Below are 55,998 nucleotides of genomic sequence, written 5' to 3'. Positions count from 1 at the left end.
CTCGTCGTCGGCCAGTTCGATGACCTCGGCTCCGGCCAGGCCGTTGCCCAGTGGCTCGATGGCCACGATCCTGCCGTTGCGCACCCCCACTTCGCGCGGGGCGATGCCGGCGGTGGTCAGGATGCGCCGGCCCCGGATGACGAGGTCAAAGCGTTCTTCAGACACGGAGGTCCTCCTTGGTACTTGCGGTGGCAGGCCTGTTGGCCGCCAGCCCCGCACTGATCTGGGTGCCCAGTTGCTCCAGCAGCGGCCCTGCCTCTGCTATGCACCTGTTTACATCGGTTTCGAGCGCCGTCAAAGCATGGATGTCCTCGAACCCGGCTGCCGCGGCCTGGTCCGGGTCCAGGGTGGTCCGGCCGCAGACGGCCAGGACGGGAACGCCCTGGGCCGCCGCTGCCCGGGCAACACCCATCGGCGTTTTGCCCAGCAGGCTTTGTTCGTCCAGGCTGCCTTCACCCGTGATCACCAGGTCGGCGCCCGCCAGGCGGTCCGCCAGCCCCGTGAATTCAAGGACGACGTCGATACCCGGCCGCCGCGTTGCGGCCAGGACGGCGATGGCGGCGTAGCCGACCCCGCCGGCTGCCCCGGCTCCGGGAGCCTCGGCAGCCTTGACGGCGCGGAATCCGATTTCCCTGGCCAGGACTTCGACGAACCTGGCCAGGGCGGCGTCGAGCATGCCGACGTCTTGTTGCGCGGCGCCCTTTTGCGGACCAAAGACCGCCGCGGCGCCCTGGGCACCGAGCAGCGGGTTGTCCACGTCGGACGCCAGCACAAAGCGGGTGTCCACCAGGCGGGGCTCGAAATCGGTGAAATCGATGCTGTGCAGGTTGGCCAGCGCAGCCCCGCCCGGGGAAAGTTCGTTGTTCCTGCTGTCCAGGAACCTGGCGCCGAGGCCCTGCAGGAGGCCGGCGCCGCCGTCGGTGTTGGCACTTCCGCCTACGCCGAGGATGATCCGACGGCAGCCGGCGTCCAGCGCTGCCCGGATGAGCTGTCCGGTGCCCAGGCTGGTGGCCGTGGTGGCATCCGCCGAATCCGGACGGCGGCCGTTCCGGACGCTTGGCACCAGGGCAAGCCCGGACGCCGTCGCCATCTCGATCACGGCCTCGTGGCCCCGGACCGCGAAGTCCGCCTGCACCGGCTGTCCGGTGGGCCCGCTGACCGTTGCCGTGCGCCGGGTGAAACCGGAGCCGACGGCGGCGTCGAGGGTGCCCTCGCCGCCGTCGGCCACCGGAATCCGGACGATGTCCAGGTTTCCGCCGGCCCCGCGCTGCAGGCCCCTTTCCAGGTGGCTGCACACCTCCGGGGCTGACAGCGAACCCTTGAACTTGTCCGGGGCAATCACGATGCGCATGGTTAGGCCTGCAGAGCCAGGATGGCGGTGGGCGCGTCGGCGGCGGATTCCGCCAGTTCCTCGAACTCGTTCACGGCATTGATTTCAACACCCATGGAGATGTTGGTGACCTTCTCCAGGATCACTTCCACCACCACGGGAACCTGGAACTCACCCATCAGCGCCTTGGCCTTGTCGAACGCCGCGGCGAGGTCGCTGGGGTCCTCCACGCGGACGGCCTTGCAGCCCAGGCCCTCGGCCACCTTCAGGTGGTCCACGCCGTAGCCGCGGGTGTCCTCGGACAGGTGCGAGCTGTTGATGTTCTCGAACGCCAGGGAGACGTTCTGCTCCATCTTGAAGCCGCGCTGCGACTGGCGGATCAGGCCCAGGTAGGAGTTGTTGACCACCACGTGGATGTACGGCAGGTTGAACTGCGCGCCCACGGCCAGTTCCTCGATCATGAACTGGAAGTCGTAGTCGCCGGAGAGCGCCACCACGGTCTGGTCCGGGTTGGAGCGGGCGACGCCGAGGGCTGCCGGGGCGGTCCAGCCCAGCGGGCCCGCCTGGCCGGCGTTGATCCACTTGCGCGGGCCGAAGACGTGCAGCATCTGGGCGCCGGCGATCTGCGACAGGCCGATGGTGGACACGTAGGTGGTGTCGCGGCCGAAGGATTTGTTCATCTCCTCGTACACGCGCTGCGGCTTGATGGGGATGTTCTCGAAGTGCGTCTTGCGGTGCAGGGAGGCCTTCCGGTCCTGGCATTCGGCAACCCAGGCGCTGTAGTCCGGCAGGGACCCGGCCGCTGCCCGCTCCTTGGCGAGCTCAACCAGCCCGGCCAGCGCCGCGCCGGCGTCGGACGCGATGCCCAGGTCCGGTGAGAACACGCGGCCGATCTGTGTGGGCTCGATGTCGATGTGCACGAACTTGCGGCCGGCGGTGTAGGTTTCCAGGCCACCGGTGTGGCGGTTGGCCCAGCGGTTGCCGATGCCGATCACGAAGTCGGACTGCAGATAGTTCTCGTTGCCGTAGCGGTGGCTGGTCTGCAGGCCCACCATGCCGGCCATCAGCTGGTGGTCGTCCGGGATGGTGCCCCAGCCCATCAGGGTGGGGATCACCGGAACGTTGAGGGTCTCGGCCAGCGCCACCAGCTGCGCGGAGGCGCCTGCGTTGATGATGCCGCCGCCGGCCACGATCAGCGGGTGCTTGGCCGCGAGCAGCATGTCCAAGGCCTTCTCCAGCTGCTTGCGCGAAGCCTTGGGCTTCTCGACGGGCAGGGGCTCGTAGGTGTCGATGTCGAATTCGATTTCTGCCATCTGCACGTCGATGGGCAGGTCCAGCAGCACCGGGCCGGGGCGGCCGGAACGCATCAGCTGGAAAGCCTTCTGGAAGGCGCCCGGAACCTGGCCCGGTTCCAGGATGGTCATGGCCATCTTGGTGACCGGCTTGGCGATGGACTCGATGTCCACGGCCTGGAAGTCTTCCTTGTGCAGTTTGGCCACCGGCGCCTGGCCGGTGATGCAGAGCATGGGGATCGAATCTGCCCAGGCGGCGTAGAGCCCGGTGATCATGTCGGTGCCGGCGGGGCCGGAGGTGCCGATGCAGATACCGATGTTGCCGTCCTTGGCGCGTGAGAAACCGTCGGCCATGTGGCTGGCACCCTCAACGTGGCGAGCCAGCGTGTGGCGGATGCCGCCGTGGGCGCGCATGGCGGAATAGAAGGGGTTGATGGCCGCGCCTGGCAGGCCGAACGCCTCGATGGCGCCTTCCTTTTCCAGGATGGCCACCGCTGCATCAACGGTACGCATCTTGCTCATGGGGTGCTCCTTGAAAGCTTGTGGTTTGGCCCGGTGGTTGAGCCTGTCGAAACCTGATTTTGGGTGTGCTGAAGGAAGGCCCGGCGGTTCGGGCTTTCGAAGTTTGTTGGTTGAGCTTGTCGAAACCTGGATACCGACAAGCTCAATCACCGTTTAGTGGCCGGCCTATTTCCTGCCGCTGAGCTGCAGGACCTGCTTGAAGAGTCCGGAGTGGTCCAGTGCGCCGTCGCCCTGGTTGACGGTGGCGGCGACGAGCTGGGCGGCGACGGCGCCGAGAGGGATGGCGAGGTTGGCTTCGCGGGCAGCGGCGGTAACGATGCCCAGGTCCTTGTGGTGCAGGGCCAGGCGGAAGCCGGGGTCGAAGTTGCGGTCCAGCATCTTCTGGCCCTTCTGGTCCAGGACCTTGGAGCCGGCCAGGCCGCCGCCGAGGACCTTGAGGGCGGCGTCGGTGTCCACGCCATAGGCCTCCAGGAAAGCGATGGCTTCGCCGAGGACCTCGATGTTGACGGCGACGATGAGCTGGTTGGCAGCCTTGACCGTCTGGCCGGAGCCGGAGGGGCCCACGTGGACGATGGTCTTGCCCACTGCGTTCAGGACGTCCTGGGCATCCTCGAAGTCCTGCTTGTCGCCGCCGACCATGATGGACAGGACAGCGTCGATGGCGCCCTGTTCGCCGCCGGAGACCGGGGCGTCGAGGGGGCGGATGCCGGCTTCGCGGGCCTCGTCGCTCAGGCGCTTGGCGACGTCGGGGCGGATGCTGGAGGCGTCGATCCACAGGGCGCCCTGCTTCGCGTTGGCGAAGACGCCGTCCTTGCCGCTGACAACACCCTCAACGTCGGGGGAGTCCGGCACCATGGTGATGACGACGTCGGCCTCTTTGACAGCGTCAGCGATGCTGGAGGCGCCCTTGCCGCCTTCGGAGACCAGCTTGTCGATCTTGTCCTGGCTGCGGTTGAAGCCGGTGACGGTGTGGCCGGCCTTGACCAGGTTGATGGCCATGGGCAGGCCCATGATTCCGAGTCCGATGACTGCAACGTTGCTCATGATGGTTCTCTTTCTAAAGTCTTGGTGGTGATGCCGGTGCGCGGCGGTGGTCAGCGTGCGGCGCGCTCGCGGATGGCCCAGCTGAAGGCCGTTTCCTGCGGTTCCTTGTATTCGAGGCCGATGTAGCCTTCGTAGCCGAGTTCGCGGCTGCGGGCGATCCATTCGCCCAGCGGCAGGGTGCCGGTGCCGGGGGCTCCGCGGCCGGGGTTGTCCGCGATCTGGATGTGGCCGAAGTCCTTGGCGTGGTTTTCGATAACGGCCTGGACGTCGTCTCCGTTGACTGCCAGGTGGTAGAAATCGGCGAGGAGCTTGATGTTGCCGACGCCGGTTTCCTCCTTGACGCGGGCGATGACCTTGAGGGCGTCGTCGGCGGTGAGGAGGGGGTACTTGGGTGCGCCGCTGACGGGCTCGAGGAGCACGGTGCCGCCGATGGGTGCCACGCCTTCGGCTGCTGCAGCCAGGTTCTTGGCTGCGAGCTCGTCCTGCTCTTCGGCGGTGAATTCGTCCTGCCGGTTGCCGTAAAGGGCGTTGAAGGCCTTGCAGCCCAGGCGGCCGCCGATGCCGGCCACAACGTCAATGTTGTCCTTGAACTCGGAGCAGCGTCCCTTCCAGGACACCAGGCCACGGTCGCCGCCGGGCATGTTGCCCGCGTTGAAGTTCAGGCCCGTGAGCTGGACACCGGCGTCCGTGATGGCGTTCTCGAACCTGGTGATTTCACTGTCCGCCGGGACGGAGGACTCGAAGGGCCACCAGAACTCAACCGCGTCGAAGCCGGCTGCCTTGGCTGCGGCGGGGCGCTCCAGCAGGGGCAGCTCCGTGAGGAGGATGGAGCAGTTCACTGTGTACGTCATCGTAGGTCCTTCCGAGGAGGGGCTTTGATCTATCTTCCCTTGCTTCCGGCCTTGTCACCGTTTCCGCTTTGTGGAATTTAGATTCTGCTTTATGAAAAGTGTAGGGAAAGTGGGCGGGGGTAGTCAAGGGGAGCCGTGGGCAGGAGACTGGTAGCAGGTAAGCCCGCCCACCGTGAAGGAACTGGAGAATGACCGCTGCCCGCCTCCGGCTTCTGGCCTGGCTCATAGCCCTGGCCGCCGTGGTCGCCGGGTGCACCCCGGCAGCGGCACCGGGGCAGGCCCTGCCCGGATCCGCGGCCCCTTCGCCCGGGGCGGGCGCCACGGTGTCCACCACGGCGGCCGGTTCGGCAAGCTCCGCGCCGGATGCGGCCGACGTCGCCCTCGCTCCTCCGCAGGTGCCGGTCCCGGCGGTGGTACCTGAGGCGGGTTCGGCTGCCCCGCCGGCTCCGGCCCCCGCACCGCAGCCGTTCGCCCTCAACCTGTACCGGGAAGGAGACTTCGTCCCGCAGTACACCTTCGACTGGTGCGTTGCAGCGAGCATCCAGATGGCGCACAACCTTATTGACGACACCGGCGGCGGCACCTGGGCCGACCGCACGCAGCAGAATGAGCTGTGGGAGAGGGCCCGCGCCCACTCCTCGGACTCGTTCAACGGTGCCAATCCCTTTGGCTGGGCGCAGGTACTGACGGAAGCGGGGATGGGGCCGTACGCCGTCGTGAGCGTTCCGGGCTATGACGAGGCACTGCGGACCGCGGCCCGTGCCATCACTGAGACGGGCAGGCCGGTGGGCCTGGTGATGTGGAGCGGCCGCCATGCCTGGGTGATGAGCGGCTTTGAATCAATGGGCGATCCCCGGCAGTTCCCCGACTTCCCGGTGACCGGCGTCCACGTCCTCGACCCGCTCTATCCATACGGCAGCGGCCAGTGGGGACCGTCGCCGGCGCCCAATGCGCTGCTCACGCCCGAACAGCTGGCCACGCAGTTCGTGGTCCGCGAACCGCGCCGCTGGAGCAGTGGGCTGGCCGCCGGCTATCTGCTGGTGCTTCCCACCGCCGCGTAGCCAGTCCGACACTCTGCCTGGCTGGCATCCGGCCTGGCCGCCGCGAATCCCTGGAAACGCCAAACATCCCCGGCGCGAAAACCGCGCCGGGGATGTTTATCCGGGAAGCCGGGAGCTAGTGGGTCAGGTCCTTGCCTTTGGTTTCAGGAATCGTGAACACGAACGCTGCGCTGACCACCAGGAGCAGTACTGCGTAGATGTTGAACACCTGTGGTGCCCCGAGCGAGGAGCCCAGCCACTGCTGCAGGTAAGGGGCGGTGCCGCCGAACACGGCCACGCAGATGGAGTAGGGGACGCCGACGCCCACGGTGCGGATGGAGGTGGGGAACAATTCGGCGTACACGGCCGGAACAATGGCGGCGCTCGCGGCCACGAAGATCAGCATCACGGACATGCTCACGGCCAGCTGCCACGCGGAGTCCTTCAGCAGCCAGGTCATGGGGAAGTGCAGCACGGCTGAGCCGATGGCGCCGGCCCAGAGGACCTTCTTGCGGCCGATCCGGTCCGAGAGCTTTCCCCATACCGGCAGGGCTGCGATGAAGACGATGTTGGCGATCACGCCCGCCCACAGCGCCTCGCCGCGGTCGATCTTCAGCGCGGTGGTGGCGTAGCTGGGCGCCACGACGCCCCAGATGTAGTAGATGACCGTCAGGCCCACGGTCAGTCCGATGACCTGCATGGCCTGCTTGCGGTAGCGGACAATCTGCGGCCAGATGGGGGCGCGCTTGGTGGTGACGGCCTCGTCCTGGAACGCCTCGGTCTCGTGCAGGCGCGACCGCATGATCAGCGCGTACAGGCCCATGGCGGCGCCGATCAGGAAGGGGATCCGCCAGCCCCAGGCGTTCATCGCCTCGGTGCTCAGCGACATGTTCAGGACGGCGCCCAGCAGGGTGCCGAACAGGATGCCCACGGTGCCGGACGTGTAGATGAGGGTGGCCCAGAAGCCGCGGTGCTCCTTGGGTGCCATTTCGGACAGGTATGTCTGCGACGACGGCAGCTCGCCGCCGTGCGCCAGGCCCTGCACCAGCCGGGCCACCAGCAGCATCAGCGAGGCGAACGCGCCGACGCTGGCGAACGTGGGGGCTACGCCGATCATCAGGCTGCCGAGGGAGGCGAGGCCGACGGCGAAGGTCATCGAGGTCTTCCGGCCCACCCGGTCACCGATCCAGCCGAAGAGGAAGCCGCCGAAGGGCCGGGCGACAAAGCCGACGGCGAAGATCGCCAGGGTGGACAGTACGGCCGACGCCGGGTCTTCCTTGCTGAACAGCTGGCTGGCGATGAAGGGGGTGAAGGTGGCGTAGATAGCCCAGTCGTACCATTCAACGGCGTTGCCGATGCCGGTGCCGACGACGGTCTTGGCGGTGGACATGCGCCCCGCCCGGGGCTTGCTTACTGCAACGGACATGGTGTTCTTCCTGGTCATTGGTCTATTGGGTGGGGGCAGCGTTGCTGCCGGATAGGGGAGGGGCGCTTACGCGGCCCGTGAGAGCGTGGCGAGCCGTGAGATGGCGAGTTCCGCGTACAGCGCGGCCCCGTCGGCCAGCACGGCGTCGTCGAACGTTGCGTACGGTGAGTGGTTGAAGGGTGAGGCGGAGTGGTCGGCGCCGGGTGCAACGGCGCTGAGACCGACGAAGGTGCCGGGCACCTCGGCCAGTACCCGGGAGAAGTCCTCCGAGCCGCTGAGCGGGGTGGCCCAGCGCGAGAGGCGGCGCTCGCCGAAAAGCTTGGTGATCACTTTCTCTGCGGTGTGGGTTTCGTCTTCGCTGGTGATGGTGAGCGGGTACTCCTGCAGGTAGTCGACGGCGACCTCCACCCCGTGCGCGGCTGCAATCCCCTTGAGCAGGCGGGGCACGGCGTCCATCATCTTCAGCCGGGATGCTTCGGAGAAGGTCCGGATGGTTGCTTCGATGCGGGCCGACTCCGGGATGATGTTCCGCTTGGTCCCGGCGTGCAGCACCCCCACGGACAGGACCACGGGATCGAACATGTTGAACTGGCGGGTGACCATGACCTGCAGGGCCGTCACCATCTCGGCAGCCACGGTGACGGGATCCTTGGCCGAGTGCGGGGCCGAACCGTGGCCGCCGGCGCCGAGTACCGTGACTTCCAGCCCGTCCGAGGCGCTGAGCATGACGCCGGGCTTGGTGCAAAAGGTGCCGTGCGGCTCCAGTGAGGAGAATACGTGCATGCCGTAGGCGGCCTGGACGCGGGGGCCGGCGGCGTCCAGCACGCCTTCCCGGATCATGTAGCTGGCACCGTCGCACCCTTCCTCGCCCGGCTGGAACATGAGGACGACGTCGCCCTGGAGCTGGTTCCGCTTCTCCGCCAGGAGCGTCGCGGCTCCGGCAAGCATGGTGGTGTGCAGGTCGTGGCCGCAGGCGTGCATGGCGCCGTCAGCCTGGGAAGTGAAGTCGACGCCGGTCTTCTCCTGGACGGGCAGGCCATCCATGTCGGCGCGGAGCAGCACGGCCGGCGGCTGTGCGCCGGCACTTGGACTGCCGCCACGCAGGACCGCGGTGACCGACGTCGTCTCTTTGCCCAGGGTGACCTCGAAGGGGAGCCCATCCAAGGCCTTGAGGACCTTCTCCTGGGTCCGCGGGAGGTGGAGGCCGATTTCCGGCTGCCGGTGCAGGTCGTGGCGCAGGCGGACCAGGTCATCCTGCAGGTCCTTGGCGTCGGCGGTTATGGTCACGTGTTACTCCTTGGCAATGGGCTTCAGGGCTTGGGGACTATTCTGAAGTGGCGTGGTTCACATTTCCGTGAAGCGCAGGAATTATTCTCGGGCTGCCGATATCGGGCAGGATTCATGCAGGGAAAAGGATGGTTTGGGTGGAGCTCAGTGAAGACGACCTTGCGCTGATCCAGGTGCTGCAGGCATCCCCGAGGCTCGGCTGGGCTGACGCTGCCAAGGTGCTGGACGTGCATGCCACCACCCTTGCGGCCCGCTGGGACCGCCTGACGTCGCAGGGGGCGGCATGGGTGACGGCCCACCTGGCGGGTGACCCGAAGCAGATGCTCCTGGCCTACGTCGCCGTTGACTGCGAGATGAACCGGCGGGACAGTGTCACGGCGCAGCTTGCTGCGGTTCCAGAGATCGTCACGGTGGAGGAGGCGGCGAGCAACCGGGACCTGATGCTGACGGTCATTACCCGCTCACTGGAGGAGTTCAGCGAGCGGGTGGTTTCACACCTGAAGACCATTGATGGGTTGACCAAGTACCAGGTGGCCCTGTGCACCCGGCTGCACAGCAGCGGGGACGACTGGCGGCTGAATGTCCTCAACCGTTCCCAGCTGGCCACCCTTCGCACGCTCGGACCACCTGCAAGCGTTGAGCCTGCGCACACTGCCGGGCAGCTTCCGCAGAGCCACCTTGACCTGCTGCCGTTCCTGGCCCGGGACGGCCGTGCCACAGCTGCCCAGATTGCCCGTGCCCTTGGCCGCCATCCCGCCACCGTCCAGCGGCAGCTGAACCGGGTCCTGGCCAGCGGCATCCTCTCGTTCCGCTGCGAAATCGCGCAGCGGTACTCGTCGTTTCCGGTGACCTGCCAGTGGTTCGTGAACGTCCCTGCCGGCCAGCACGAGGCAGCTGCCGCCGAGATCCGCACCATCAGCAATGTGCGGCTGAGCGCCTCCACTACCGGCCCCACCAACTTCGTGATCATCATGTGGCTGCACACGCTGGCAGACGTCATGTCCGCTGAGCTGGCGCTGCAGCAGAAGGTGCCCGGCCTGGAGATTGTCGAAAGTGCGGTCATGCTCCGGACGGTCAAGCGGGTGGGCTGGATGCTGAAGGAAGATACGACGGCGAGTGGCGCCGTCGTTCATGGTGGGAGCCTGGGCGCGGCGGAGTGAGCGTGGCGGACTACAGCCCGCCGCCGCCGTGCAGTGCTGGTTCGGGACGCCTGTTTTTCCGCTCCAGAAGGGCCAGGGAAAGTGCTCCGACCAGCCCAACGCCCAGGGCCAGCAGCACGATGGGTCCCGCGCCGCCCGCAGGACCCAGGGTGGCGGCGAGGATATCGCGCGACAGCATGGCCATCTCGGAGAAGTTGCCGAGGTATGCGCGGGTGCCCAGAACGTAATTGACGCTGGTGAACAGGGCGGGAACCAGCCACAGCAGTGCGAGGTCTGCCGCCCACACCCACAGGCGGGCGGGAGGTTTGAAGCCGCACCAGGATAATGCGGCGCCCACAAGCACGGCAGGAAGCCAGTGCCACACGATTGTCAGGAAAATCGGCACCCCGCCCGGGCCGCCCAGGAACGCGGCGGCGGCAGCTGCCAGCCATGAAGAGAACGGCGCCGCCATCAGCCCAACGCCCAGGGCCGCGACGGGACGGGATGGCGAGGCGAACAACAGGAGGGCCACCACGCCGGCTGCTATCGCCGCGATGGTCCCGCCGAGCAGGCCGGCGATGTAGATGGAAGACCTAGGCTCAGGGTCCAGGCCGCTGCTGAGCGCTGCGAACGACTGGACGGCGGCCCCTCCGTGGACCAGGAGCACACCGCCCACTGCACATGCGGCGGCGGATCCGCGGCGGCCAGGCTTCAACGCGCGCAGGGCGAGCCCTGTGGCGGATGCTCCCACGGTGAGCAGGGCAACGAGGGTGGTGCTGCGGTACTGGCCAAGCGGCAGGAGGGCAAATGGCATATCGCGGGGCTGTGTTTCCTCTCCCCAGAGGTTCTGCACAGGAAGTTGGGCCCCTGTGATCAGCCAGGGTGCCAGCCCCAGGAGTCCTCCCAGGATTCCCAGCAGGGCAGCAGTGGCCGCCTCCGCAGCGGGTGTCCGGCCGGTCCGGCGGTCACCCGCGCCGGCCACGCCAAGTCCGGTGTTTTCCATGGAGCGCCCTTTGATTGCAGGTAGGCCACCGAACGGAAGGCAGGCCAAAGCAATAATACAACGTATGGATTAAACGTTCGCGGCTGTGTGCTGGAGCAGGCGAGCCCTCCCCACCGCCCGGTTCCCTGCTGCAGACTGTCTGTATGACCTTCGCGAATGTGGGAATGCTTGGAACGAAGCCCGGCCAGCGGGATGCCTTGGTGGCCATCCTGCTCCGGCCGAAACCGGGGATGAAGGAAGCCGGGTGCCTGCTCTATGAGGTGGGCGTCAACGCCGATATGCCTGACACCGTGTTCGTCTCCGAGCTGTGGGAGTCCGCTGAGGCGCACCAGGCGTCGCTGCAGTTGGACAGTACGCGGGCGGCGATCGCCGAGGCGATGCCACTCCTGTCCGGGCAGTCATCGGGCCACCGGTTCACTGTGTTGGGGTCGCCGTTGCGGTGAGTGGATTGCAGTAATTGGGGTAAGGGAGGACACATGAAACCGTTGCCCGCACTTGAGCTTGTCACCCGCTTCGAGGATGCCGAGTGGCTCGATCCACTGGCCAAGAGCGTCCGGAAAATCGTGCTGAAGGTCATCAAGCCCCGATGGGCCCGTGATGTCCTCCATGGCGTCCCCATTGGACACCCGGTTCACCCCCTTGCCGTGCAGGTGCCCATCGGCGCCTGGGTCTCCGCCGGCATACTCGATGCGGTACCCGGGGGCGAGAAGGCCGCCAGGCTGCTCATCGGGGTGGGCACCGCCACCGTAATTCCGTCCGCGCTGGCCGGGTTCACCGACTGGTCCCAGCTGCACCCGCAGCAGCAGCGGGTGGGGTTGGTGCACGCCGCGGCAAACGTCACAGCCACCGGCCTCTATGTGGCATCCCTCGTGCGGCGGGCAACCGGCGGAGAAGGCAGCGGCAAGGTGCTCGCGTACCTCGGGCTCGCAACGGTGGGCGCCGGTGGTTTCCTGGGCGGCCACCTCTCCTACCGCCAGGCGGCCGGCGTAAACCACAGCGAAGAAATTCCGCACCGATTCCCGTCCGGCTGGCACCCCTTGGCGCCCCTGGCGGAGCTGCCCGAGGGTGGCCTGCACAAGCGCGATGTTGCCGGTATCCCGCTGCTGGTCCACCGCGAGGGCGGGACGGTCAACGTATTGTCCGACGTCTGCAGCCACCTGTCCGGACCGCTTCACGAGGGCAAGATCAAGGACGACGGCGGGGACCCGTGCGTCGTTTGCCCATGGCACCGGAGCGCATTCTCGCTGCGCACCGGCGAGGTCAAGTCCGGCCCGGCAACTTCCCGGCAGCCGCTCTTCGAAACCCGCGTAACGGGGGACCTGGTCGAAGTACGCCTGCCCGGGGCTGACGGCTAGGGAGGCCGTTCGGCCCTACCGTCGAAGGCGGCCCGGCGTAAAACTGGGTGTATGGCGAGGCCCAATCGAGTGGAATGGTCCGGCCATGCCCCGCCGTGGCACAAGGCAGCAATTGCTCGAGCCTTCGTGCCTCCCGCGTGCCTTCTTCATTACAGTCTTCGGAGCGGTGTGATGTCACGGTGATGCGGGTTTCGGAACCGCAGGAGATCGCATCCGGTGTGGTGCTGATGACCACTGGCGCAGGCCCGCTCGCATCAAACGTCTACCTGGTCCGGTCCGGCCCTTCGTGGGCGATGATCGACTGCGGGTGGGCCGCCAGTGCTGAACCGCTGCGGGCGGCAGTGGAGAAAATACTCGGTCCTGGCGAAGTTCCTGCAGCCATCTTCCTGACGCACCTGCATCCTGACCATTCCGGGGCTGCAGGGACACTTGCCCGGACATGGAAGATTCCGGCCTACGTCCACCATGCCGAACTGCCGATGGCAGCCGGCCGCTACGTTCCCGGATATTCGATGCCGCTGGACCGGTGGTTGGTTGCCCCGTTCGTATGGTCCCTGCCTGCCCGCGTCCGCCGGCGGATCGAGGCCACAGGTGACATTACCGACGTCGTGCATGGCCTTCCCCGAAGCGGCGAGGTGCCCGGCCTGCCCGATTGGTCCGCCGTACCCACGCCGGGGCACACCCCTGGACACGTGGCCTACTGGCGTTCCAAGGACGGCGTCCTGATGACCGGTGACGCGGTGGCCACCGTGGATTTGAACTCGGCTCGCGGTCTGCTGCTCCGGGCATCACGTGTTTCCGGGCCGCCCTGGTACACCACCTGGAGCCGCAATGCGGCGATGGACTCCGTGTCACGGCTGGCAGAACTCGGGCCCCGGCTGCTGGCCCCCGGCCATGGGCAGCCCATCGCCATGGGGGTGGTACCCCGGCTCCGGGCCGTAGCCGCCAAGGAACGGGCGCAGCGGATCTCACGCCGACGGCGGATCGCAGGAGCGCCCGAAGCGGCCTAGCAACTGGCCTTAGGGTGCGGTTCACACTTGCGGAGGTTCACACTTGCGAAGACAGGGCGAATGGCGTGGCCAGGAGTTCGGCCCAGAGTGGATCGTCGGGGGAGAGATCGCTGCGGTCTATGGAGGCGTCGTCGTCGGGTTCCCACTGCGGGAGGTTTTCGAGGCTGGCCTCCAGGCATGGGCAGAGGGAAGCCACGTCCCGTTGAAGCCACGGCGGCTGGATTCCCGGTGGCCAGTGGGTTGGTTCAGGGTCGGATCGTTCTGCGTTGTAGTGGCGCCCCGTGGGTGAGGTCCAGCCGGGTGGTTGATTCCTTGTGGCTGGGTCGGGTGTCCATTGGCTGTGGTGTTTGAGTCGATGGTGTTTGGGGCAGAGCTGTGCGAGGTTGCTGGTTCCGGTGGTGCCGCCGTGTTGCCAGGCGGTGAGGTGGTCGGTTTCGTTGTCGGGGGTTTTGTTGGTGCAGCCGGGGAAGGTGCATGTGGCGTCCCGCAGGCGGATCCAGTGTTTGATCGCCCCGGTGAGCCGGTAGTTCTTCCGACCGATCTCCAACGGTGCCCCGTCCCGAGGGTCGACCAACACCCGATACAACGAGTCAGCCCCGTCCGCGACCAACCTCCGCGCCATCGATGCCGGGACCGGCCCGAAACCATCCAGCACTGCTGGTTCGTCGGTAAGGCCCAGGAGCGCGAACACCGGCACGGTGACCAGCACATCGGCCCGCGGGGCAGGGACCTTCAAGATCCCTGTGAAGCCCTGGGTTCCCGGGGCGGTGCCGGCGGAACCCTCACCCGCCACCTGCACGGCGCCGAGGAGGAGGCTGGCGGCGATGTCGGGGCGGAGCTGGGTGAGGGTGCGGGGTTCGTCGGGCCCCTGCAGTCCGCGGGCGGTCGCGGTGGTCCGGTTCCAGATCGCACACGCAGTATCGCCGGGGAGGTAGAGGGAGACCCAGGCCATGCCGTCCCGGTCTGGCGTGTATTCCATCCGCCGGTCAGCCACCCCCTTTGCATGGCGCTTCTCGATCGATGCCGGATGATGGCGTTCCCGCCAACCCCGGACCTTCGCCCGGAACCGGGACGGAACGAGCTCACCCGGAGCGGCACCTCGGGCCGGGTGGGGCGCAGTCGGGTCGAAGAAATGCGCCACTAGCTTCAGCGCGCCCTCAGCCGTGAGGCCTTCAGTCTCGTCGGAAACGATGCGGGCGTGCTGCCACGACACTTCACCGGCGCCCAGGGCCTCGAATACCAGCGGCAGGGAACAGATCCGCCGGGACTGCTCCACCAACGCCCCCGCTGCGGCGGAGCTGATGGTCAGGACACCGGCAATCTCCTCCACCACCGACATCTGCGCATAGCTGCGGTCCTGCACCGAGGCGTCCGGCGGCGTCATGGCTTCCTGGAACCCAACGGCGTCGGCAGCGTCCTGCGTTTTCACCGCGGCGAGCTGCGCCTCCAGCCGCGCCGCAACCTCCAACCGCTCCAGCCGGATCTCATACCGCCGCTGCAACACATCCACACCGGCACCAATAAGAGCTCCGGAAGCCAGGGAAGCGTCCTCGCACTCCAGCGCGCCCAGGGCAGCAACCGAGGCCCGAACACCCTCCAAGACCACCCCAACACCACTGCCGATTCCCATACCGACATCATCCATCGACCCACCGATATTTAACGCGGGTTCCCAATTCCCTCCCGGTGCCGTTATTTCACACTTCCAAGGGGAACCTCTACAGTGAAAGTACTAAGCATGCTGTCTATTTGGGAGGGTGAACCTGATGCGGAAAGTATCTGCGCTTGGAGTTGTGGCTGCGGCGATGCTGGCGTTGGCCGGCTGCTCGGGAGGGGGCGGTGGAACTGCCAGTCCTTCCAGTTCGTCGACGGCGTCTGCTTCCGCCAGCCAGACTGCCGAGGCCAAAGTGTATTCGGAGGACGAGCTCCGCAACCTTATCTCGGGCATGAGGGACGACGACGGCAATGAGCTCAAGCTGTACTCCAAGGACCAGGTTGCCCAGGGCGGCAACATCGCCAACCTGCTGATGAGTACCGCAACCATCGATCCCAAGGACTGCAAGGACATCGCCACTGCCGGCCTGCTGGACAAAGTGGAGAACGGTGATGTTGCCGTCGCGCTTTCCGAAGGCGACCAGCCGCGCAGCCTCTCCGCCCAGTCCGGAAGCGGCGGTCCCGACGCAGTAAAGACCCTCAGTGACATCAGCGGCAAGATGGACCAGTGCGCCAAATTCTCGGTCTCAGCGCTCGGGCAGAAATATGACGTTTCCAGCAAGGAGCTCAAGGCTGACACTGATGCGGACAAGACCTTCGCAACCGTCAGTACCCGGAGCGGCGACAACCAGCAGAAGCTGATGCAGGTATCCGCCGCGAAGGGACGCCTGCTGGTGGTGGCCACCAAGAGTGGAACCGACCTGGGCGACACCGACCAGAAGGAACTCGAGGGCCTCATCAACGACGTGCTGAAGAAGGCCGAGGGTGGCAGCGCAACGTCAAGCCCGTCCTCTACCAGCTCATCCGGCTCAATGGGCACGTCCTCGCCCAGCAGCTCGGCTTCGTCCACTGCCTCGTCCACCTCTTCGGCGACGATGTCCGCGGGCGGCGGCGCCTCGTCGTCGGCCTCTCCCACGTCCTCGCGGTAGCGGCAACCAAGACCCCGCACAAAAGAAGGTGCAGGCCGGGACCCAAGGGTCCCGGCCTGCACCTGTTCGAATGCCTGTTTGCCTGGGGCTATCTACTTGGGCTTGCTGCCTGCCGTCATCCCTGCGCCGGAGGCCGCGGGAAGCTCGGTGACAACTTCCCGGGTGGGTGCACCCCGGAACCTGGGCGATGGGTCCTGGCCCTCAGTCAGGCGTTGCAGTTCCTGGCCCGCGAAATCCTCCTCCTTGCCGAGGAGGATGGCGGAGTCGTGGTTGGTGATCTCACCTTTGAAGGCGCGGAGCATGACGCTGCGGTCGAACTGGCCTTCCCATTTGGAGACGATGAACGTGGCAACGCAGTTGCCCAGCAGGTTCACCACCACGCGCATGGAGTCCATGAGCCGGTCGGCGCCGAGGAGGAGGGCGACGCCGGCAACCGGGAAGATGCCGAGTGCTGCGGCCGTTGCCGAGAGGGCGAGGAAGGAAGAGCCGGGAACCCCTGCCATGCCTTTCGACGTGAGGAGCAGGACGCCCAGCGCGGCAAGCTGCTGGCCAAGGTCGAGGTGGTGGCCGAAGGCCTGGGCCAGGAACAGCAGCGAAATGGACAGGTAGATCGCGGCGCCGTCGAGGTTGAAGGAATATCCGGTGGGGACCACCAGTCCGGTTGTGGCGCGGGAGCAGCCGGCGTTGGTCAGCTTGGTCATGATCCTGGGCATCACTGCTTCGGTGGATGCCGTGCCCAGGGCGAGCAGGAATTCCTCGCGGGTGTACTTCAGGAACTGCCATAGCGGTACCCGGGCAAAGCCCCACGCCACGACGAACAGCAGGCCGATGAAGACCAGCGCGGCTCCGTAGCACGCCGCAATGAGGACCGCGTAGGTGCTCAGGGTATCGAGCCCGTACTGGCCGATGATGAAGGCCATGGCCCCGAAGGCGCCCAACGGGGCGACTTTCATGATCCATGCCATGATCTTGAAGATCAGTTCAAGGACTGTCTCCATCAGGTTGATGACGGGCATGCACCGGTCGCGGCCGATCACCACTATTGCGGCGCCGAAGAACACCGAAAAGAACAGCACCTGCAGGAGGCTGTTGCTGGCAAAAGCTCCAATAACGCTGGCCGGGATGATGTCGAGGATGAAGGAGGCGGCATCCTTTGGAGCGCCGGTTCCGGTTTTTGCGTCCAGGTCTGCCTGGGAAAGGGTGGCCGGATCGATGTGCAGGCCCGCTCCGGGCTGGACGATGTTTCCGACGATCAGTCCGAAGACCAGGGCGAACAGCGTTGCTGCCGTGAAGTAGAGCAGGGCCTTGACCCCAACCCTTCCGACTGCCTTGACGTCGCCAACGGCCGAAATTCCGGTAACGATCACCAGGAAGATCAGCGGCGCGATGATCATCTTGATGAGTTTGATGAAGCCATCTCCGAGCGGCCTCAGTTGGGATCCAAGGTCCGGCCAGAAATGCCCGATGAGGACACCTGCCACGACGGCGATCAGAATCTGGAAGAAGAGCGACTTATACAGCGGCTTCTTCTTCGCGGGCACCGAACTCGCCTTCAGTGCCTCAGGGTTTGGGATCTTCATTGACCTTTGCCTATCAATTGGGAACGACCCGTTTGCGGGGTTAAGCCCAAAGTAATCCTCATCACACTAATTCCGTAAGAGGAAATTAGATTTCCACATAGCGGAAGGCCTGTTTTCGCTTTGTGACTGACGGAGCCTTGCGGGCCGTTCCGGAAACCCGCACCATGCGGACGGGGTGCGGGCTGGAACCAGGCCCTACATGATCCCGGTGGGGATCAGCAGCGCCCATGCCAGGGCGGGAGCCACCAACACCACGCCGCCTGCGTAGAACAAGAGCTGGCGGTAGACCCGCTGTCGGTCGTCGTCCCGCGCGTTGGCCACCACCAGCGCACCATCGGTGGAGAAGGGGGAGACGTCGACGACGGTGGCGGCGATGGCCAGCGCGGCCACGGTTCCGGAGGCGCTGAGCGAACTCGTGGCCAGGAGGGGGCCGGCCAGCGGGATGAACGCGGTGAGTAATGCGGTAGAGGACGCGAAGGCCGAGCCCACGCCGATCACGTAGCAAAGGACCAGTGCGATCAGCAGCGGGGCACCCAGGGCCAGGGCCTGCTCGGCCAGGGTGTCGATGACCCCCACATGTTCCAGCAGGGAGACATAGGTGATCATGCCTGCCACCAACAGGACGGTGGACCAGGAGATACCGCCGATGAACGTCTTGTGTTCCTGGATGTTGATGAACGCCAGCAGCAGTCCCGCGGAGAGGGCCACGAAGCCGATGGGCAAGTGGAAGCCAAGGGTGGCCACCAGCATCATGGCAATCAGGACCAGGGTTATGATCTGCTGGCTGTGGGGGCGTCCAACGGACGAGGTGTCGATGTCCACATGCTGCCCGGAGGCGCCGTCACGCAGTTTGCCGAACACGGCGAACAGGACGATGGTGAGCACCGAGAGGACCAGGTTCAGTGCGAAGCTGGCAGTGAAGAGGGGGCCCTGGGAGATGGGAAAGCCGTTCTTCAGCGAGATGTCATGCACCAGGACGCCGGCCACGGACAGCGGTGAAAAGCCGCCGGCGTGGGCCCCGTTGATAATGAACGCGCCCATCATGACGGGGTGGATGCGCGATTCGTAGGCAAATCCGATGGCCGCGGGAGCCAGCAGGGCGATGGCGGCGGGTGAGAAGGTGCCAAGGGAAGTCAGGGCGGCGGCAATCAGGAAGAACACCCACGGCAGCAGCATGGTCTTTCCGCGAACCATGCGGACGCAGCCCTTGACGATGATGCCGATGGTGCCGTTCCGCTGCGCCATGCTGAAGAAGTAGGTGACCCCGATGATGGTCAGGACAATGCTGGCGGGAAATTCGGCCAGGATCTCTTTGTCCGACAAGCCCAGCAGGAAATAGCCGACGCCAAACGAGGCCACCAGCCCCATCACCCCAATGTTCAATGGCCACCTGGTGGCCACGACGAACATCACCACGAGGATCACCAGGGGGATGATCTGGATATAAGTCATGTCAGGCTCCCGGGTCATGGCGGCTGCCCGGGTGGGCGCGCCCGGATAAGGGGCACGCACTCCCGGGATGGCCGCGCCGGCCGCCGTCCACAGCAGGATACGACGCCGGGAGGCAGCACGCCGGGCGCACCTTCAGCGAATCCCGCGGTGGCGCGCCCTTGAACCTCGCGCGGAACGGCCCGGGAGGTGACCAGACCGTAGGCTGGAGGACGGGCGGATTTTCCCCGGCCCAACAGGAAGTTCCCAGGTGAAAGGCAGGACCATGACCGTTTCCAGCGACGATCCCCAGAACACCGCAAACCTCCGGGGCCCGGGCGACCCGGATGAAGCCAAGGGCGAAGCCACCAGGGCTCCCCAGTCCGGCCAGCACCCGGAACAGCCGGGGGCATCCAACATCCGTGAGGAACAGCAGGCCCACGCGCCCGGAACCGTGCCGGCGTCGTACGTCGGCGGCGAAGAAACCGCCCGGGACCACAAACCGGAAGCGGCGCTGGAGGAACCGGGCACCTGGGACGACGAAGTCTGAGCATGGTCACCCGTGCCGATATAGACCAGGCGGAGCGGCGGACGGCCGGCCTTCTCCGCAGGACGCCCGTCATGGCGGCGGACCCGGGCGTGGCCGAGGGCCAGCTCTGGCTCAAGTGTGAGTTCATGCAGCACACGGGCACGTTCAAGGCCCGCGGCGCCTTCAACCGGATTCTGGCCAGCAAGGAGCGCGGGGAACTGGGGGCAGACGTGGGCATCGTGGTTGCCTCCGGCGGGAATGCCGGACTTGCCAATGCCTATGCAGCGAAGCAGCTCGGCGTACAGGCTACCGTCTTCGTTCCGGAAGCCGCGCCGGCCGTCAAGGTAGCCAAGCTGAAGGCGATCGGCGCCACCGTGGTCCAGGGCGGCGCGGAATACGCTGCCGCCTACCAGGCCGCCGTGGCCCATGCAGAGGAAACCGGCGCGGTCTACTGCCACGCCTACGACCAGCCCGAAATCGTTGCCGGTGCCGGAACCGTGGGCTCTGAACTGCTGAACCAGGTGCCGGATGTGGACACCATCCTGGTGGCAGTGGGAGGTGGCGGGCTGATGGCCGGGGTAGCCGCCGCCGTCGAAGGTTCCGCCAAAGTGGTGGCTGTGGAACCGGAGGCCGCGCCCACGCTGCACGCTGCCCTGGCTGCCGGGAAGCCGGTGGACGTCCCGGTATCGGGTGTCGCGGCTGACTCCCTGGGCGCCAGGCGGGCCGGCGGGATTGCCTTCTCAGTGGCGGTCCGCTGTGGCGTCGAAAGTGTCCTGGTCACGGGCCCGGACATCGTCGCAGCCCGCTCCGCGTTGTGGAACGACTACCGCATTGTGGTGGAACACGGCGCCGCAGCCGCTTACGCTGCCTTGATCACGGGAGCCTACGTGCCGGCCCGCGATGAACGCGTGGCGGTTATCCTCTGCGGCGCAAACACGGACCCGGCAACGCTCTAGTCGGGCCCGGGCGTCCAACGGGGCGCCCGGGCCGGTCAGCAGGCTACTGGGCGCCGCCCTGGCCGCAGAACTTGCTGTAGGTGGTGCCGGCTTCCTGGTAGCCCGACTGGAGGTCCGCCAGCTTGTCCTTGTCCGGGTTCTCCTTGGCCTGTTCATCCGTGTACGCCAGGATCTGCGCCAGTGCGGGCTTGAGGTCGTCCGAGGCAACTGCGTGGATGGGGCGGATCTGGTTGGCGAGGTTGTTCATGCCCGTCTTGCCGGCGTTGTTGGCGGGGTTCGACACAACGGCCTGGATCCGCTCGCAGGTCTCAGCGGTGGTCAGTTGGTGTGTGGCGGTGCAGGCCGTAGCGGAAGCAATGAGGCCGGCGGCAAACAGGGCTGTGGCGAATTTCTTCATGGGTCCCTCGGTAGTGGTCAGAGGGTTCGATTGTAAGCAGATTGGGTAGCCCGGTGCCTTCGCATGCTCAATACACGCGCCTAAAATGGCAGTACCAATCGTGCGGAGCTTCCGCAGATGGGGCCCCGCGCGCATCATTCCAGACTAAGGAACCAGCATGCGCCAAACACTGCGCCGCCATGCGGCTGCGGGCCTTGTCGCCCTGTTTTCGCTGTTTCTCCCCACAGCCCTTCCGGCGTCAGCAGCGCCGCCCGCAGGGGAAATAGTGCTCGACGGCGCCACCTCCGCCGAAGGCATCGCCGCAGGGGAGGGCACGACTTTCTACGCCGGCGAGTTCACCACCGGCGACATCTTCCGCGGTGACCTCCGTAAGGGCACCGCCACCCGTTTCATCCACGCTCCCGAGGGGCGGGCCGCCGTGGGCCTGAAGGCTGATACCTGCCACGACCTGCTGTTTGTGGCCGGTGGCGGCACCGGCAAGGCATTCGTCTACAACACCCGGACCGGAAAGCCCGTGGCCGATTTTGACCTGGCAACGGGATTCATCAACGACGTCACGCTGACCGGCGAGGGCGCCTGGTTCACCAACTCTGCCGCGGCCGAACTCTACTTCCTGCCGGTGGGGGAGCATGGGGAGCTCGGCAAGGTGAAGACCCTGAAACTGAGCGGGCCGGCAGCGGACCTTCAACCCGGGTTCAACCTCAACGGCATTGCATCCACTGAGGATGGCCGCACCCTCATTGTGGCGCACACCAACAACGGGGCTTTGTATACGGTCAATCCGAAAAACGGCAGGAGCGCCGTCATCAAGGGAGCCGATGTTCCGTTCGTGGACGGCATCCTGGTGCAGGGCGATAACGTCTGGGCCGTCCAGAACCAACTGAACCAGATCAAGCGGCTGGATCTTTCCAGCGATCTGTCCTCCGCCGCCGGGAGGAACACGATCAAGGCCGGGGCGTTCGATATTCCTACGACTGTTGCCAAGTTCGACGACACCCTGGCCGCTGTGAACGCCCAGTTCAACCGGCCGCCCAGCCCGTTCGAAGTGGTGCTGGTTCCTGCGTGGAACTAGGCCGGAAGCAGCACAGGGACAAGGAACTGGCCGGCAGCCCGAACAGCCGGCCAGTTCCTTATCGATGAACGACGGAAGGGCGGGTCAGATGGTCCGCGGGGCCTTGGCCAGGTTGTCCTTCAGCTCGGCGGCGGTCTGCCGGGCCACGTAGGCCGGGCGGTCACGCTCCACGCGCCAGCTCTCGGAGAGCGGGCCCACATTGACGGTGTCGAATCCGAATTCGTCGTAGAGGCGCGTCACCAGTTCGGCCGCGTCGGGGTAGTCGCTCGCGGTGGCCAGGGCACGCCGGCCAGCGCTGCCGGCGGGTGATCCGTCAGTGGTGATGTCCTTGGCCATGATGTGGTTGAAGCCCTTGGCCACCTTCGACTGTGGGAGGTGCTCCTGCAGCATCCCGGACGTGGTGGCTTCGCCGTTGTCCAGGGCCGGGATCCTGCCGTCCCGCTCCCAGTAGTAGTTGTTCGTATCGATCACGATCTTCCCGGCCAGCGGTTCCACCGGGACGTCCTTATAGTTCTTCAGCGGCACCGTGACCACGGCGAAGTCGCCTGCCGCTGCCGCTTCAGCCGGCGTTGCCGCCTTGGCTTTGGGGCCGAGCTCCGCCACAAGGTCCTGGAGGGTCTCCGGCCCGCGGGAGTTGCTGATGACTACGTCGTAGCCCTGCTCCACGGCCTTCCGTGCAACCTGGCTTCCAATATGTCCTGCACCGATGATTCCGATTGTTGTCATAGTGGCGCCAACACCGGTCCCAGGGCAGATATTTCAGCCGGCTTCCGGGAATAAATGGGCTGGCCGGTGCCTGCTTTCCAGTGCCTAATTGCCCGTATAGCGCCCGGGCCGGTGGTTGAGGGCAAGGACGAGGTTCAGCAGGGTGGCGCCGGCAGCGGACAGCAGCACCATCAAGGGTGGAACGAGGGCAAGCGAAGCCAGGACGATGGCCACATCCAGGACCATCTGAACGTATCCTGCACGCCAGTTCAGCTTGTCCTGCAGGAGCAGTGCCAGGATGTTGAAGCCGCCCAGGCTTGACTGGTGCCGGAAGAGGATCAGGAGGCCGACGCCGGCCAGCAGGTTTCCGCCCAGCACCCCGTACACCGGGTCGAGGTGCAAGGACCCGAAGGCGGCGGGGTGCACGCTGGCCATCAGGGAGACCAGAGTGATCGCGGCGCCCGTCCGGAGCGCGAAGTTCCAGCCCTTCTTCCAGACGGCCAGCGCGAAGAACGGCAAGTTCACGGCGAAGAAGATCACACCAAACGGAAGTGCAACCGAGTAGCTGACCAACAGCGCCAGGCCCGCGGTTCCGCCCGTGACGGCCCCGCTCGACTTGAGCAGGAACAGCCCCAGTGACGCCGCGAAGGTGCCGGTAAGGAAGCCCAGGACGTCCTCAACCACCGAATGGCGGACGGCCGACGGCGGCGCGGAACCTCCCGCCGTCGGCTTTTCCGGGTGCGTGGCCGGGGCCGCGGTGGTTGCGTCAGCACGTGTTTCCGTGGACGTGCTCACTGGGCCGCAAACTTTCCGCGGTCCGCCAGGACGGCAAGCACACGGTCATTGGTTTGCTGGTCCGCCAATGTGATGCGGACGCCGTCGGCAGCGTAGCCGCGGGCCAGGATGTCTGCCTCGGCCAAGGCGTCGAGAAGTTGCCCGCGCAGCCCGTCCGACGCCCGCAGCCAGTAGAAGTTCGCCTGGCTGTCCGGGACGTCCCAGCCGTAGCCGCGAAGGGCCCCGACCATGCGGGTCCGTTCCTGGGCCACCGCCTCGGTCCGCTCAAGGACCTCGTCCTCCGCAGCGAGCGAGGCGACCACGGCGGCCTGTGCCATCCTGTTGACGCCAAACGGAACGGCCGTGCGCCGAAGGCCCTCGGCGATTTCCGGCCGGGCAATGGCGTAGCCGATCCGCAGCCCCGCCAGCCCGTATGCCTTGGAGAAGGTCCGCAGAATGCAGAGGTTGGGGTAGCGGCGGTAGAAGTCCATGGAGTCGATGCCGTGGCCGCGCTGGAACTCGATGTAGGCCTCGTCGAGGACCACCAGCACACGCGGCGGAACGGACTGGAGGAACGCCTCCAGTTCCTCCGGGCTGATGGACACTCCGGTGGGGTTGTTCGGCGAGCACAGGATCACCAGCCGGGTCCGCTCAGTAATAGCGTCAGCCATGGCCGCGAGGTCGTGGTGCTCGTCCGACAGCAGCGGGACGGGGACCGAAACCGCGCCGGCCACCGCCACCAGGATGGGATAGGCCTCGAACGAACGCCAGGCAAAGACCACTTCGTCACCGTGCCCGCAGACGGCTGAGATGATCTGCTGCAGCACCCCCGAGCTTCCCGGTCCGGCCGCGACCTCATCAGCATTGACGCCGAAGTGCCCGGCGATGGCCTCCCGTGCCTCCACTGCCCCCATGCTCGGGTACCGGTGGATCCTGGCGGCCTCCGCGGCAATTGCGTCGACGACGGATGGCAGGGGAGTGAAGTGGCTTTCGTTCGAGGCCAGGGCGGCGGTCAGGGCCGACTGGGCGCTCTTGCCTGCCACGTAGGCGGGCAGCTGGGCGATAGCGGCGCGGACCGCCGGCGCCGCGGCTTCGGGGAGGGTGCTGGTCATGGACAGCATGATCAGCGATTTCGGGACGTCTGCGCAACAGGGCAGAATCACACAGGACAGATCCGGGGGTTGAAGGTCAGTTGGATGGCAAAATGCTCAGTATGCACCTTATAGATGCCCTGGACGCAGAGATCCTCCTCACACTCGACCGGGACCCGCAGGCTACCGTACTGTCCCTCTCCCGGACGCTGGGCGTGGCCCGCAACACCGTCCACGCCAGGCTCCGCCGCCTTGCGAACGACGGCAGCCTGGCACCCTTCAGCCAGCGGGTACGGACCGAGGCCCTTGGCCTGCCGCTCATCGCCTTCATCTCGATTTCCATCAGCCAGTCCTCCAGCGACCTTGCCGTGGCGGCGCTGCAGACCATTCCCGAGATCATCGAAATGCATGCCACCACCGGCGACGCGGACCTGATGGCCAAAGTGGCCGCGCGGGACCCGGCCGACCTGCACCGCATCACCAACGCGATGCTCGCGATCGATGGCGTGGTGCGTACCAGCACCGCAATGTCCCTGGTGGAAGTGATGCCTACCCGCACCGTGCCGCTGCTCCAGGCGGCAGCCCACAAGTAGCAACCCCGCCGCAGACGCGGAAGCGCCGCCCGCCTTGGGAGGAAGGCGGGCGGCGCTTGCATTTGGGTGGGTGCGGGTCAGTGGCCGCCGAGGTTGCCACCCACCGGAGGCAGCCCGCCCTCGGCACCGCGGTCGTCCTCGCGCCGTTCGCCGGCGCTGAGGTTCTCGCCGGCAGCCGTCTCGTCGGACTCGCCGGTGGTGTCCACCAGTCCATTGGTCTGGTCAAAGGCGTGCCCGATCCTGTCATCACCCAGGTCGGCGACGGAACCGGAGGAGCCCGCAGCCGCCGTCGTTCCTGCTGCGGTGGTGCCGGAGATGCCCGCGTCCGCTGCCCCTGCGGTTGCACCCGTGGTGAGGGGCTCTGCGGGAACAACCGGTTCTGCCGGAACCACGGGAGTCGTCTCGGTGACCGCCACGTCGCGGGTCTCCGTCTTGTCCTTGTTGCCGCTGGCTGCCATCGCCGCTGCTGCGCCGGCAGCCGCTGCAATGCCGACGCCGGCGGCAACCTTGCCGGAAACGCCGGCTTTGCCGGAATCGCCGCGGGTAGCGCCTGCGTGTTCAACACCGGGCGTGCCTACAGCGGTGCCGGCGTTGACGGAACCGCGCCACGCACCGCTGGCATAACCCTCGTCTTCGATGAATGCCTTGAACTTCTGCAGGTCGGATTCGGCCTGCCGGTCAACGACATTCAGTTTGTCGCCCACCTTCTCGACGATGCCTTCGGGCTCGTATTCGAGGGTCAGCCTTAGGGAGGTCTGGCCGCCTCCGACATCCTCGAAGTCCACGGCGCCGGCGTTCGTCGCGCCTTCGGTGGCCGCCCAGGCCACACGCCGGTCCGGGACCTGCTCCAGGATCCTGGCTTCCCATTGCCTGCGGACGCCGCCGATCTCGGCCACCCACTCCAGCCGGTCGTCACTGAGCTGCGTAACGCTCTTGACGCCGCCCATGAAGTGCGGGAACTCCTCGAACTGGGTCCACTGGTTGTATGCGGTGCTCACCGGTACGTTCACCAGAATGCGTTTTTCCACCTTCGTGCTCATAACGTCTCCTTCGCTTTCTTACCGGGGGCTGACGACCAGGAAAAATCATCAGCATGCTTACCAACATACCTTTTGGTCGCATCGGATTCCAGAGCTGGATGAGTTGGGCTGCAGCCGGCGGGCTGTCGTCAATGCAGGTGTGTGCCCACCAGCGCCAGGTTCTGGATGACGGCAAGCCCGAACTGCGCAGTGTCATTGGTGGACACGGTGGGCGCTTCATCAACCGGCAGCAGGACGAAGGGGGGCTCGATTTTCCGCAGCGAGAACGCCGCCCCGTGGTTCAGGTGCTCGCCGCCCTCGGCAAAGCGTTCCCACGCCCGGGCTGCCAGGCCGGCATCCTGCAACCGTGCGGCAGCGTAGGCGGTAAGGCGGCTGTGCGCCTGGGTGAGGTAGACGCCTTCCAGTGCTTGGCCCACGGCTTCCACCTGTTCCTCTTTGCCGGCAAGGAACAGCCGGCAGTACTGCAGCCAGGCGCGTTCAAACTCCGGATCATCCACCAGGTCCACCAGTTCACTGCAGATCTCCACCAGCCCGAACACCGCGCTGAGGTGGGACACCGAGATCTGCTCCCGGCCTGTGTCGAACCTGCCCTTGTCCAGGTCGTACAGCGCTTCTCCGGTGAGGAACCCGTACTTGAGCGCACCGATGTCCGCCATGGTGCCCAGCAGCCGGTCGCGGGAGCGCGGGTTGCCGGTGCGCTCCCAGTCCGTGAGCCACGTTGCCGCGAGCGAGCCCCAGTCTGTCCCGAGCCCCACACCCAGGGCGCCGCGGTTCGGCCGGTAGGTGGCGGCATCGGGACGGACCTTCCGGACCGGATCCAGGCCCAGGAAGTTCTGGTCGCTGTCCACGAGTTCGGACAGCAGGTCGCCGGTGCGCTCGTCCGCCGTCAGGTAATAGTAAAAGCGGCGGTAGGCCGGCGTGCTGATGCGCAGTTGCTTGGCGCTGCAGCCCCAGTGCTGCACGTTGTGCCGGGAACCCAGGCCTTTCCACGGGCCCAGGTGGTAGACGTCCACCTCGCCGGTGTGCCGGGTCATGGCCTCTGCGAACCGGAAGATGTCCGCCCGGCCGGAGCGCAGGTAGGAGTACCACAGCCAGAGGTCCGGGGAGAGCTCCGAGTTGTCCCACGCGTAGCCGCCGACGTCGTACCGCCAGACGTGCCGGTCGAAGTCGTAGGTGTGCATGACGTCGCCGTAGTTCCAGAATCCGTACCAGCGCCGCTGTTCCACCTGCCCGGCGTAGAAATCGAAAAGGAAGTCCAGCCGGTCCTCGAGGTGCGCGCGGGCCGGGGTGCTCCGGTCCACCGGGGCCCAGTCGCCGAAGATCCCGACGGAGTGCAGGTATTCCGGGGTGGCCTGCAGCAGGGCGGGGGTGGAGGCGGCCGCCGCGTCCGCGGAAAGGCTGTCGGTTGACGGCGTGGACTCATACGCGAACAGCGTCAACTCATGGGTGCGGGCAATGCCGGTGGGGTTTCCGAAACCCGGCTCGTAGTCCTCATAGGTGATTTCCAGGCCCTCGAGTTGCTCCTCGAACGTCTCCTGGCCCATGCCGTCGTGGTAGAACCGCAGGTCCATGGGCTGGGCTTCGGGAGAGAACAGCCATGCCGTCAGGGAGGGTTCGCGGCCGGCCGCTCCCCGGATGTCCAGCTGGCTCGGGTGGGACTGCCAGAAGTCCTTGATCCCCACTCCCAGGCCGCCGCGGGTATCGCTTAGCGAGCAGAATCCGGCGGCGCGGGTACCGCCGGAAGTACCCACCCAGCCATGGCCCGCGGCGGTGCGCTTGCGGAGCTCAAAGCCATCGGCGCTGAGCTGGCTGAGCGTGTAGTCACCCCAGGCCGGGATCAGGTGCAGGCGGCTGGAAACCTCGGGATTCCACGTCTCCGCCGGGGGAGTGGCGCGTCCCGCGACCTGGGCGCCGCGCACGTCAGCGCCCGGGTCCCGGCGGAGCCCGGTGAGGCCGCGGACCGCCTCGGTGAGGAAACCGCCGTCCGCCCCCGCGATGCGGATGTGCCTGTTGTGCAGCTCGGCCTCCAGCGGCACCGTGAACCGCATGCCGAGTCCGGCCAGGAAGTCCCGCTCTGCGTCGCCGTCCCAGATAAAGGAATGCACCATGCGCACGCTGCGGGCGTTGGCGTGGAAGTAGAAGCGCACTACGAAGGGCAGCCAGCTGCGACCTTGGCCTCCGGCGCCGTCCTGGCGGTGCCGCCCCTCAAGCCGCACCACGGCGCGGACAGGTCCGCTTTGTTCAAGGACGACGGCGGTGACCTCGCCGGTGAAGGCATCGCGGCTGGCGGTCCCGGCGCCTTCGGCCACGCCGTCCTGCCGGAGGCTGACCAGCCGGGCGTCCCGGGCAACAGGTTCACCATTGCGGGAGAGGCTGCGGAACAGTGACGAGCCGGCGCGGTCAATCACCATCTGCAGTGCGCCCGTGTCCACGGTGAGGGCGTCGGCACTTTCGGTGACGGTAACTGGGCGGCTGTCCGACGGCGGCTGGCTGGCTGCGGTGCCTGTACCGGCGTCGGACATCACATGGTAGGTGGCGGACGGCGAGGCCGTCGCAGGGAGTGCGACGCCGGCCCACTTCAGGGACCCGTCAGGCCAGGTGGCCAGTGGCCACGCCTGGCTGGCCAGGCGTGCGCCCGAGGCATCCGTCACTGCCAGCGCCTCTGTTCCTTTGACCGAGCCGCGGGGGAACGGCATGCCCCACGTGGTTCCGCCGCTGATTTCCCTGGGGGCCTGTCCGTCGATCCACCTGATAAGGGCGTTGTCCGTCATGTCATCCAATTCCGCTGGTCATGTCAGTGCGCAGAAGTCCCGGGATTGAACCGGGAAAGCGCTTTCTTGAATGGTTTCAAACCTACTGCGCAGGATGGGGTGGTGCAAGAGGTGGCCGGAAATTTGCCGGGAGGTGTGGTGTGGCCGGGGCGCCCCGCATGTGCTGGACTGAATGAAGCAGTGAGCGCCAACCGCCGCTCCCGCCCGGTGCGGGGCCGGCACCATTTCCAGCCACACTCAGCCAGCCGGGACGGACCGGCTGTTGGAAAGGATCACTGATGGCAACGTACAAGATCGGATATTTCGTAGGCAGCCTGGCGAGCGGTTCCATCAACCGGGTCCTGGCCAAAGCCTTGATCAAGCTCGCGCCCGGCGAGTTGGAATTCTCCGAGATCCCCATCAAAGACCTCCCGCTGTACAGCTATGACTACGACGCCGACTTTCCGCCCGAGGGCCGCGCCCTCAAGGAAGCCATCGAGGCTGCCGACGGAATCCTCTTCGTCTCGCCCGAGTACAACCGCTCCATTCCCGGCGCCCTGAAGAACGCCATCGACTGGGGTTCCCGCCCCTGGGGCACCAACTCCTTTGCGCGCAAGCCCACGGGCATCATCGGCGCTTCGCCGGGCAGCATCGGCACGGCCGTGATGCAGTCCTCCATGCGCAGCGTCCTGAGCTTCCTCGACGCCCCGCAGCTGAATTCCCCGGAGGCCTACATCAGCTACAAGCCTGATGTTTTTGGCGCTGACGGCGAGGTCAAGGATGAAGCGACCGCGAAGTTCCTGGGCCACTTCATGGACGAATATGCGGCATTCGTGGCAAGGGTCCTCGCTGCCAACGCGCCGGGCCACATCGGCGACCTGGAGCCGGATGCGGAAAAACTCTCCCGCTAAGTCCCCGGCCCTGCACGTACGGAGGCCCGCCGTCCCAACAACGGCGGGCCTCCGGGTCTATGGGCAGGCCGTCCTTCGCGCCTGCGGGTTGGAACCTCCGGGTCAGTCCAGCGGCAACGTCACCGTCACGCTGGTTCCCATCCCGGGTGAGGCGCTGATGTCCACTGCGCCGCCGGCCTCCTGCACGGCCACGGCCATCAGCCGCAGGCCATAGCCGTGGTGCCGGCCGCATGTGGCGAGGCTGCTGTCAAAGCCCGTGCCGTCGTCGGACACCACCAGCCTGATGCCATGGTCAACGGCCGCCAGTTGAATGGTCAACGAGTGCGCCGCGGAGTATTTGAAGGCGTTGCTGAGGACTTCGCGGGCGGACTGGTACAGGAGGGAGGCGGAGCCTGCCGGGATCTCGATGCCCCAATGCGGGGTATCCCAGTGGACCACGGTTCCGCGCTGCCGCAGGGGTGCCGTCAGCCGGTCAATGCAACCGGCGAGCCCCAGCGTGTGGAAGTCGATGGGCTGCTGGTCGGTCAGCACACCTCCCACGGTTGTGACGTCGGTGTCCAGTGCTGCTCTGATTCCCATGACTTCCTGCTCCCCACAAGCTGGTTGGTCTCTTGGCTCCAGCGTGGACCTGCAACGTCTAGGGATGGCAAGGTTTGCCTCAAGATCGCATCAATTCTGCGCGGTGGGGAGGACGCTGTCCGAATGCCCGTCGGGCGGGGAAGGGCCAACGGCCCACCCCCGGAAGATTCGTTACGGAATACCGGATGAAGGACGTCCCATCTCCTGTACACTGAACCCAGACGAGAGGCCGCCGCCAGGCGCGGTCGAAGGAGATGACGTGACAGTAGCATCAGCAGCGGTGCCCCCCGCAAGATTCAGCGCGCAAATCCGCTCCCATGCCCTCCAGAACAGAATCATGGAGCTTATCCTTGAGCGCGGGCTGGACGTCGGGGACGCCCTCCCTACAGAGAGCGAGCTGTCCAGCGAGCTCGGTGTGGGGCGAAACACCGTCCGGGAGTCCCTCAAGGTCCTTCAGGCCCTGGGCGTCATCGAAATCCGCCATGGCTTTGGCATGTTTGTTGCCCCGAACAATTTCAGCGCCCTGGTGTCGGGACTGACATTCCGCGGCCGGTTGTCACTTCGGCACAAGGGCGAAGAAGCTATGGAGCTGATCGATGTACGCCAGGCGCTCGAGTCCGGCCTGATCGGCTCCGCCATCGATCTGCTCACGGAAGAGCACCTGTCCGATCTCCGGGAAACCATGGAAGCGATGCAGGAGGCTGCACAGAGGGGTGAGCCCCTGGCTGAGCATGACGCGGAATTCCACCGCAAGCTCTACGCGCCGCTGAACAATGAACTCCTTATCAACCTCATGGACGTGTTCTGGCAGGTATACCGGCAGATCCATGAAGCCCTGGGCCATGGACCAGTCAACCTGGAAGAGCAGGCCCGGATGCATTGGGACATCTACGAATCGGTTGCCAGCCGGGACAAAGCACTCGCTGCCGAGCGGCTCCAGCGCCACTTTGACGGTATCCGCCAAAAGCTCAAGGACGTGGCATCCGCCTAGCGGCCACGAGAGCAGGCCTTTAGGCCACCACCAGTACATCCCGGAAGGGCGGTCCCGGACCGGCCTGGCCGCTGCATGCCCTGTGGCAGCCCAAGAACCCCCAGAAAGAGGCCCAGCCTTGGAAATCTTCGTCGTCCCTGATGCCGCCGCCAGTGGCGCGGTAGCCGCGGGAATCATTGCCGCCGTCGTCCGCAGCAAGCCGGATGCGGTCCTCGGAGTTGCCACGGGAGGTTCCCCGCTCCCTGTCTATGCAGCCCTCGCCGGCCACAGGCTCGATCTGTCGGGCGTGAAGGCGTTTGCCCTTGACGAATACGTGGGGTTGCCGGCCGGGCATCCCGAAAGCTACGGCGAGGTTGTCCGGCGTGAGGTCACCGAACGCCTGGGCCTGGCCCCGGAGCACGTTCGGGTGCCTGCCGGCGGTGCAGAGGACCCTGAGCAGGCAGCGGTCGAGTACGACGCTGCGATCCAGGCTGCCGGCGGCATCGACCTGCAGCTGCTGGGTATCGGCCATAACGGACACATTGCCTTCAACGAACCGGGGTCAGCGCTCGACTCCCGTACCCGTGTCGAGACGTTGGCACCGCGCACCCGCGAGGCCAACGCCCGCTACTTCGCTTCCCCGTCGGACGTCCCTGAGCGGTGCATCACCCAGGGGCTGGGGACCATCATGGAAGCCAGGCACCTTCTCCTGGTGGTCCACGGACAGGACAAGGCAGAAATCCTGGCCGCGGCCCTGGGCGGCCCTGTCACCGCTGAATGCCCGGCGTCAGTCCTGCAGCGCCATCCACACGTCACCGTGGTGGCAGACGAAGCAGCAGCCTCGCGGCTCACGCCCTGGGAGGGCGGTACCACGGTTCGGGTGGCGGGCTCCGCCATGAGCGTCTGACGTCCGGTTTGGGCTGCCGCCCTGGGAACCGCGTGCAGCAGCACCGTGCCGCGGCCGCCATGGGTGTTGGGGTGAACCGGTTTCCGCTTGGATACCTCGGGCTTATCCACCGAAACCGGCGTTAGAGTGTGCACCAGGAAACCTTTTTCCACCGTGTTTGCCGGCAATTCGAATCCCGTTGTTTAGGAAAGGTACCAAAGAGATGTCACACGACCCGTACGCCGCCCTTCCCCAGCTTCCCGAGTTCTCCTTGAGCAGCACAGACATCCAGGACGGGCAGCCGTTTCCTGTTGCCCAGGCGAGCGGGAAGATGGGAATCGACGGCGGAGAAGACAGGTCTCCACAACTGACCTGGGAGGGTTTCCCGCCGGAGACAAAGAGTTTTGCTGTGACGGTTCTGGACCCGGACGCTCCCACTGGCAGTGGGTTTTGGCATTGGGCAGCCTTCAACCTGCCTGCGTCCACCACTTCGCTTCCGTCGGGCGCCGCCGAGGACGGTCTGCCCAAGCCGGCGGTGCAACTGACGAACGATGCCGGTTTCCGGGGTTTCGTCGGCGCGGCTCCGCCTGAAGGGCACGGCCCCCACCACTACCACGTCGTGGTCCACGCAGTGGATGTGGAGGAACTCGACATCCCGGCCGATGCAAGCCCTGCCTACCTCGGCTTCCAGCTTTTCAGCCATGCAATCGGACGGGCCAGGCTCACCGCCACATTCGAGATCAAATAGAACGAACGCCGCCGCAATTTCCTGGAAGCCTGACTACGGCGCCAGGACTTTTCCGTGACGGACAACCAGTGCGGGATTGAGGCCGGCATCGAGGACTACGACGTCGGCGCGCAGCCCGGTGCGGAGGCTGCCCACTTCATTTGACAGTCCGAGGATCTGGGCGGGCACGGCGGTGGCGGACAAGACAGCCGTTGCAGCGTCCACGCCCGCGGCAATGGTCCGGCGCACTACGTCCAGCAAAGTTGCGGTCCCGCCGGCCAGGGAGCCGTTGCTGCGAAGGCGCGCCTCGCCGCCAATGACCCGGACGGCGGCGGGTCCGAGGTCGTAGTCGCCGTCCGGCAGCCCGGTGGCGGCCATGGAATCGGTCACCAGGACCACGTTCCCTGCGCCCACCAGTGCGAACACCATGCGGACAGTCTCCGGGTCCAGGTGCACCGAATCCGCCACCAACTCCACCGCCACTGTGCCGGCTGCGGCAAGGCGGAGGCACGCCGCAGCCGGGCCGGGGCTCCGGTGGTGCAGCGGAGGCATGCCGTTGAACAGATGCGTGACCGTGGGCCGTGTGCCAGCGCTGCCGCCGGCAGCCATCACCCCTGCTGCGAGGGCCAGCGAGTCCGCCGTCGTTCCCGCATCCGCGTCCGTGTGCCCCAGAGACGGAACAACGCCGTGCGCCACCAGGGCCTGCACAAGGTCGGCTGCCCCAGCCAGTTCCGGGGCATACGTCATGGTGCGCAGGTGCCCGCCGGCCGCCGCGACCAGTTCCTCGAGCAACCTGAGGCTGGGCTCAAGCAGGAAGCGGGGGTCCTGGGCACCGCAACGGGCGTGAGACAGGAAAGGGCCTTCCGCGTGAATCCCGGCGATGATGCCCTCCTCGGCCAGGCCGCGCAGCGTTGCCGCGCCCTGCAGCAGGTCCTCCCGGGAAGCCGTGACCAGGCTTGCCAGCAGCGTGGTGGTGCCGCTGCGGTGCAGGAATTCGACGGCGGCACGGGCGGCTGCGGCATCACCGCCCGGGAAGTCCCCGCCGGCCGCGCCGTGGCAGTGCAGGTCGACCAAGCCGGGCAGGATCAGGCTCCCCGGCGGCAGTTCACGCTCGCGCAACGAAGGCAGCGCCGCGGTGTCCATGCCGGCCCGCGGCCCCGCGTACGCGATCCGTCCCCCAACCACCGCGACGGCGCCGTCCCGCACCGTGGTGCCGTCCGTCAGGAGGGTGCCCGTGAGCAGCAGCGCGTCAGGATCCGTCATGCCAGTGCGTCCACAAACCAGCCGGTAAGGGTGGCCGGGTGCGTGATGGCGGTGCCGACCACCACGGCGAAGGCACCGGCGTCGAGGGCCTGGCGGGCCTGGGCAGGGGTGTGGATCCGGCCCTCGGCAATCAGGGGAACACCAAACCCGGCTGCCGCAATCTCTGACAGCAGGTCCAAGTCCGGCCCGGAGGTCTTGGGGCGCTCGCCGCTGTAGCCGGCGAGGGTAGTGCCCACCAGGTCCGCGCCGGCCTCCACCGCCGCAGCAGCATCCTGGAGCGAGCCGCAGTCGGCCATCACCAGGGCATGCGATTGGGCGTGGATTCCCGCCACGGTTTGCGCCAGGGAAAGTCCGTCCGGGCGCTCGCGCCGCGTCCCGTCTATCGCCACTACATGGGCCCCGGCGTTGGCCAGTGCCAGGGCGTGCCGGAGCGTTGGGGTGATGAAGACGCCGCCGTGCCCGTCCTTCCAGAGCCCGATGACCGGCACTTCCACCCCCGCCCGGGTGTGCTGGACATCGGCCAGGCCTTGCACCCGGACAGCCGCCGCGCCGCCAACCACGGCCGAGGCCGCCACCTGCGCTGTGGTCCGGGGATCGCGCATCGGCTCACCCGGATACGCCTGGCAGGACACAATGAGCCGACCGCGGAGGGATTCGAGGGCTTCGGGGGACAGGAGCATAGCGGGTTCCTCTGGAGGTTTGGCGCCGGTTGGGCGAGTACGTGTGAGGACGTTTCAGGCAGGCGGAAGGAGGCTAAGCCGTGCCGCGCCCACCAGTGCGGCTGCGTTGCCGAGTGTAGCCGGAAGGACGGGGAGTCCCGTAAGGGCGGGCAGGAGTTCGGCGCGGAGGGCCCGTTCCATCGGCCGCCACCACGGGGCGCCGGCGTCGGAAAGTCCGCCCGTGACCACGACCACCTCGGGGTCCAGGATGTTGGCCAGGCCGCCCATGGCCTGCCCGGCAGCCCCGGCGCCGATGCCTACGGCCCGGATGGCGGCGGCATCGCTTCGGCCGGCCAGGGCGAAGACGGCCCGGGCGTCCGTGACGGGTTGCGCGCCGCCCAGCCGAAGGTACGTTTCGCGGATGGCGGGCCCCGAGGCAACGGCCTCGACGTGCCCGGCTCCGCCGCAGACGCAGGGGATGGCGGTGCCCTCGTGGAACGCGTAGGGCGAGGCGAAATGACCCACGTGTCCTCCCGCATGGCGATGCCCCAACACCGGGCGTCCGCCGAGCACGAAACTGCCGCCTACGCCCGTGCCGAAGGCCACCAGGAGTGAGCTTGCGGCACCGGCTGCGGCGCCGGCCCACGCCTCGCCAAGTGCGTGGGCGTGGACGTCGTTCACCGCCAGGACGGACGACGCCGGCAGGCCCAGCCGCGTGGCGAGGCCCGCCGTGAGTCCCGTCCCGGCCCAGCCGCGGATGGCGTCGGTGGCGGACACCACCACACCGTGCCTGGCATCAATGACCCCGGCGGAACCGACGCCCACGCGCTCAACGGCGATCCCGTCGTCGGCCGCCTTCTTGATCAGTCCGGCGACAAGTTTGGCCGTGGCGTCGAGAATGGCCTCGCCGCCGTCGCGGTTCAGTGTGGGAACAGTGTCCGAAAAGAGCACCTCGCCGTTGGCCGAAACCACGCCGGCAGCGGTCTTGGTACCCCCAAGGTCAACACCAACGGCATACTTCATCGGGACGCCTAGACCAGGCCGTTGCGTTCCAGGATGACCTTGATCGCCATCGTCTCTTCCTCGTTGAGGGACAGCATGGGTGCGCTCATGGTGTTGGACTCGATGATGCCCATGATCTGCAGGGCGGTCTTGAATGCGCCCAGGCCGGCTGCCCCGCCGGAAACACGTCCGTTGGGGGTGTAGACGATCTCGAAGAGGTCTGCCAGGCGGTCCTGTTCGGCCGCAGCCTTGGCCCAGTCCCCGGCTTCGGCGGCATCCACCAGCTTGCGGTAGCCAGCGGGGTCAACGTTGCCCAGACCAGGGACTACGCCCTGCGCGCCGCCCAGGAGCGCACCGTCCACCACTACCTCGTGGCCGGTGAAGATGTCGAAATTGTCGATGTCCCGGGCCGCGAGCAGGAGTTGGCGGAAGGAAACATCGTCACCGGAGGAGTCTTTGACGCCTGCAATGACGCCGTCCCGGCCCAGCCGAACCAGAAGGTCGGTGGGGAGCTTGTAGTGGGTGCGGACCGGCACGTCGTAGGCGAAGACCGGAACGTCGACCGCAGCGTGGATGCTGCGGAAGTGGGTCTCGGTCTCATCGGCGTTGCCGATTGCGTAGTACATGGAAGTGGCCACGATGGCGTCCGCCCCGAGCCCGATGACCCGTTTTGCCTCTTCGATAACGCGGTTCGTGGTCTGCTCGTTGGCACCCACGATCAGGGGCACAGCCCCGGCGTTGGCGTCGGCAATGGTGCTGACCACCTGGGCACGTTCGGCGTCGGTCATGTATGGAACCTCGCCGGAGGACCCCAGCACGAAGAGGCCGGACACGCCGCCGTCGAGCAGGTGCTTGGTGAGGTTCTGCAGCGAGGCGGTGTCAATGCTGCCGTCTGCGTGGCGGGGGGTGACGACAGGCGGGATGACGCCCGAGAACTGGGAAGACAAGGAGAACTCCAATAACTGGTTGGGAAAGAGGGGATGGGTGGTCTAGGTATGCAGCAGGCTGGGAGCCGCGCCGAGGAGCTTGCGGGTGTAGTCGTTGGTGGGGTTGTCGAACACTTGGGCTGCGGGTCCTTCCTCCACGATTTCGCCGAAATACATGACACAGATCCGGTCGGAGACATAGCGGACCGTCTGGATGTCGTGGGAGATAAACACCATGCCCAGGTTCAGCTGGGTCTTCAGGTCCGAGAGCAGGTTCAGGACCTGCGCCCGGACGGACACGTCCAGGGCCGACGTCGGCTCGTCCGCGACGATAATGTCCGGGTCCAGGGCCAGGGCCCTGGCGATGGCGACGCGCTGGCGCTGGCCACCGGACACTTGCGACGGCGTGACTTCTGCCGCGGAACCGGGCAGCCCCACCAGCGCCAGCAGTTCCTTGACCTTGGCGGCACGGGTGGCGGCGTTGCCGATGCCGTGCACCTGGAGCGGGTCCGTGAGGATGTCCTGGATCGTCATGCGCGGGTTCAGTGCCGTGGCGGGGTCCTGGAACACCACGGACACGGACCGGCCGAATTCTTTGCGCATGGCGGCGTTCCGCTTGATGGCGGGTTTGCCGTGGAAAAGGACCTGCCCGGATGTGGGCGCCTGCAGGCCCACCAGCACGGAGGCGAGGGTGGACTTGCCGCAGCCGGATTCACCCACGATGCCCACGGTTTCACCGCGGCTGATGGTGAAGTCCACGCCGTTGACGGCCTTGACCACGTTGGGGCGGAAGAGGCCCCCGGTGCGGGCGCGGTGGTGGACCTTGACGTCCTTGAGCTCAATGACGGGCTGTCCGGTGGATGCGCTCACTTGGCGTCCTCCTTGCGGTGGCTGGCCCAGACGTGGTCAGCATCCCTGCCGTTGGCCGAGGCCACGGCGGTGAGGACCAGCTGCTGGTTGGGGTCTGCGTCGCTGCGCAGGGAACGCGGCGCGAACCTGTCCCCGGGAGCGAAATCGTTGGGGGAGGGGACCGTGCCGGGGATCTGGTGCAAGCGGGCGGCGTCTGCCTCGATGGAGAGCACGGCGCCCAGCAGGCCACGGGTGTATTCGTGTTTCGGGTTCCGCAGCAGCTCGGAAGCCTGGGCGGATTCCACCACCTGGCCGGCGTACATGACGGTGATCCGGTGGGCCAGCGAAGCCACCAGGGCGAGGTCGTGGCTGACGAACACCATGGCAAAGCCCAGCTGCTCCCGCAGGTCGTTGAGCAGGTCCACCACCTGCTTCTGGACGGTGACATCCAGGGCAGTGGTGGGTTCATCTGCCACCACGATCCGTGGCGAGCGGGACAATGCCATGGCGATCAGGACGCGCTGGCGCTGCCCGCCGGAGAGCTCATGCGGGTAGCTGGCAAGGGTCCGTACCGGATCCAGCTTGACCATTTCCAGCAGCTCGGCGGGGGTCTTGCGCCCGCCGCGCCGGGTCAGCTGCATCATCTGGTCCTTGATCTTCATGGACGGGTTCAGCGAACTGAGCGCGTCCTGGTACACCATGGCGATCTGCTCGCCGCGCAGGCCCTGGTAGGCCTTGGTGTTGCTGTGGCTGGTGTCCGGATCCAGCAGTTCCCTGCCGTCAAATTTGATGGAACCGGTGATCCGCGCGGTTTTGGGCAGCAGGCCCATGACGGCCAGGGAGGTGATGGACTTGCCGCAGCCCGATTCGCCCACCAGGCCCATGGTTTCGCCCTCGCGGACGGTGAAGGAAACGTTGTCCACGATGGCCGTCTCACCGAACCGGCCCGGGAAACGGATGGACAGGTCCTTCACCTCCAGCACCGTCCGGGCGTCCGCGGGGACCTGCGGGAGGCGGTCCGTGCGCGTGGCCTCGACGGCGGCGAGCAGTTCCAGCTCGCGGTCCAGCAGGGCGTGTGGGTTGGCCGCGGCCGTCCTGACGTCCGTGAGTATTGCTGAGGTGTCCTGCCGGCCCTCGGTGGGGGTTGTTCCGGAAGCCGGCAGGACGCCGTCGAGTTCGTGCTGTTCCACGACTGACGGCTGGGCAACCGAGGTGGCCACTTCCGTGTCCACCGCGGAGCCGGTGACCGCGGCGCCGGCCACCGAAGCGGCAGCACCGTCGTCGTCCTTCACCGCCGGCGCGCGCCGCAGCCGGGGATTGACCATGGCGTCGGTGAGTCCCTCAGCGAGGATGTTCAGCGCCAGGACGGTGAGGAGAATGGTGAGGCCGGCGAAGGTGGTGGCCCACCAGCCGCCGGACAAAACAAGGTTGCGGCCGTAGGAGATCACGTTGCCCCACGACGGCGCGGGGTCCTGGACGCCGGCACCAAGGAAGGACAGCGATGCTTCCAGGATGATGGCGTCGGCCACCATCACCGTGGCAAACACCAGGACCGGGGCCGCGGTGTTGCGTACGATGTGCTTGACCAGGATGTAGAACCGGCCGGCTCCGATGACCCGTTCGGCACGGACGTAGTCCTCGCCGTACTGGGACAGCACGTTGGCGCGGACCACCCGGGCGAGCTGCGGGGTGTAAATGATGGCGATTGCAATGATGATGGTGGGCACAGAGTTGCCGAAGGCCGCCAGCAGCACCGCGGCCAGGGCGATGCCGGGGAATGCCATCAGGATGTCCATGAGGCGCATGAGCAGTTCGTTGACGGCCTTGCTGGAGGTGGCCGCAAGTGACCCCAGGAGGGCGCCCGCCAGGACTGCCAGGCCCACGGCGCCGAGGCCGATCATCAGCGATGACTGCGATCCGTAGAGCAGGCGGGAGAAGATGTCGCGGCCCAGCCGGTCGGTGCCAAAGAAGTGCTCGGCGCCCGGGGGAGTGGCCGGCATGAAGGTTTCCAGCGGGTCGTGCGGTGCCAGGACCGGGGCGAAGACGGCGGCGAGGGCGATCACCACCAGGAAGGCGAGGGCCAGCCGGGAGCCCCAAGGCAGGGCCTTGAGGCGGAGGCCGGGGGCGCTCAGACGTTCAGCGAGTTTGCTGCGCATGGGTCACACGGTCCTGATTCGGGGGTTGATGAGCAGGTAGAGCAGGTCCACGGCGATGTTCACCAGGACGAAGGTGACGGAGATGGTCAGGACCACGCCCTGCACCAGGTTGACGTCCAGGTTGGTGATGCCGTTGAGGATCAGCTGCCCCATGCCGGGCAGGGCAAAGATCATTTCAATCACGACGGCGCCGCCCAGCAGGTAGCCGATCCGCAGTCCCAGCACGGTCACCGGAGTCACCAGTGCGTTCCGGAGCACGTTTTTGGAGACGACTTCGCGGTACGGCACGCCGTTGCCGATGGCCGTACGGACGTAATCCCGGTCCAGTTCCTCCACCATGGAGGTGCGGACCACCCGGATGAGGGACGCCGAGACGGGGATCCCGAGGGCCAGGGCGGGCAGTGCCATGGAGTTCAGCCACCCCCCGAAGCCGGACTCCGGGGTGGCGATGCCGCCGGACGGGAACATCGGTGCCGGACCCAGTGCAAACCACTGGATCAGCAGGATGCCCAGCCAAAATGACGGCGTCGCCACCGCGGCGATGGAGAAGACACGGACCAGCTGGTCCTGCCATTTGTCCCGGTACAAGGCGCCGATGATGCCGAACACCAGGGAAACCACAACGGCGATGATGACGCCCAGGAAGGTCAGCTGCAGCGTCAGGGGGAACGCCGAACCGATCATGCTCGCCACGGATTTGGCCGGGGGCGTGGTGACGCCCAGGTCAAACTGCAGGAGCTTTCCCAGGAACCGCACATACTGCAGCAGCAGCGGATCGTTAAGGCCGTTCGCCTGACGGTACTGTTCCTTGGCTTCCTCGCTGGCGCCCTCGCCCAGGGCACTGCTTGCCTGGTCTCCGGGGGCCGCCTGCAGGACCAGGAACACCAACAGGGTGATGCCCAGGACCATCAACGGCAGGGCTGCGAGCCTTCGGCCCAGCAGTCGCAATATGGTGCTCAATGTAGTCTCCGGTGGGTAGGGCTAGGCAGTGCGGCCCACACCAACGAAGGACACTCCGGTGGTGGGCAGGGGCTTGAAGCCGCTCAGTTTCTTTGCATCCCAGGCGCTGGGAAGCTGGCGGTGGAAGAGCGGGTACAGCGGGACCTCTTCGGACACCAGGTCCACGATCTCGCCGGTCAGTTTCCTGGCATCTTCCTTGCTGGCCTGGCCTGCCTTGGACATCAGGTCAACCAGCTGGGCGCGCTCCGGGGTTCCGCCCCAGAAGGCGCGGTTCTTCATCCAGGTGTCGCCGGCGTAGAACCAGCTCAGCAGCAGGTCCGCGTCATTGCCGAAGACCGAGGGATCCCCCGGCGCGGCAACAACGGTGTAGTCGCCCTTGGCTACGCGGTCCGTGTACAAAGCGCCGGACTGCAGGTTCTTGAGTGTGACTTTGACGCCGGGGATCTTGTTCCACGATTCCAGCATCAGGGGTGCCACGTCCTTGACCCACGCAGTATCCGTGGTGAGCAGTTCGAATTCCAGGCTGCTGACGCCGGCTTCCTTGAGGAGGTCCGCCGCCTTCTGGGCGTCATAGCCGTACACGTTCTTGGCCTTGACGTAGTCCGGGTGGCCTTCCTGGAAGTAGGAGCTGGCCGGCTTGGCGTTTCCAAACAGTGCCTTCTTGATGATGGAGTCCTTGTCCAGGCCGTAGTGCAGGGCCTGGCGGACTTTCTTGTTGTTGAAGGGTGCGGCGTTGCAGTTGAACATCATGAACAGGAGGCCGAAGGACTGCACGGACTCGACGGTCGCTGCGGACTTCAGGCCCTGCATGTCCAGGTAGGGGACGTCCTCAATGGCCTGGACACGGCCTGACTGCATGGCGGTCACCCGTGCGGCCGCGTCCGAGAGCAGCAACCAGGTCATGCCCTTTGCAAGCGCCGGCATGGGGCCGGTGTAGGCCTGGTTGGCCTCGAAGACGATCTTGTCGTCTTTGACTGCGGAGATCAGCTTGTAGGGTCCGGTGCCCACGGGCTTGGCGTCGAAGGACTTCAGCTGGTCCGAGCCCACCGGGAAGTTGGTCAGCGCCTTGGGGACTACCTTCACCACGGAGATGCGCGGGCCGAAGCCGGGGAAGGCGTACTTCAGGGTGAACTCCACGGTCTTGGCATCGAGCGCCTTGACCTCCTGGATGAACGGGATGAACTGCGAGAACAGCGACTTGTTGGCCGGGTCCATGACCCGGGTGAAGGAGAACACCACGTCCTCGGCGGTAACGGGGGAGCCGTCGTGGAACACCGCGCCGTCCCTGATGGCCACCTGGTAAGTAGTGGCATTGACCATCTTGGGATCGGAAGCCGCGAGGGCGTTGTAGGGCTCCCGCGTAGCCGGGTGCAGCTCGATCAGGCCCTCAAAGATGTGCAGGTTCGCGGCCATGGGGGTTGCGCCGGAGGAGGAGATGGGGTCGAAGCCGGTGGAGAGGGCGTAGGAGATGCCAGCCTCGATGGTGAGGTCCTTGTTGATCGGCGCCGTGTTCTCAGCTGACCCCGTGGTGGTCGCGGCAGGTCCCCCGCAGGCAGCCAGGGAGCTGGCGAAGGCTGCGGCCAGGCCCATGGCCCCGCCGAGCTTCAGGAAGTTCCGGCGACTGGCGTCATTGACCAGTGGCAGGTTCTTGATGTTGTTCATATGCCTCACCGTTCAGAAGGATGTTTATCGGATGTAGGATGTCCTAGCTCGTAAGAAAAACTGTAAGTCCCATCACAGGCAACGTCAAGTGGACTTCCCAGCGCCCGTGGCCGGGGGTTGCCGCTTGGCAATGCAATTGGAGGTTCCATGTCCCTGATCGTCGGTGCCTATGCTGCCCACCCTGATGGGTTGCAGCAGCAGTTCTACCAAGCGCTCGCCGGAGTACCTTCCGTCCGAGGACTGGAACTTCCCTATGGGCCGTACGGCGGAGCCGGCTGGCCCGCCGGTGCGCCGCACCATTGGTCCGCGGTGGTGACCTCCATTCCCGGAACCATGCAGCGCCTTCAGGGGAATCCAGCCTTCGGCCTTGGCTCCCGGGACGCCTCCGCCCGGCGGGAAACGCTCGACCATGCGGCAGGCCTCAGGAAGTTTGTGCTGCGACTTCAGGATGACGGGCATGTGGTGGAGGGCGTTGAGCTGCATTCCGCCCCGACCGGCAGCGCCTCGGCCTGGTGGTTCGAGGAATCGCTCAAGGAAGTCCTCAGCTGGGACTGGGGACCCGTGCGGGTGCTTATCGAGCACTGCGATGCACCGCGCGAGGGTGTCCGGCCGGAAAAAGGGTTCCTGGCTTTTGCTGACGAAGTGGACGTCGCTGTTTCCTTGAAGGCCCAAGGCTGGGGCCGTGTGGGGATGGTCGTCAACTGGGGCCGGTCGGTCATTGAATCCGGCATGCCTGAGACGGCGGCAGGGCACCTGTCCCTGGCCCGCGAGGCAGGGGTTCTGGCCGGGCTGGTCTTCTCCGGGTGTTCCCCGGAGAAGACGGAATTTGGTTATCCCTGGATCGATGCCCACCTCCCGCCCGTGGAAGTCGAAGGGGCTCCGTCCAGCTCCCTGCTGACCCGTGCGGAAATTAATCGGTGCAACGAGGCCGCAGGCAACCTGCCCATGCGTGGGTTTAAGATCGGCCTGCCCCGCCACGGGCTCTCTGTCGAGGAAAGGGTGGAGCGGCTCAGGCAGATGTGCGCCCTGGTCGAAGGGAACCTTCCAGGCTGACACGGCCGGTGCTGATATCGAACCGGAACGTCCTGCGTCGCCGTACCGGCGAACCGGCACACATCCCTTCAACCAAAAACTCGAGTTCCAAGGTGTCCCGCCCGGCATCCTCTGCCGTCACTGTGTAGGAGGGCGTGAAATAGAGCGCTTCCCGGCCCGGCGGCAGGTCGGTTGCGGGAAAATCCCGGGCCCCGGGCCCGGCGAGACGGACCTGCGTGACCGTTGTGCCGCCGTCGTTCCTTGCCCTTCCCGTGAAGGCGAGGATGTCCCCGGCTTTGTAGCCGGGAATGATGGGGCCGTAGTTGAGGTCCTGCGCCTCGCGGGTGCCCAAAATCTGGGTTTGCCCGGCGGAGTAGCCCTGGCCGATCTCCTTGGACGCCGGGCCCCAGTCGCCGCCGTCGGCCGCCATGGCGTGGAAATCACCGGCGTGCTGCCACACTGCCGGGAGGCCGGGTGTGATGGACCGGAGCTCCATGTCGAAGGTGAGGCCACGGTCCACTTCCTTGCTGCCGGGCAGGGTCTGGGGCGCTGGAAGCTGGTCCGTCAGCTGGCCGGGTGGGATCGAGGCGAACACAATCTCCCGGTAGCCCTGGCGCTCGTACAGGACGCCGATGTTGCCGTCAGGCAGCCGGGCGGCAGTGGAGTAGGCGGAACTGCCCGCGCAGAGGACCAGCCCGGCGCGCCACGTCCCGCCGTTGTCCGTGGAGAGGCTGAGGACCGTGTTCCGCCGGAGGGCGGGGTCCTGGTTGTTGGTGGCCAGGAGCCACCGGTCCGTCGCGGGGGTGGCCAGGCCCTTCACCGCCGGCAGACCGTCGAAGCGGGCTAGCGAGCCGTTATCACTCGGGTCCGGAAGGTCCATGACCGGAACCAGGCCGCTCCAGCTCTGCCCGCCGTCGCTGGACGTGGCAGCCAGCCGCCGTGGCGTGGCTCGGCTGTGCAGCAGCAGGCGTCCGTCATCCAGGGCGGTTACCTTGTTTTCGTTCGGTGCGGCGTCATGGGTTCCTGCGCCGATGAACTCCCCGAACCTCCAGGTGTCCCCGTGGTCGTCGCTGCAGGCCGAGGCTGCCATGATCGCTCCGCCGCGCAGGACTACAAACTGCTGCACCAGCCGGCCCCGGAACGGCCCCGAATGGACCTGGATTCCCTGCCCTGCCGCGGCGAACATGCCGGTGATGTCCTGGCCTGCGGTCGAACTGGCTTTGAGCTCGGACGTAAGGCGCCGGTGCTGCCAGGTGGCACCGTCGTCGTCAGACCAGCTGAGGTCGCAGTGCTGGACGTCATCGTCGCCATGGTCCATTCCCGTGGTCGATTCGAAGAACCCGGCGCGTGTTCCGGCGGCGTGGAACAGGAAGACCCGCCCCGTCTCGGCATCGACCAGCAGGCTGGGGTCGCCGAAACCCTCCAGGCCGGTGCCCCGGCGCACTACTTCCTGTGCACTCCACGTCGCGCCGTTGTCGGTGCTGCGGCGGAGCAGCAGATCGATGGGGCTGGGCAGGTCGTCCAGGTTCGGCCTGCCATCGTAGGCGGCCAGCAGCGTCCCGTTAGTGGTGACGGCGAGCGCAGGAATGCGGTACTGGCGGTATCCGCCATGGCCGCGGGTGGCGAGGGCACGCTCCACTGCCGGCGTGGCAATGGGCCATTCAGGAGAAAGGTAGGACGTCACATGTTTAGTCTAGCTTTCCGGATCGCGCCACCCTATGGTGGTAGGACGTCGTATGTAGCAAGAATCACATTTGCGGGCAGCCTCGGCGTCGTTACCTCCCCTCGAGCCGCCGCGCGGCGTCCAGAAAGGACATGGTTTGCGAACTACCACTAAAAGAACCAGGAAAAGATCACTGAGGAAGGCCGCCGGCGCGGGCGCCGTGGCCCTGTGTGTGCTGGCTGGCAGCGCGCTGCCCGCGGAGGCCGCGCCCATCCCGTCCAGCAGCCCCACTGTTCCACCGGGCAGCTTCCAGGAACAGAACCTGGCGGCAGACCGGACCGCCAACAACTTCTTCTACCGGATCCCCGCGCTCGCACACCTGGGCAACGGCGTGGTCCTCTCAGCCTGGGACGGCCGGCCCGGCAGTGCTGCCGATGCCCCCAACCCCAACTCCATCGTGCAGCGCCGCAGCACGGACGGCGGCCGCACGTGGGGCCCGGTGCAGGTCATCGCCACCGGGCACGTGGCCGACGCCAGTGGCCCGAAGTACGGCTACAGCGACCCGTCCTTCATCTACGACGCCGAGGCCGGGAAGGTCTTCGCGTTCTTCGTCTACTCCAAGGAACAGGGCTTCGGCGGCAGCCAGTTCGGCAACGACGACGCTGACCGGAACGTCATTTCCTCCGCCGTCATCGAATCGTCCGACGGCGGTGCCACGTGGAGCCAGCCCCGTCTCCTCACCGGCGTCACCAAGCCAGGCACCAGCAAGACCAGCCCCGCGGCGGGCGACGTCAGGTCCAACTTCGCGTCCTCGGGCGAAGGCATCCAGCTCAAATACGGACCCTACAAGGGACGCCTGATCCAGCAGTACGCCGGCGACGTCCGCCAGGCAGACGGCACCAACAGGATCCAGGCCTACAGCGTCTACTCCGACGACCACGGTGCTACGTGGCACAAGGGCGCCAACGTGGGTGACCGGATGGATGAGAACAAGACCGTGGAACTCTCGGACGGGCGGGTCCTGCTCAACTCGCGGGACAACGCCAACCAGGGCTACCGCAAGGTGGCGGTCTCCACCGACGGCGGCGCCACCTACGGGCCGGTCACGCAGGACACCGAATTGCCGGATCCGGCCAACAACGGTGCTATCGCCCGGATGTTCCCCAACGCCGCGCAGGGCTCGGCCGATGCGAAGAAGCTGATCTTCACCAACGCGAATTCCAAGACTGCGCGTGAGAACGTTTCAGCCCGGGTGTCCTGCGACGACGGCGCCACCTGGCCGGGACTCCGCACCATCCGATCCGGCTTCTCCGCCTACTCCACGGTGACCACGCTGGACGAAGGCAGGTTCGGCGTCCTGTACGAGGGCAACTACACGGACAACATGCCGTTCGCCTCCTTCGATGACGCGTGGCTGAACTACGCCTGCGCCCCGCTGGCGGTCCCCGCCGTCACCACCGCACCGGGAGCCACCAAGCAGGTGGCCGTGACAGTGACCAACCAGGAAGCCGCAACGCTTTCCGGCGCCAGCGCCACCGTCTACACCCCGTCCGGCTGGTCTGCCACCACGGTGCCCGTGCCTGATGTCGCACCCGGTGCCTCCGCGACCGTGAATGTGGACCTCACCGCCCCGGCCAACGCCAGCGGCCCGCAGAACCTCAACGCGGCGTTCACGACGGCGGACGGCCGGGTTTCGCAGGCCACCTTCACGGCCACCGTGCCGGTGTCCCCGCAGGTGGGCCTCACCATCACCGGTTCCGCGCCGGACCGGGACGTTGCCGCCAGCCCGTACCAGGCCGGCGACGTGCTCAGCTACACGTTCAACGTCAGGAGCACGGCCAACGTCACCGCCAATTCCGTGCCCGTTTCCGGTACTTTCGACGCCGGCTTCCTCCCGCCGTCGGCCCCTAACTGCCGGTTCAACAACCTGGCTGCAGGTGCCGGCTACACCTGCACCACGGCTAAGCACACGGTAACGGCCGAGGACGTGGCGCGCGGCTACTTCGTCCCGGAGGCGGCATTCAGCATTACTGCCAGCGCGACGCCGTCGCTCACCAAGATGGTTCCCTTCACCGGCGCCGCCGTGGCACTGCGTGATGGCCTGGCGGCCGCCTCCATCGCTGGCAGCCGCAACGACGCCGGCCGGGACCTGGCCGCGCAGCCGTACAGCGCGGGGGAGGCGTTCCCCTATAAGTTCGACGTCACCAACACCAGCCCCCTGGTGGAAAAGGTGGTACCCACCGCCGGTAACTTCAGCCCGTTTGTCCCGGACGGCCCGGGCAACTGCCGTTACAGCGTCCTGCCCGCCGGTCAGTCCTACACCTGCGCCACTCCCCGTCACACCGTCACCGCCGAGGAAGCAGCCCAAGGGTTCTTCGTCCCCGAGACCTCCTGGGAGGTCAGCGCCGCCGGCCAGGCCACCCGAACCTATGCCGTTAACGGCGGCGAGGTGGACCTGAAAGTGCGCGACGCCAGGCTTGAAGGCACCGTCGACGCGGAATGGAAGGACGCCGACGGCGACCGGTACGCCTCAGCGGGCGATACCGTCACCTACACCTACACCCTGGGCAACGCCGGAAACGTGGCATTGACAGCGGTTTCAGCCCCGGACGCGGGCATCAGTGAACAGCTGCTGGCCGCCGGCAGCAGCGTGACCGCCACCCGGGACTATGTCCTGACCGCGGCTGATGTCTCCGCCGGCCAGTTGGCGCCCGTCAGCTTCGAGGCCGCCGCGGACAACGGTGCCAAGCGCATTACGGCATCGGTGGCCGGCGGGAGCATCCGGCTCAACCTGCAGCCCGCGCAACCCGAATCCGCGCCGGCGCTGGCGGTCCAGGACTTTGAAGGCCAGACGCCTCCGTCGGACCTCGGCACCGCGGACAAGTACCGCAACGGCCAGAAAGTGGTTCTCGCGGGCCTCGACTACGGGCAGTGGTACTACGTTTACCTCAACAAGCGCAGCTACCGGATCGGCTGGATCTTCCCCACCACGGCTAACACGGTGGAGTTCATCCTGCCTGCCGACGTGCCGAACGGCCGCGACGACGTAGTGGTGCTGGACAAGGACGCCAAACAGGTGTCCTTCGACCGCCTGCAGGTGACCCCCAAGGGTTAGTCCGCGGCCTTTTTACGAACGCAAAACGGCCCCGGTGGGTGGCACCGCCGGGGCTGTTTTGCGTCGTTACCGTCAGGCGCCTGCCAGCACCGGCGCCGTGAGCCGGCCGTCCCGCATGGTGGCCACCTCGTCGGTCAGCGGCACGAACTCGGTGTCATGGGTGACCATCACCGTTGCCACCGAGAATTCGGTGGTCACCTGCCGAAGCAGCGCCACAATGGAGGCACTCCGTTCGTGGTCCAGTGCCGCCGTCGGCTCATCCACCAGCAGGACCCTGGGGCTGCCCATGAGCGCCCGGGCAATGTTTACGCGCTGGCGCTGGCCGCCGGAGAGCTGGTGCGGAAGTTTCCCCGCGCTGGCGGACAGCCCGACGACGTCCAGCAGTTCGGCGGCCCGCGCCTTTGCCGCTTTGGCGGACTTTCCGCGCAGGTGGTCGCTGATGACGAGCTGTTCGACGGCGGTGAGCGACGGGAGCAGGTTGGGCTGCTGGAAGATGATGCCCACTTTCCCGCGCCGCAGGGCTGTCAGTTCCTTGTCGCGGAGCCCCGCGGTGTCGGTGCCGTCGATGATGACTTGGCCACTTGTGGGGCGGACCAGGGTGGCGGCGGTGGCCAGGAGGCTGGATTTGCCGGAGCCTGAGGGGCCGACGAGTGCCACCAGCCGGCCGGCTTCGGCGGTGAGGCTGACCCGGTCCAGGGCGGTGGTGGTGCGGCCGCCGTCGGGATATTCGAGGGTGACGTTGAGCAGATTCAGGGGAGCGGTTGTGGCCATGACGTTTCCTTTCAAAGGGAGGGAGGAGGGGTTAGTTGCCGCCGAGCGCCAGGAGCGGGTCGACCTTGGTGACGCGCCGGACGGCCAGCGCCGCGCCGGCCAGGCCCAGGGCAACGATCCCGACGACGGGAACCACCGTGGTGACCAGGTTCAGCTGGAAGGGGGCGGCCTGCGCGGCCAAGAAGCCGGCGGCAGCACCCACGGCCCCTCCGGTTCCGGCGCCGGCCAGCAGCACGATGGCGGCCTGGGTCATGGCGTCCCGAAGGATGTAGGAACTGGGTGCGCCCATGGCTTTCAGGACGGCGATGTCGCGGGTGCGCTGGATGGTCCACACGGTCAGGAAGGCGACGATCACCAGTGCAGAGATTCCGTAAAGGAACGCCTGCATCAGCGTCAGCGACCCGTTCTCGCTTTTGAAGGAGCCCAGCGCCTGGAAAGATCCCGTGCGGGATTCGCTGACCGTGTGCGCGGCGGAATCGGCGGCGGCCCGGTCGACGTCCGCCCCGTCCGCGTAGGTAACGGCGACGACGGTGGCCAGCTGGCCGGCGTCGGACACGTGCGCAGCTTTGGCCCATGCGGGCAGCGCGGTCCACACCACGCTGGTGTGCGCGTACCACTGGTCCGGCACCACGGCGGCGACGGACAGCTCCACGCCGCCCAGGGACACCTTGTCCCCTTGGCCCACCGACAAAGCCTCCGCCACCGAGGCGCCCACCACGGCCGTGCCGGTGGAGACCTCCACGGGCGCCAGCGGACTCCCCGGCGAAACGCCGAACACGGCAACATTCGCCGTCCCCGAACCATCCGCCGTCTGTGCCCTTGTCTGGGTGACGCCCAGCGGTTCGGCAGAACGGACACCGGGCTGGCCCTTCCAGCTGTCCACCTGCACGGCGGTCACCGAGCTTTCGGTATAGGACGCCTTGGGGGAGCCGGAGCCGGGGGCACCGAAGGCGATAACGTCCACGGGTGTGGCGGCGGACGACCCAAGCCTTCCGATGGCGGACGTGGATTGCTCGGCGAGCCCCGCGGTCAGGCCGGACAGCATGACCAGCAGGAGGGTGATCAGGGCTACGACGCCGCCCATCATGGCGAACCGGCCTTTGGCGAAGCGGATATCGCGGATTGCCAGGAACACGTTGTTTCTTCTCTCAGCAGGGGTGGATTGTTCTGTAGTTCCACTCTCCTGGCAGGAGCCTGCCCGGGGATCGCGGGAATGGTTGATCCACGGGAATGGAAGGGTTGATACCGGAGTCAACCTTTTGGTTGATTCCCGGCACGTGCTCCCGGCATAAGCTGGTGAAATGCCTGCCACGCCCCTGCCGCAACCACCGGAAGCGCGCGGCGGTATCCCCAAGCGAGGGCCATTGAACGCCCTGGAAAACGCGTCGTCGGCAGCCATCCTGAGGGTCCTGCGGGTCACGCTGCACACGGGGTTTGCGCTGCTGCTGGCCGTCGGCCTGGTCCGGATGCTGATGGCGGGAGGTACCGTGCGCTGGGTGTGGGCCGGCGCCGCCGTCGTCCTTGCTGCCCTCTACCTGGCCGGCACGGTCCTGGAAAAGCGCCACGCCGAGGGGCGGACCGGGGTGGATCCCCGCCGCTACGGTGTGCTGTGGCTCGGCCTTGTGACGGCCCTGTGGGCGCTCCTGCTCGCAGGCAGCCCCGACTTTGCCTGGCTCGCGTTCCCCATCTTCTTCCTCCACCTGCACCTGCTGCCGCGGCGTGCCGCGCTCCTGGCCATCGCGCTGATGACGGCAGCGGTGATCGGTTCCCAGTGGGCCGCCAGCGGTGCTCCGGTTCCGCATGCGGCGGCCGTGGTGGGGCCTGTCCTGGGGGCGATTTTCTCGGTGATCACCGGCCTGGCCTACGCGGCTTTGTACCGCGAGGCCGAAAACCAGCGGCGCGCTGCGGATGAGCTGCGGCGGACCCGTGAGGAACTGGCCCGGTCCCAGCATGAGGCCGGCGTGCTGGCAGAGCGGGAGCGGCTGGCCCGGGAAATCCACGACACCCTGGCGCAGGGCCTGTCCAGCATCGTGCTGCTGGGGCGGGCAGCGGAGCAGTCGCTCGCAGACGGTGATGACGCCACGGCTTCGGGCCGGCTGGCGCTGGTGCAGCAGACCGCGGCGGACAACCTGGCCGAGGCCCGCAGCTTTGTCCGCGGCCTGGCTTCGCCCCAGCTGGAGGGAACCACCCTGGTGGAGGCCCTGGACCGCTTGTGCGGCAGGACCGAGACCGACGCTGCGGCTGCGGGGGTGTCGCTGCGCTGCCGGCTGGAGGTGGACGGGGAAGTCCAGGACCTGCCCCAGCCCGCCCGCGTGGCACTGCTGCGCGCGGCGCAGGCGAGCCTTGCGAACGTCCGCGAGCACGCCCGGGCAAGCACCGCCGTCGTCAGCCTTGCCTTCCTGGGCAGTGAAGTGACCATGGACGTGTACGACGACGGCACGGGCTTCGACCCGGAGGTTGCGGCAGGTGCCGCGGGCGCAGCGGACGGCAGCGGCTTTGGGCTGCGCTCGCTGCGGGAACGCGTGGCCGCCCTGAACGGGACCCTGGCGGTGGAGTCGGCGCCGGGCGAAGGCACGGTGGTGGCCATCCGGCTCCCGGTGGAGGAACTGTGAGTGAGGTCCGGGTTCTGTTGGTGGACGACCACCCGGTGGTCCGCGCCGGGCTGCGTGCCATGCTCACCGGTTTTGAGGGCATTTCGATCGCCGCGGAGGCCGCTGACGGGAGGGCGGCGCTGAGGGAACTGGCGCGGCTCGCTGCCCTGGACGAGGCACCCGATGTTGTCCTGATGGACCTGCAGATGGGGGAGGGGATGGACGGCGTCACCGCCACCGCCGAAATCAGGAAACTCGACGCACCGCCGCCGGTGCTCATCCTCACCACTTATGACACGGACGCGGACATCCTCGCCGCGGTCGAAGCCGGGGCGAGCGGCTACATGCTGAAGGACGCGCCGCCAGAGCAGTTGCGGCAGGCGGTGCTGCAGGCGGCCGCCGGCGGCACGGTCCTGGCGCCCCGGGCCGCAGCGCTGCTGATGGGCCGGATCAGCAACCCCGGGACCTCGCTGACCCCACGGGAAGTGCAGTTGCTGGAACTGCTGGCCACGGGCCTGTCCAACCGCGCCATCGCCAAGCAGGTGTTCATTTCGGAAGCGACCGTGAAGACGCATTTGGTGCACATCTACGGCAAACTCGGTGTGGACAACCGCACTGCCGCGATCGCCGCCGCAACGCAGCGGCGGATCATCCGGCCGCCCGGCGCCAAGGGCTGACCTGTCGGCGCATGACAGCAGTGCGCGGCATGTGACGACCATCTCAGTGCAGTAGGTTGATTCCACGGTGTTACAAATGCCGGTGTTTCAAGGTGCTGTTGTTCGAAGGAGAACGAATGTCCCGTCCGGTTCCAGCCGTTGATGCCCTTCTTGCCACCTATGGCGCCCCGGACGCCTGCGCGGCCGATCTTCTCTGCGACGGCCATGACCCGAACGCCGTTGCCTTCACGGTGGTGGCTGCCGATCTTTCCGCGGAGGACATCACCTATGGCGCGCTCCGGGAACGCTCGGAACGGGGAGCCGCAGCCCTGGCCGAGCTGGGCATCGGCCCCGGGGACGCCGTAGCCACCCTGATGGGAAAGTCGGCAGACCTGGTGGTCATGCTCCTGGCCATCTGGCGGCGGGGAGCGGTCCATGTGCCGCTGTTTACGGCCTTTGCATGGCCCGCTATCGAATTACGGCTGACCGCCTCCGGGGCAAAGGCCGTGATCACCGATCCGGACCAGCGGGCGAAGATCCAGCAGACCCCTGCCGCCGTCGTCGTTGCCGGGGCCGAAGCCTCCCGGCCGGACCTGGCGCTCACGCCGCTCCTGGCCCGGCAGCAGCCCGGGATAGCAGCCGAGGCCGTGGGCGGTGACGGTGCCCTGGTGCTGATTTTCACGTCCGGAACCACGGGCGCCCCCAAGGGCGTACCGGTGCCCCTCCGGGCGTTGGCCGCGTTCCGCCAGTACATCGAACTTGGCCTGGACGTCAGTGAAGAGGACGTCTTCTGGAACGCCGCGGACCCCGGCTGGGCCTACGGCCTGTACTACGGGATCCTCGGCCCCATGGCGGCGGGACGGCGGAACATCCTGCTGCGCCCCGGATTCTCCCCGGAACTCAGCTTCAAGGTGCTGAAGGCATTTTCCGTCACCAACTTTGCCGCAGCGCCCACCGTCTACCGCACCATGCGCGCGAAAGCCGACGCCGGAACGGGTCCTTTCCAGCTTCGGCGGGCCTCATCCGCCGGCGAACCGCTGACCCCTGAAGTGATCAGCTGGGCGCGGGAGGTTCTGGGCGTTCCGGTGCGGGACCACTATGGACAGACAGAGCACGGGATGATGATCATCAACGCCTGGCATGACGACGTCAGGACGGAGCTCAGGCCCGGTTCCATGGGCCGGCCCCTGCCGGGGTGGAGCTGCGCGGTCCTCAAGGACAACGCCGACGAGCCGGCTGCGCCCGGCGAGCTGGGGCGGGTCGCCGTCAACGTGGCAGAGAGTCCCATGATGTGGTTCAAGGGCTACCAGGATGCGCCGGCGAAGACCGCCGAAAGGTTCAGTGCGGACGGCAAGTGGTACCTGACCGGTGACGCGGGCATGGTGGACGCGGACGGCTACTACTTCTTCTCCTCCCGCGATGACGACGTGATCATCATGGCCGGATACCGGATTGGCCCGTTCGAGGTGGAAAGCGTCCTGGCCACGCATCCGGCGGTGTTGGAAAGTGCCGTGGTGGGCGCTCCCGACGAACTGCGCGGTGAAGTCCTTGAGGCCTACGTGGTCCTGGCGGACGGCACCGCCGCCAGTGATGCCCTGGTGCTTGAACTCCAGACCATGGTCAAGACGCAGTACGCCGCCCACGCCTATCCCCGCCGCATCCACTTCGTCGCGGACCTGCCCAAGACGCCGTCGGGAAAGCTGCAGCGCTACATCCTGAGGCAACAGCGGGCAACGGCACCTGGCAGCTAGCAGGTCGACGGTTCTTGGGGAGGCGCAGAAACCTCGAGCTGTTCCGGAGCCTTTTCCACCGCAGGCTGTTAGCGTTGAGGCCCAGCCAACGAAGGAGGAGCGATGTCCATCAATTCACCTGATTCACTGCCTGAGGACGAGCCGCAGGAGGGCACCGCAGCCGGCAAGGGAAATGCCGACGGCGGGATTCCGGGTGGTAAGGACGGCGTCGGGATCTCGGATGGGGCCGAGCCCAACACCTTTGAGCCGGAAGAGGACCCCGACGCCTCGGCGGGCCCCGCAGACTGACGGGCCCGGCAGACTGACGGGCGCCTCAATCTGAAGGGCGGCCTTCAGCCCGAGGGCCCGGGGCCAGCCTCAAAGTTCGATCAAGATTGGCCAAAGCCCCGGCAATTTGTGATGGCCACAAACTACTGGCCGGTAATTTATAACTGTTTCCATCGCCAGTTCCCCGGCAGGAAGCAAGGAGCCCCCGCGCTGGAGCGAGACTCGCGCGGGGGCTTTCCCCAAGCCAACGGAGTTCTATTCCGCCCGCTCTACCAGGGTGAAGTGCTCCACTACCGGAAACGGCTCATAAAAACGGTGCAGCAGGGAACGCCACTGCTGGTACTCGGGTGAGCCCCGGAACCCTACCGTATGGTCCTCCAGCGACTCCCATTCCACGAGCAGCAGGTATGTATTGGGGGGCTCGACCGAGCGCGACAGGGACAGCGATACGAACCCCGGCATTGAAGCGATGATGTGGCGCGCCTGGCCAAAAGCGGCCTCGAAGTCCTCTTCCTGGCCAGGAATAACGGGAAGCAGCGCGTGTTCTGTGATCACTTGGCAAGCCTCGCATACCGGACTGCTTACGCCGGCTCGTCGGTGTCAATCCAGTAGCGCCGCTTGCCGTTGCGCGTGTCCTCGTACCGTCCGCCGTTCTTTTCGATAGTCGCCCGGGACCCCGCGTTGTCCTCGTCGCAGGTCAGGAGGGCGCGATGGATGCTCAGTGCCCGTGCTATCGGCAGCGCGTCAGCGAGCGCCTTCGCGGCATGGCCGCGGCGCCTGGCGGAAGGCCTGACGCTGTAGCCGATATGCCCGCCTTCGTTCAGGAGGTAGCCGTTCAACTCATGCCTGATGGCCAGCGACCCAAGGAACGTGCCGCCGTCGGCAATCCACAAATAGGTGCAGGGCACGTAGCCCGGCTTCCGCACCGTTTCCGGCAGCGCGTCTTTGATGAGGACATCGACGAAGCGGCCAAAGACGGCGGGGTCCCTGAGCCCGTCAAGGGACCAGCCCTCGGCGCCTGCGCCATCAAGATGGGCACCCCGGAACTCCGCCGTCCCCTCCAGCCAGGAAGAGTGGAGGGCTGGGTCCGGAACGATGAGCTTGGCCATACCAGGATCCTATGCCGCCTGCCGGAGCAATGCCTCGGGATCCCGGCCCGCGGCAGAGGAGCGGGGAAACGTATTCCCGGGACACAGGCGCTGGCCTGTACTATCTCCCCGGGGACCCCTTTGCGGTCTGGGAAGGGACGTTAATGGTTGGCACGCACTCGTTGACAGCAGCGCTCAGCGATCCACTCGGACGGGACGAATTACTGCAGGAGTACGGGTTCACCTTCGCCGACAGCGGGGGACGGCAGCGGAGCGTTGATGAGGCGCTTTCAATGGAACCCCTCCAGAACCTTGTTCAGCTGGCCGCAAAGCTCTGCGGCGTCCCCTACGGCGTGATAAACGTTGTCACTTCCGATGAGCAGCAGCAGGTGGCCGCCGTCGGCTTTGAGGCCGCCGTATGCACCCGGGAGGACTCCATGTGCTCACAAGTCTTCCTCTCGGGGAAGACAACGGTTGTTCCGGACGCTTCCCTGGACCCCCGTCTCGCATCGAATCCGTTTGTGACAGGGGAAATCGCCGCGGTCCGGTTCTATGCTTCGGTTCCGCTTGAGACGTCGTCGGGGTTCGTGCTGGGGTCCCTGTGCGTCTTTTCCAATTCAGCGGGCACACCCGACAAGGACCAGCTGGACATGCTGGA

The 55,998-nt window shown here is 66.7% G+C and carries 52 protein-coding genes (2 of these 52 running past the window's edge); 21 read left to right on the top strand and 31 right to left on the bottom strand.

Going from position 1 to position 55,998, the window contains the following annotated elements; translation table 11 throughout:
* From allB to AC1DIP_RS04880, 5 genes are all read right to left on the bottom strand, one after another.
* Window positions 1-165: the beginning of an allantoinase AllB gene (gene allB / locus AC1DIP_RS04900; RefSeq protein ID WP_477733051.1), read on the bottom strand. 1,179 nt of this gene lie to the left of the window's left edge; the window shows 165 of its 1,344 coding nt (coding positions 1-165); its start codon is at window positions 163-165; its stop codon lies off the left edge, out of view.
* Entirely contained in the window at window positions 158-1,351 is a 1,194-nt protein-coding gene (locus AC1DIP_RS04895; protein WP_477733050.1) for a glycerate kinase, read from the bottom strand. Before AC1DIP_RS04895 ends, allB begins: the two co-directional genes overlap by 8 nt.
* A gap of 2 nt (window positions 1,352-1,353) precedes the next feature.
* Complete coding sequence (gene gcl / locus AC1DIP_RS04890) at window positions 1,354-3,144, bottom strand: glyoxylate carboligase (protein ID WP_477733049.1); 1,791 nt, start codon at window positions 3,142-3,144, stop codon at window positions 1,354-1,356.
* A 165-nt stretch (window positions 3,145-3,309) separates the two neighbouring features.
* The gene (locus AC1DIP_RS04885) at window positions 3,310-4,350 is read right to left on the bottom strand and encodes a 2-hydroxy-3-oxopropionate reductase (protein ID WP_477733048.1); all 1,041 of its coding nucleotides are present in this window, start codon (window positions 4,348-4,350) and stop codon (window positions 3,310-3,312) included.
* Window positions 4,239-5,039: a hydroxypyruvate isomerase family protein gene (locus AC1DIP_RS04880; protein WP_477733047.1), complete on the bottom strand. Its 801-nt coding sequence runs from the start codon at window positions 5,037-5,039 to the stop codon at window positions 4,239-4,241. The genes AC1DIP_RS04885 and AC1DIP_RS04880 overlap by 112 nt, the downstream gene beginning before the upstream one ends.
* A 188-nt stretch (window positions 5,040-5,227) precedes the next feature.
* Here AC1DIP_RS04880 and AC1DIP_RS04875 point away from each other — a divergent pair, with 188 nt between their 5' ends.
* Window positions 5,228-6,100, top strand: a complete 873-nt coding sequence (locus AC1DIP_RS04875) for a hypothetical protein (RefSeq protein ID WP_477733046.1) — start codon at window positions 5,228-5,230, stop codon at window positions 6,098-6,100.
* A 115-nt stretch (window positions 6,101-6,215) separates the two neighbouring features.
* Here the strand turns inward: AC1DIP_RS04875 and AC1DIP_RS04870 are convergent, their stop codons facing one another.
* Complete coding sequence (locus AC1DIP_RS04870; protein ID WP_477733045.1) at window positions 6,216-7,505, bottom strand: MFS transporter; 1,290 nt, start codon at window positions 7,503-7,505, stop codon at window positions 6,216-6,218.
* Window positions 7,506-7,571: 66 nt separating this feature from the next.
* Window positions 7,572-8,792 (bottom strand): M20 metallopeptidase family protein, encoded by a 1,221-nt coding sequence (locus AC1DIP_RS04865; RefSeq protein ID WP_477733044.1) that lies wholly within the window; start codon window positions 8,790-8,792, stop codon window positions 7,572-7,574.
* A 128-nt stretch (window positions 8,793-8,920) separates the two neighbouring features.
* Here AC1DIP_RS04865 and AC1DIP_RS04860 point away from each other — a divergent pair, with 128 nt between their 5' ends.
* Window positions 8,921-9,952, top strand: a complete 1,032-nt coding sequence (locus AC1DIP_RS04860) for an Lrp/AsnC ligand binding domain-containing protein (protein ID WP_476207472.1) — start codon at window positions 8,921-8,923, stop codon at window positions 9,950-9,952.
* A 10-nt stretch (window positions 9,953-9,962) separates the two neighbouring features.
* Here AC1DIP_RS04860 and AC1DIP_RS04855 read toward each other — a convergent pair whose 3' ends face one another.
* Entirely contained in the window at window positions 9,963-10,934 is a 972-nt protein-coding gene (locus AC1DIP_RS04855; protein ID WP_477733043.1) for a hypothetical protein, read from the bottom strand.
* A gap of 143 nt (window positions 10,935-11,077) precedes the next feature.
* Between AC1DIP_RS04855 and AC1DIP_RS04850 the strand changes: the two genes are divergently transcribed.
* The 3 genes from AC1DIP_RS04850 (at window position 11,078) to AC1DIP_RS04840 (ending at window position 13,299) form a co-directional block, all read left to right on the top strand.
* Window positions 11,078-11,377: a putative quinol monooxygenase gene (locus tag AC1DIP_RS04850; RefSeq protein WP_477733042.1), complete on the top strand. Its 300-nt coding sequence runs from the start codon at window positions 11,078-11,080 to the stop codon at window positions 11,375-11,377.
* Window positions 11,378-11,410: 33 nt separating this feature from the next.
* Window positions 11,411-12,289 (top strand): Rieske (2Fe-2S) protein, encoded by an 879-nt coding sequence (locus AC1DIP_RS04845; RefSeq protein ID WP_477733041.1) that lies wholly within the window; start codon window positions 11,411-11,413, stop codon window positions 12,287-12,289.
* Between the two features lie 182 nt (window positions 12,290-12,471).
* Window positions 12,472-13,299 carry an MBL fold metallo-hydrolase gene (locus AC1DIP_RS04840; protein WP_477733040.1) on the top strand — a complete coding sequence of 276 codons (828 nt, stop codon included), beginning with the start codon at window positions 12,472-12,474 and terminating at the stop codon, window positions 13,297-13,299.
* 37 nt (window positions 13,300-13,336) lie between these two features.
* Here the strand turns inward: AC1DIP_RS04840 and AC1DIP_RS04835 are convergent, their stop codons facing one another.
* Complete coding sequence (locus tag AC1DIP_RS04835) at window positions 13,337-14,929, bottom strand: HNH endonuclease signature motif containing protein (protein WP_477733039.1); 1,593 nt, start codon at window positions 14,927-14,929, stop codon at window positions 13,337-13,339.
* 136 nt (window positions 14,930-15,065) lie between these two features.
* Between AC1DIP_RS04835 and AC1DIP_RS04830 the strand changes: the two genes are divergently transcribed.
* The gene (locus AC1DIP_RS04830; RefSeq protein WP_477733038.1) at window positions 15,066-15,941 is read left to right on the top strand and encodes a hypothetical protein; all 876 of its coding nucleotides are present in this window, start codon (window positions 15,066-15,068) and stop codon (window positions 15,939-15,941) included.
* Between the two features lie 92 nt (window positions 15,942-16,033).
* On the opposite strand, the gene AC1DIP_RS04825 is transcribed toward AC1DIP_RS04830, so the two are convergent.
* Window positions 16,034-17,521, bottom strand: coding sequence for a cation:dicarboxylate symporter family transporter (locus tag AC1DIP_RS04825; RefSeq protein WP_477733037.1), 1,488 nt, complete (start codon window positions 17,519-17,521; stop codon window positions 16,034-16,036).
* A gap of 195 nt (window positions 17,522-17,716) precedes the next feature.
* Complete coding sequence (locus AC1DIP_RS04820) at window positions 17,717-18,973, bottom strand: SLC13 family permease (RefSeq protein ID WP_477733036.1); 1,257 nt, start codon at window positions 18,971-18,973, stop codon at window positions 17,717-17,719.
* Between the two features lie 262 nt (window positions 18,974-19,235).
* Here AC1DIP_RS04820 and AC1DIP_RS04815 point away from each other — a divergent pair, with 262 nt between their 5' ends.
* Both AC1DIP_RS04815 and AC1DIP_RS04810 read left to right on the top strand, forming a co-directional pair.
* The gene (locus AC1DIP_RS04815) at window positions 19,236-19,499 is read left to right on the top strand and encodes a hypothetical protein (RefSeq protein ID WP_477733035.1); all 264 of its coding nucleotides are present in this window, start codon (window positions 19,236-19,238) and stop codon (window positions 19,497-19,499) included.
* A 2-nt stretch (window positions 19,500-19,501) separates the two neighbouring features.
* On the top strand, window positions 19,502-20,434 hold the full coding sequence (locus AC1DIP_RS04810; RefSeq protein ID WP_477733034.1) for a threonine/serine dehydratase: 933 nt from the start codon (window positions 19,502-19,504) through the stop codon (window positions 20,432-20,434).
* A 43-nt stretch (window positions 20,435-20,477) separates the two neighbouring features.
* Here AC1DIP_RS04810 and AC1DIP_RS04805 read toward each other — a convergent pair whose 3' ends face one another.
* The gene (locus AC1DIP_RS04805; protein ID WP_476207454.1) at window positions 20,478-20,831 is read right to left on the bottom strand and encodes a hypothetical protein; all 354 of its coding nucleotides are present in this window, start codon (window positions 20,829-20,831) and stop codon (window positions 20,478-20,480) included.
* A 157-nt stretch (window positions 20,832-20,988) separates the two neighbouring features.
* Between AC1DIP_RS04805 and AC1DIP_RS04800 the strand changes: the two genes are divergently transcribed.
* Window positions 20,989-21,903: an SMP-30/gluconolactonase/LRE family protein gene (locus tag AC1DIP_RS04800; protein WP_476207453.1), complete on the top strand. Its 915-nt coding sequence runs from the start codon at window positions 20,989-20,991 to the stop codon at window positions 21,901-21,903.
* A gap of 84 nt (window positions 21,904-21,987) precedes the next feature.
* On the opposite strand, the gene AC1DIP_RS04795 is transcribed toward AC1DIP_RS04800, so the two are convergent.
* From AC1DIP_RS04795 to hisC, 3 genes are all read right to left on the bottom strand, one after another.
* Window positions 21,988-22,629: an NAD(P)-binding domain-containing protein gene (locus AC1DIP_RS04795; protein ID WP_476207451.1), complete on the bottom strand. Its 642-nt coding sequence runs from the start codon at window positions 22,627-22,629 to the stop codon at window positions 21,988-21,990.
* 84 nt (window positions 22,630-22,713) lie between these two features.
* Entirely contained in the window at window positions 22,714-23,403 is a 690-nt protein-coding gene (locus AC1DIP_RS04790) for a YitT family protein (RefSeq protein WP_476207449.1), read from the bottom strand.
* Window positions 23,400-24,503, bottom strand: coding sequence for a histidinol-phosphate transaminase (hisC, locus tag AC1DIP_RS04785; protein ID WP_477733033.1), 1,104 nt, complete (start codon window positions 24,501-24,503; stop codon window positions 23,400-23,402). The genes AC1DIP_RS04790 and hisC overlap by 4 nt, the downstream gene beginning before the upstream one ends.
* A gap of 83 nt (window positions 24,504-24,586) precedes the next feature.
* On the opposite strand from hisC, the gene AC1DIP_RS04780 reads away from it, so the two are divergent.
* Window positions 24,587-25,066 (top strand): Lrp/AsnC family transcriptional regulator, encoded by a 480-nt coding sequence (locus AC1DIP_RS04780; protein ID WP_477733032.1) that lies wholly within the window; start codon window positions 24,587-24,589, stop codon window positions 25,064-25,066.
* Between the two features lie 77 nt (window positions 25,067-25,143).
* On the opposite strand, the gene AC1DIP_RS04775 is transcribed toward AC1DIP_RS04780, so the two are convergent.
* Window positions 25,144-26,106 carry an SRPBCC family protein gene (locus AC1DIP_RS04775; RefSeq protein WP_477733031.1) on the bottom strand — a complete coding sequence of 321 codons (963 nt, stop codon included), beginning with the start codon at window positions 26,104-26,106 and terminating at the stop codon, window positions 25,144-25,146.
* 128 nt (window positions 26,107-26,234) lie between these two features.
* Complete coding sequence (locus tag AC1DIP_RS04770) at window positions 26,235-28,877, bottom strand: exo-rhamnogalacturonan lyase family protein (protein WP_477733030.1); 2,643 nt, start codon at window positions 28,875-28,877, stop codon at window positions 26,235-26,237.
* 278 nt (window positions 28,878-29,155) lie between these two features.
* Between AC1DIP_RS04770 and AC1DIP_RS04765 the strand changes: the two genes are divergently transcribed.
* The gene (locus tag AC1DIP_RS04765) at window positions 29,156-29,767 is read left to right on the top strand and encodes an NADPH-dependent FMN reductase (protein WP_477733029.1); all 612 of its coding nucleotides are present in this window, start codon (window positions 29,156-29,158) and stop codon (window positions 29,765-29,767) included.
* Window positions 29,768-29,869: 102 nt separating this feature from the next.
* Here the strand turns inward: AC1DIP_RS04765 and AC1DIP_RS04760 are convergent, their stop codons facing one another.
* Window positions 29,870-30,346 (bottom strand): ATP-binding protein, encoded by a 477-nt coding sequence (locus tag AC1DIP_RS04760; protein WP_476207438.1) that lies wholly within the window; start codon window positions 30,344-30,346, stop codon window positions 29,870-29,872.
* Between the two features lie 259 nt (window positions 30,347-30,605).
* On the opposite strand from AC1DIP_RS04760, the gene AC1DIP_RS04755 reads away from it, so the two are divergent.
* The 3 genes from AC1DIP_RS04755 to AC1DIP_RS04745 all read left to right on the top strand — a co-directional run bounded on the left by AC1DIP_RS04755 (window position 30,606) and on the right by AC1DIP_RS04745 (window position 32,950).
* Window positions 30,606-31,337: a FadR/GntR family transcriptional regulator gene (locus AC1DIP_RS04755; protein WP_477733028.1), complete on the top strand. Its 732-nt coding sequence runs from the start codon at window positions 30,606-30,608 to the stop codon at window positions 31,335-31,337.
* A gap of 118 nt (window positions 31,338-31,455) precedes the next feature.
* On the top strand, window positions 31,456-32,223 hold the full coding sequence (locus AC1DIP_RS04750; RefSeq protein ID WP_477733027.1) for a glucosamine-6-phosphate deaminase: 768 nt from the start codon (window positions 31,456-31,458) through the stop codon (window positions 32,221-32,223).
* Between the two features lie 202 nt (window positions 32,224-32,425).
* On the top strand, window positions 32,426-32,950 hold the full coding sequence (locus tag AC1DIP_RS04745; RefSeq protein WP_477733026.1) for a YbhB/YbcL family Raf kinase inhibitor-like protein: 525 nt from the start codon (window positions 32,426-32,428) through the stop codon (window positions 32,948-32,950).
* A 33-nt stretch (window positions 32,951-32,983) separates the two neighbouring features.
* On the opposite strand, the gene AC1DIP_RS04740 is transcribed toward AC1DIP_RS04745, so the two are convergent.
* From AC1DIP_RS04740 to AC1DIP_RS04705, 8 genes are read right to left on the bottom strand one after another with little or no spacing between them, the layout of a single operon-like run.
* Complete coding sequence (locus tag AC1DIP_RS04740) at window positions 32,984-34,192, bottom strand: N-acetylglucosamine-6-phosphate deacetylase (protein WP_477733025.1); 1,209 nt, start codon at window positions 34,190-34,192, stop codon at window positions 32,984-32,986.
* Window positions 34,189-34,872 carry an N-acetylmannosamine-6-phosphate 2-epimerase gene (locus tag AC1DIP_RS04735; RefSeq protein ID WP_477733024.1) on the bottom strand — a complete coding sequence of 228 codons (684 nt, stop codon included), beginning with the start codon at window positions 34,870-34,872 and terminating at the stop codon, window positions 34,189-34,191. Before AC1DIP_RS04735 ends, AC1DIP_RS04740 begins: the two co-directional genes overlap by 4 nt.
* 54 nt (window positions 34,873-34,926) lie before the next feature.
* The gene (locus AC1DIP_RS04730; RefSeq protein WP_477733023.1) at window positions 34,927-35,874 is read right to left on the bottom strand and encodes an ROK family protein; all 948 of its coding nucleotides are present in this window, start codon (window positions 35,872-35,874) and stop codon (window positions 34,927-34,929) included.
* 8 nt (window positions 35,875-35,882) lie between these two features.
* Window positions 35,883-36,800 (bottom strand): dihydrodipicolinate synthase family protein, encoded by a 918-nt coding sequence (locus tag AC1DIP_RS04725; RefSeq protein WP_476207428.1) that lies wholly within the window; start codon window positions 36,798-36,800, stop codon window positions 35,883-35,885.
* 42 nt (window positions 36,801-36,842) lie between these two features.
* Window positions 36,843-37,649: an ATP-binding cassette domain-containing protein gene (locus AC1DIP_RS04720; RefSeq protein WP_477733022.1), complete on the bottom strand. Its 807-nt coding sequence runs from the start codon at window positions 37,647-37,649 to the stop codon at window positions 36,843-36,845.
* Window positions 37,646-39,784 carry a dipeptide/oligopeptide/nickel ABC transporter permease/ATP-binding protein gene (locus AC1DIP_RS04715; protein WP_477733021.1) on the bottom strand — a complete coding sequence of 713 codons (2,139 nt, stop codon included), beginning with the start codon at window positions 39,782-39,784 and terminating at the stop codon, window positions 37,646-37,648. The genes AC1DIP_RS04720 and AC1DIP_RS04715 overlap by 4 nt, the downstream gene beginning before the upstream one ends.
* Before the next feature lie 3 nt (window positions 39,785-39,787).
* Complete coding sequence (locus AC1DIP_RS04710) at window positions 39,788-40,744, bottom strand: ABC transporter permease subunit (protein ID WP_476207424.1); 957 nt, start codon at window positions 40,742-40,744, stop codon at window positions 39,788-39,790.
* A gap of 21 nt (window positions 40,745-40,765) precedes the next feature.
* Window positions 40,766-42,406 carry an ABC transporter substrate-binding protein gene (locus AC1DIP_RS04705; RefSeq protein ID WP_477733020.1) on the bottom strand — a complete coding sequence of 547 codons (1,641 nt, stop codon included), beginning with the start codon at window positions 42,404-42,406 and terminating at the stop codon, window positions 40,766-40,768.
* A gap of 147 nt (window positions 42,407-42,553) precedes the next feature.
* Here AC1DIP_RS04705 and AC1DIP_RS04700 point away from each other — a divergent pair, with 147 nt between their 5' ends.
* Window positions 42,554-43,459, top strand: a complete 906-nt coding sequence (locus AC1DIP_RS04700; RefSeq protein ID WP_477733019.1) for a DUF4862 family protein — start codon at window positions 42,554-42,556, stop codon at window positions 43,457-43,459.
* Here the strand turns inward: AC1DIP_RS04700 and AC1DIP_RS04695 are convergent.
* Window positions 43,416-45,122: a sialidase family protein gene (locus AC1DIP_RS04695; RefSeq protein WP_477733018.1), complete on the bottom strand. Its 1,707-nt coding sequence runs from the start codon at window positions 45,120-45,122 to the stop codon at window positions 43,416-43,418. The genes AC1DIP_RS04700 and AC1DIP_RS04695 overlap by 44 nt on opposite strands.
* 211 nt (window positions 45,123-45,333) lie before the next feature.
* Between AC1DIP_RS04695 and AC1DIP_RS04690 the strand changes: the two genes are divergently transcribed.
* Complete coding sequence (locus tag AC1DIP_RS04690; RefSeq protein WP_477733017.1) at window positions 45,334-48,216, top strand: sialidase family protein; 2,883 nt, start codon at window positions 45,334-45,336, stop codon at window positions 48,214-48,216.
* Window positions 48,217-48,288: 72 nt separating this feature from the next.
* Here AC1DIP_RS04690 and AC1DIP_RS04685 read toward each other — a convergent pair whose 3' ends face one another.
* On the bottom strand, window positions 48,289-48,987 hold the full coding sequence (locus AC1DIP_RS04685) for an ATP-binding cassette domain-containing protein (RefSeq protein ID WP_476207413.1): 699 nt from the start codon (window positions 48,985-48,987) through the stop codon (window positions 48,289-48,291).
* Window positions 48,988-49,018: 31 nt separating this feature from the next.
* On the bottom strand, window positions 49,019-50,122 hold the full coding sequence (locus AC1DIP_RS04680) for an FtsX-like permease family protein (protein ID WP_476207411.1): 1,104 nt from the start codon (window positions 50,120-50,122) through the stop codon (window positions 49,019-49,021).
* 166 nt (window positions 50,123-50,288) lie between these two features.
* On the opposite strand from AC1DIP_RS04680, the gene AC1DIP_RS04675 reads away from it, so the two are divergent.
* The 4 genes from AC1DIP_RS04675 (at window position 50,289) to AC1DIP_RS04660 (ending at window position 54,273) form a co-directional block, all read left to right on the top strand.
* Window positions 50,289-51,599, top strand: a complete 1,311-nt coding sequence (locus tag AC1DIP_RS04675; protein ID WP_477733016.1) for a sensor histidine kinase — start codon at window positions 50,289-50,291, stop codon at window positions 51,597-51,599.
* A complete protein-coding gene (locus AC1DIP_RS04670; protein WP_476207408.1) occupies window positions 51,596-52,255 on the top strand; it encodes a response regulator in 660 nt (219 codons plus the stop codon). Before AC1DIP_RS04675 ends, AC1DIP_RS04670 begins: the two co-directional genes overlap by 4 nt.
* Window positions 52,256-52,371: 116 nt before the next feature.
* Window positions 52,372-53,985 (top strand): AMP-binding protein, encoded by a 1,614-nt coding sequence (locus tag AC1DIP_RS04665; protein ID WP_477733015.1) that lies wholly within the window; start codon window positions 52,372-52,374, stop codon window positions 53,983-53,985.
* Window positions 53,986-54,087: 102 nt separating this feature from the next.
* Window positions 54,088-54,273, top strand: a complete 186-nt coding sequence (locus AC1DIP_RS04660) for a hypothetical protein (RefSeq protein WP_477733014.1) — start codon at window positions 54,088-54,090, stop codon at window positions 54,271-54,273.
* Window positions 54,274-54,507: 234 nt separating this feature from the next.
* On the opposite strand, the gene AC1DIP_RS04655 is transcribed toward AC1DIP_RS04660, so the two are convergent.
* Both AC1DIP_RS04655 and AC1DIP_RS04650 read right to left on the bottom strand, forming a co-directional pair.
* Window positions 54,508-54,807, bottom strand: a complete 300-nt coding sequence (locus AC1DIP_RS04655; RefSeq protein WP_477733013.1) for an antibiotic biosynthesis monooxygenase family protein — start codon at window positions 54,805-54,807, stop codon at window positions 54,508-54,510.
* A gap of 26 nt (window positions 54,808-54,833) precedes the next feature.
* A complete protein-coding gene (locus tag AC1DIP_RS04650) occupies window positions 54,834-55,361 on the bottom strand; it encodes a GNAT family N-acetyltransferase (protein WP_477733012.1) in 528 nt (175 codons plus the stop codon).
* 143 nt (window positions 55,362-55,504) lie between these two features.
* Here AC1DIP_RS04650 and AC1DIP_RS04645 point away from each other — a divergent pair, with 143 nt between their 5' ends.
* On the top strand, window positions 55,505-55,998 hold the start of the coding sequence (locus AC1DIP_RS04645) for a GAF domain-containing sensor histidine kinase (protein WP_477733011.1). Its footprint extends 748 nt past the window's final position; the window shows 494 of its 1,242 coding nt (coding positions 1-494); its start codon is at window positions 55,505-55,507; its stop codon lies off the right edge, out of view.

This window comes from Pseudarthrobacter sp. 05T312 (assembly GCF_056396685.1).
Note: the sequence above shows the minus strand (reverse complement) of the source record. Positions and strands in the feature narration are given on the sequence as shown.

Bases quoted from the DNA above. Each gene is read 5' to 3' on its own strand.
- AC1DIP_RS04855 (WP_477733043.1), bottom strand. From the start codon at position 10,934: ATGGAAAACACCGGACTTGGCGTGGCCGGCGCGGGTGACCGCCGGACC.
- AC1DIP_RS04745 (WP_477733026.1), top strand. From the start codon at position 32,426: ATGTCACACGACCCGTACGCCGCCCTTCCCCAGCTTCCCGAGTTCTCC.
- AC1DIP_RS04870 (WP_477733045.1), bottom strand. From the start codon at position 7,505: ATGTCCGTTGCAGTAAGCAAGCCCCGGGCGGGGCGCATGTCCACCGCC.
- AC1DIP_RS04765 (WP_477733029.1), top strand. From the start codon at position 29,156: ATGGCAACGTACAAGATCGGATATTTCGTAGGCAGCCTGGCGAGCGGT.
- AC1DIP_RS04815 (WP_477733035.1), top strand. From the start codon at position 19,236: ATGACCGTTTCCAGCGACGATCCCCAGAACACCGCAAACCTCCGGGGC.
- AC1DIP_RS04780 (WP_477733032.1), top strand. From the start codon at position 24,587: ATGCTCAGTATGCACCTTATAGATGCCCTGGACGCAGAGATCCTCCTC.
- gcl (WP_477733049.1), bottom strand. From the start codon at position 3,144: ATGAGCAAGATGCGTACCGTTGATGCAGCGGTGGCCATCCTGGAAAAG.
- AC1DIP_RS04825 (WP_477733037.1), bottom strand. From the start codon at position 17,521: ATGAAGATCCCAAACCCTGAGGCACTGAAGGCGAGTTCGGTGCCCGCG.
- AC1DIP_RS04830 (WP_477733038.1), top strand. From the start codon at position 15,066: ATGCGGAAAGTATCTGCGCTTGGAGTTGTGGCTGCGGCGATGCTGGCG.
- AC1DIP_RS04835 (WP_477733039.1), bottom strand. From the start codon at position 14,929: ATGGGAATCGGCAGTGGTGTTGGGGTGGTCTTGGAGGGTGTTCGGGCC.
- AC1DIP_RS04875 (WP_477733046.1), top strand. From the start codon at position 5,228: ATGACCGCTGCCCGCCTCCGGCTTCTGGCCTGGCTCATAGCCCTGGCC.
- AC1DIP_RS04650 (WP_477733012.1), bottom strand. From the start codon at position 55,361: ATGGCCAAGCTCATCGTTCCGGACCCAGCCCTCCACTCTTCCTGGCTG.
- AC1DIP_RS04760 (WP_476207438.1), bottom strand. From the start codon at position 30,346: ATGGGAATCAGAGCAGCACTGGACACCGACGTCACAACCGTGGGAGGT.
- AC1DIP_RS04740 (WP_477733025.1), bottom strand. From the start codon at position 34,192: ATGACGGATCCTGACGCGCTGCTGCTCACGGGCACCCTCCTGACGGAC.
- AC1DIP_RS04895 (WP_477733050.1), bottom strand. From the start codon at position 1,351: ATGCGCATCGTGATTGCCCCGGACAAGTTCAAGGGTTCGCTGTCAGCC.
- AC1DIP_RS04795 (WP_476207451.1), bottom strand. From the start codon at position 22,629: ATGACAACAATCGGAATCATCGGTGCAGGACATATTGGAAGCCAGGTT.
- AC1DIP_RS04820 (WP_477733036.1), bottom strand. From the start codon at position 18,973: ATGACTTATATCCAGATCATCCCCCTGGTGATCCTCGTGGTGATGTTC.
- AC1DIP_RS04730 (WP_477733023.1), bottom strand. From the start codon at position 35,874: ATGAAGTATGCCGTTGGTGTTGACCTTGGGGGTACCAAGACCGCTGCC.
- AC1DIP_RS04885 (WP_477733048.1), bottom strand. From the start codon at position 4,350: ATGGATCGCCCGCAGCCGCGAACTCGGCTACGAAGGCTACATCGGCCT.
- AC1DIP_RS04675 (WP_477733016.1), top strand. From the start codon at position 50,289: ATGCCTGCCACGCCCCTGCCGCAACCACCGGAAGCGCGCGGCGGTATC.
- AC1DIP_RS04715 (WP_477733021.1), bottom strand. From the start codon at position 39,784: ATGCGCAGCAAACTCGCTGAACGTCTGAGCGCCCCCGGCCTCCGCCTC.
- AC1DIP_RS04705 (WP_477733020.1), bottom strand. From the start codon at position 42,406: ATGAACAACATCAAGAACCTGCCACTGGTCAATGACGCCAGTCGCCGG.
- AC1DIP_RS04805 (WP_476207454.1), bottom strand. From the start codon at position 20,831: ATGAAGAAATTCGCCACAGCCCTGTTTGCCGCCGGCCTCATTGCTTCC.
- AC1DIP_RS04735 (WP_477733024.1), bottom strand. From the start codon at position 34,872: ATGCTCCTGTCCCCCGAAGCCCTCGAATCCCTCCGCGGTCGGCTCATT.
- AC1DIP_RS04880 (WP_477733047.1), bottom strand. From the start codon at position 5,039: ATGACGTACACAGTGAACTGCTCCATCCTCCTCACGGAGCTGCCCCTG.
- AC1DIP_RS04810 (WP_477733034.1), top strand. From the start codon at position 19,502: ATGGTCACCCGTGCCGATATAGACCAGGCGGAGCGGCGGACGGCCGGC.
- AC1DIP_RS04685 (WP_476207413.1), bottom strand. From the start codon at position 48,987: ATGGCCACAACCGCTCCCCTGAATCTGCTCAACGTCACCCTCGAATAT.
- AC1DIP_RS04845 (WP_477733041.1), top strand. From the start codon at position 11,411: ATGAAACCGTTGCCCGCACTTGAGCTTGTCACCCGCTTCGAGGATGCC.
- AC1DIP_RS04660 (WP_477733014.1), top strand. From the start codon at position 54,088: ATGTCCATCAATTCACCTGATTCACTGCCTGAGGACGAGCCGCAGGAG.
- AC1DIP_RS04800 (WP_476207453.1), top strand. From the start codon at position 20,989: ATGCGCCAAACACTGCGCCGCCATGCGGCTGCGGGCCTTGTCGCCCTG.
- AC1DIP_RS04665 (WP_477733015.1), top strand. From the start codon at position 52,372: ATGTCCCGTCCGGTTCCAGCCGTTGATGCCCTTCTTGCCACCTATGGC.
- hisC (WP_477733033.1), bottom strand. From the start codon at position 24,503: ATGCTGTCCATGACCAGCACCCTCCCCGAAGCCGCGGCGCCGGCGGTC.
- AC1DIP_RS04775 (WP_477733031.1), bottom strand. From the start codon at position 26,106: ATGAGCACGAAGGTGGAAAAACGCATTCTGGTGAACGTACCGGTGAGC.
- AC1DIP_RS04860 (WP_476207472.1), top strand. From the start codon at position 8,921: ATGGTTTGGGTGGAGCTCAGTGAAGACGACCTTGCGCTGATCCAGGTG.
- AC1DIP_RS04700 (WP_477733019.1), top strand. From the start codon at position 42,554: ATGTCCCTGATCGTCGGTGCCTATGCTGCCCACCCTGATGGGTTGCAG.
- AC1DIP_RS04850 (WP_477733042.1), top strand. From the start codon at position 11,078: ATGACCTTCGCGAATGTGGGAATGCTTGGAACGAAGCCCGGCCAGCGG.
- AC1DIP_RS04840 (WP_477733040.1), top strand. From the start codon at position 12,472: ATGCGGGTTTCGGAACCGCAGGAGATCGCATCCGGTGTGGTGCTGATG.
- AC1DIP_RS04770 (WP_477733030.1), bottom strand. From the start codon at position 28,877: ATGACGGACAACGCCCTTATCAGGTGGATCGACGGACAGGCCCCCAGG.